Annotated in this window: 58 protein-coding genes and 1 riboswitch (1 of these 59 running past the window's edge); of the genes, 46 read left to right on the top strand and 12 right to left on the bottom strand. The window is 54.3% G+C overall.

Annotated features, from left to right (window positions below; all coding sequences use genetic code 11):
• From ACY1JZ_RS02710 to ACY1JZ_RS02735, 6 genes are all read left to right on the top strand, one after another.
• Window positions 1-1,203: thioesterase domain-containing protein (locus ACY1JZ_RS02710; protein ID WP_462627963.1), on the top strand; the 1,203-nt coding region annotated here is incomplete at its 5' end.
• Window positions 1,204-1,278: 75 nt separating this feature from the next.
• Window positions 1,279-2,061, top strand: coding sequence for a thioesterase II family protein (locus tag ACY1JZ_RS02715; RefSeq protein WP_462627964.1), 783 nt, complete (start codon window positions 1,279-1,281; stop codon window positions 2,059-2,061).
• Between the two features lie 124 nt (window positions 2,062-2,185).
• On the top strand, window positions 2,186-3,625 hold the full coding sequence (locus ACY1JZ_RS02720) for an ABC transporter ATP-binding protein (protein ID WP_462627965.1): 1,440 nt from the start codon (window positions 2,186-2,188) through the stop codon (window positions 3,623-3,625).
• Window positions 3,625-5,154 carry a hypothetical protein gene (locus ACY1JZ_RS02725; RefSeq protein WP_462627966.1) on the top strand — a complete coding sequence of 510 codons (1,530 nt, stop codon included), beginning with the start codon at window positions 3,625-3,627 and terminating at the stop codon, window positions 5,152-5,154. The genes ACY1JZ_RS02720 and ACY1JZ_RS02725 overlap by 1 nt, the downstream gene beginning before the upstream one ends.
• 244 nt (window positions 5,155-5,398) lie before the next feature.
• Entirely contained in the window at window positions 5,399-5,722 is a 324-nt protein-coding gene (locus ACY1JZ_RS02730; RefSeq protein ID WP_270171309.1) for a hypothetical protein, read from the top strand.
• 180 nt (window positions 5,723-5,902) lie between these two features.
• Complete coding sequence (locus ACY1JZ_RS02735) at window positions 5,903-8,218, top strand: type IA DNA topoisomerase (RefSeq protein ID WP_462627967.1); 2,316 nt, start codon at window positions 5,903-5,905, stop codon at window positions 8,216-8,218.
• A gap of 90 nt (window positions 8,219-8,308) precedes the next feature.
• Here the strand turns inward: ACY1JZ_RS02735 and ACY1JZ_RS02740 are convergent, their stop codons facing one another.
• Window positions 8,309-9,043, bottom strand: a complete 735-nt coding sequence (locus ACY1JZ_RS02740; RefSeq protein ID WP_462627968.1) for an HAD family hydrolase — start codon at window positions 9,041-9,043, stop codon at window positions 8,309-8,311.
• A gap of 262 nt (window positions 9,044-9,305) precedes the next feature.
• Between ACY1JZ_RS02740 and ACY1JZ_RS02745 the strand changes: the two genes are divergently transcribed.
• Entirely contained in the window at window positions 9,306-9,443 is a 138-nt protein-coding gene (locus tag ACY1JZ_RS02745) for a hypothetical protein (RefSeq protein WP_462627969.1), read from the top strand.
• A 270-nt stretch (window positions 9,444-9,713) separates the two neighbouring features.
• On the opposite strand, the gene ACY1JZ_RS02750 is transcribed toward ACY1JZ_RS02745, so the two are convergent.
• On the bottom strand, window positions 9,714-9,935 hold the full coding sequence (locus ACY1JZ_RS02750; protein ID WP_270171305.1) for a hypothetical protein: 222 nt from the start codon (window positions 9,933-9,935) through the stop codon (window positions 9,714-9,716).
• Between the two features lie 137 nt (window positions 9,936-10,072).
• Between ACY1JZ_RS02750 and ACY1JZ_RS02755 the strand changes: the two genes are divergently transcribed.
• The 5 genes from ACY1JZ_RS02755 to ACY1JZ_RS02775 all read left to right on the top strand — a co-directional run bounded on the left by ACY1JZ_RS02755 (window position 10,073) and on the right by ACY1JZ_RS02775 (window position 15,899).
• Window positions 10,073-10,795, top strand: coding sequence for a phosphonate ABC transporter ATP-binding protein (locus tag ACY1JZ_RS02755; protein ID WP_462627970.1), 723 nt, complete (start codon window positions 10,073-10,075; stop codon window positions 10,793-10,795).
• Window positions 10,792-11,292, top strand: coding sequence for a GNAT family N-acetyltransferase (locus ACY1JZ_RS02760; RefSeq protein ID WP_462627971.1), 501 nt, complete (start codon window positions 10,792-10,794; stop codon window positions 11,290-11,292). Before ACY1JZ_RS02755 ends, ACY1JZ_RS02760 begins: the two co-directional genes overlap by 4 nt.
• A gap of 59 nt (window positions 11,293-11,351) precedes the next feature.
• On the top strand, window positions 11,352-11,999 hold the full coding sequence (locus ACY1JZ_RS02765; RefSeq protein ID WP_462627972.1) for a DUF3298 and DUF4163 domain-containing protein: 648 nt from the start codon (window positions 11,352-11,354) through the stop codon (window positions 11,997-11,999).
• Between the two features lie 87 nt (window positions 12,000-12,086).
• Window positions 12,087-14,003: a stalk domain-containing protein gene (locus ACY1JZ_RS02770; RefSeq protein ID WP_462627973.1), complete on the top strand. Its 1,917-nt coding sequence runs from the start codon at window positions 12,087-12,089 to the stop codon at window positions 14,001-14,003.
• 48 nt (window positions 14,004-14,051) lie between these two features.
• Entirely contained in the window at window positions 14,052-15,899 is a 1,848-nt protein-coding gene (locus ACY1JZ_RS02775) for an amino acid permease (protein ID WP_462627974.1), read from the top strand.
• Window positions 15,900-16,053: 154 nt separating this feature from the next.
• Here ACY1JZ_RS02775 and ACY1JZ_RS02780 read toward each other — a convergent pair whose 3' ends face one another.
• Complete coding sequence (locus ACY1JZ_RS02780; RefSeq protein WP_462627975.1) at window positions 16,054-16,458, bottom strand: hypothetical protein; 405 nt, start codon at window positions 16,456-16,458, stop codon at window positions 16,054-16,056.
• Between the two features lie 222 nt (window positions 16,459-16,680).
• Between ACY1JZ_RS02780 and ACY1JZ_RS02785 the strand changes: the two genes are divergently transcribed.
• The 6 genes from ACY1JZ_RS02785 (at window position 16,681) to ACY1JZ_RS02810 (ending at window position 21,873) form a co-directional block, all read left to right on the top strand.
• Entirely contained in the window at window positions 16,681-17,052 is a 372-nt protein-coding gene (locus tag ACY1JZ_RS02785; protein ID WP_462627976.1) for a GntR family transcriptional regulator, read from the top strand.
• Window positions 17,053-17,128: 76 nt separating this feature from the next.
• Window positions 17,129-17,902 carry a hypothetical protein gene (locus ACY1JZ_RS02790; RefSeq protein WP_462627977.1) on the top strand — a complete coding sequence of 258 codons (774 nt, stop codon included), beginning with the start codon at window positions 17,129-17,131 and terminating at the stop codon, window positions 17,900-17,902.
• 33 nt (window positions 17,903-17,935) lie between these two features.
• Complete coding sequence (locus ACY1JZ_RS02795) at window positions 17,936-19,228, top strand: hypothetical protein (RefSeq protein ID WP_462627978.1); 1,293 nt, start codon at window positions 17,936-17,938, stop codon at window positions 19,226-19,228.
• 28 nt (window positions 19,229-19,256) lie between these two features.
• The gene (locus tag ACY1JZ_RS02800; RefSeq protein ID WP_270171297.1) at window positions 19,257-19,979 is read left to right on the top strand and encodes an ATP-binding cassette domain-containing protein; all 723 of its coding nucleotides are present in this window, start codon (window positions 19,257-19,259) and stop codon (window positions 19,977-19,979) included.
• Between the two features lie 29 nt (window positions 19,980-20,008).
• Window positions 20,009-20,755: an SDR family NAD(P)-dependent oxidoreductase gene (locus tag ACY1JZ_RS02805; RefSeq protein ID WP_462627979.1), complete on the top strand. Its 747-nt coding sequence runs from the start codon at window positions 20,009-20,011 to the stop codon at window positions 20,753-20,755.
• Between the two features lie 17 nt (window positions 20,756-20,772).
• Window positions 20,773-21,873 (top strand): phosphotransferase, encoded by a 1,101-nt coding sequence (locus ACY1JZ_RS02810; RefSeq protein ID WP_462627980.1) that lies wholly within the window; start codon window positions 20,773-20,775, stop codon window positions 21,871-21,873.
• Here the strand turns inward: ACY1JZ_RS02810 and ACY1JZ_RS02815 are convergent.
• Complete coding sequence (locus tag ACY1JZ_RS02815) at window positions 21,835-23,184, bottom strand: MFS transporter (RefSeq protein ID WP_462627981.1); 1,350 nt, start codon at window positions 23,182-23,184, stop codon at window positions 21,835-21,837. The two genes, ACY1JZ_RS02810 and ACY1JZ_RS02815, sit on opposite strands and share 39 nt — an antisense overlap.
• A 5-nt stretch (window positions 23,185-23,189) precedes the next feature.
• A complete protein-coding gene (locus ACY1JZ_RS02820) occupies window positions 23,190-24,185 on the bottom strand; it encodes a YpdA family putative bacillithiol disulfide reductase (protein WP_462627982.1) in 996 nt (331 codons plus the stop codon).
• A gap of 287 nt (window positions 24,186-24,472) precedes the next feature.
• Here ACY1JZ_RS02820 and ACY1JZ_RS02825 point away from each other — a divergent pair, with 287 nt between their 5' ends.
• Together ACY1JZ_RS02825 and ACY1JZ_RS02830 are read left to right on the top strand one after the other, a co-directional pair.
• Complete coding sequence (locus tag ACY1JZ_RS02825) at window positions 24,473-25,006, top strand: ADP-heptose synthase (RefSeq protein WP_462627983.1); 534 nt, start codon at window positions 24,473-24,475, stop codon at window positions 25,004-25,006.
• 326 nt (window positions 25,007-25,332) lie between these two features.
• Window positions 25,333-25,872 carry an NUDIX hydrolase gene (locus ACY1JZ_RS02830; RefSeq protein WP_462627984.1) on the top strand — a complete coding sequence of 180 codons (540 nt, stop codon included), beginning with the start codon at window positions 25,333-25,335 and terminating at the stop codon, window positions 25,870-25,872.
• A gap of 48 nt (window positions 25,873-25,920) precedes the next feature.
• Here the strand turns inward: ACY1JZ_RS02830 and ACY1JZ_RS02835 are convergent, their stop codons facing one another.
• The 4 genes from ACY1JZ_RS02835 to ACY1JZ_RS02850 form a co-directional block, all read right to left on the bottom strand.
• A complete protein-coding gene (locus ACY1JZ_RS02835) occupies window positions 25,921-26,316 on the bottom strand; it encodes a LytTR family transcriptional regulator DNA-binding domain-containing protein (RefSeq protein ID WP_462627985.1) in 396 nt (131 codons plus the stop codon).
• Between the two features lie 182 nt (window positions 26,317-26,498).
• The gene (locus ACY1JZ_RS02840) at window positions 26,499-26,657 is read right to left on the bottom strand and encodes an AgrD family cyclic lactone autoinducer peptide (RefSeq protein WP_462627986.1); all 159 of its coding nucleotides are present in this window, start codon (window positions 26,655-26,657) and stop codon (window positions 26,499-26,501) included.
• Window positions 26,654-27,178: an accessory gene regulator ArgB-like protein gene (locus ACY1JZ_RS02845; RefSeq protein WP_462627987.1), complete on the bottom strand. Its 525-nt coding sequence runs from the start codon at window positions 27,176-27,178 to the stop codon at window positions 26,654-26,656. Before ACY1JZ_RS02845 ends, ACY1JZ_RS02840 begins: the two co-directional genes overlap by 4 nt.
• Window positions 27,172-27,867, bottom strand: a complete 696-nt coding sequence (locus ACY1JZ_RS02850) for a hypothetical protein (RefSeq protein ID WP_462627988.1) — start codon at window positions 27,865-27,867, stop codon at window positions 27,172-27,174. Before ACY1JZ_RS02850 ends, ACY1JZ_RS02845 begins: the two co-directional genes overlap by 7 nt.
• A gap of 502 nt (window positions 27,868-28,369) precedes the next feature.
• On the opposite strand from ACY1JZ_RS02850, the gene ACY1JZ_RS02855 reads away from it, so the two are divergent.
• The 17 genes from ACY1JZ_RS02855 to ACY1JZ_RS02935 all read left to right on the top strand — a co-directional run bounded on the left by ACY1JZ_RS02855 (window position 28,370) and on the right by ACY1JZ_RS02935 (window position 45,019).
• Window positions 28,370-29,029, top strand: coding sequence for an HD-GYP domain-containing protein (locus ACY1JZ_RS02855; protein WP_270171276.1), 660 nt, complete (start codon window positions 28,370-28,372; stop codon window positions 29,027-29,029).
• A gap of 248 nt (window positions 29,030-29,277) precedes the next feature.
• A complete protein-coding gene (locus tag ACY1JZ_RS02860; protein WP_462627989.1) occupies window positions 29,278-30,351 on the top strand; it encodes a D-alanine--D-alanine ligase family protein in 1,074 nt (357 codons plus the stop codon).
• Between the two features lie 68 nt (window positions 30,352-30,419).
• A complete protein-coding gene (gene alr, locus ACY1JZ_RS02865) occupies window positions 30,420-31,598 on the top strand; it encodes an alanine racemase (protein ID WP_462627990.1) in 1,179 nt (392 codons plus the stop codon).
• A 197-nt stretch (window positions 31,599-31,795) separates the two neighbouring features.
• Window positions 31,796-32,275, top strand: a complete 480-nt coding sequence (gene fur / locus ACY1JZ_RS02870; protein WP_270171270.1) for a ferric iron uptake transcriptional regulator — start codon at window positions 31,796-31,798, stop codon at window positions 32,273-32,275.
• Window positions 32,276-32,531: 256 nt separating this feature from the next.
• Entirely contained in the window at window positions 32,532-33,518 is a 987-nt protein-coding gene (locus ACY1JZ_RS02875) for a cell wall hydrolase (RefSeq protein WP_462627991.1), read from the top strand.
• Window positions 33,519-33,563: 45 nt separating this feature from the next.
• Entirely contained in the window at window positions 33,564-33,767 is a 204-nt protein-coding gene (locus tag ACY1JZ_RS02880; protein WP_462627992.1) for a hypothetical protein, read from the top strand.
• Window positions 33,736-34,431 carry a response regulator transcription factor gene (locus ACY1JZ_RS02885; RefSeq protein ID WP_462627993.1) on the top strand — a complete coding sequence of 232 codons (696 nt, stop codon included), beginning with the start codon at window positions 33,736-33,738 and terminating at the stop codon, window positions 34,429-34,431. Before ACY1JZ_RS02880 ends, ACY1JZ_RS02885 begins: the two co-directional genes overlap by 32 nt.
• The gene (locus ACY1JZ_RS02890; RefSeq protein WP_462627994.1) at window positions 34,428-35,798 is read left to right on the top strand and encodes a sensor histidine kinase; all 1,371 of its coding nucleotides are present in this window, start codon (window positions 34,428-34,430) and stop codon (window positions 35,796-35,798) included. The genes ACY1JZ_RS02885 and ACY1JZ_RS02890 overlap by 4 nt, the downstream gene beginning before the upstream one ends.
• The gene (locus tag ACY1JZ_RS02895; RefSeq protein WP_462627995.1) at window positions 35,795-36,364 is read left to right on the top strand and encodes a PepSY domain-containing protein; all 570 of its coding nucleotides are present in this window, start codon (window positions 35,795-35,797) and stop codon (window positions 36,362-36,364) included. The genes ACY1JZ_RS02890 and ACY1JZ_RS02895 overlap by 4 nt, the downstream gene beginning before the upstream one ends.
• A 165-nt stretch (window positions 36,365-36,529) precedes the next feature.
• Window positions 36,530-37,132: a PepSY domain-containing protein gene (locus ACY1JZ_RS02900; RefSeq protein ID WP_462627996.1), complete on the top strand. Its 603-nt coding sequence runs from the start codon at window positions 36,530-36,532 to the stop codon at window positions 37,130-37,132.
• Between the two features lie 291 nt (window positions 37,133-37,423).
• Window positions 37,424-38,923: an IMP dehydrogenase gene (locus tag ACY1JZ_RS02905; RefSeq protein WP_462627997.1), complete on the top strand. Its 1,500-nt coding sequence runs from the start codon at window positions 37,424-37,426 to the stop codon at window positions 38,921-38,923.
• A gap of 261 nt (window positions 38,924-39,184) precedes the next feature.
• On the top strand, window positions 39,185-40,075 hold the full coding sequence (locus tag ACY1JZ_RS02910) for a M56 family metallopeptidase (RefSeq protein ID WP_462627998.1): 891 nt from the start codon (window positions 39,185-39,187) through the stop codon (window positions 40,073-40,075).
• A gap of 249 nt (window positions 40,076-40,324) precedes the next feature.
• Window positions 40,325-41,266 (top strand): DMT family transporter, encoded by a 942-nt coding sequence (locus ACY1JZ_RS02915; protein WP_462627999.1) that lies wholly within the window; start codon window positions 40,325-40,327, stop codon window positions 41,264-41,266.
• A gap of 98 nt (window positions 41,267-41,364) precedes the next feature.
• Entirely contained in the window at window positions 41,365-42,243 is an 879-nt protein-coding gene (locus ACY1JZ_RS02920; protein WP_462628000.1) for a radical SAM/SPASM domain-containing protein, read from the top strand.
• Window positions 42,244-42,272: 29 nt separating this feature from the next.
• Entirely contained in the window at window positions 42,273-43,868 is a 1,596-nt protein-coding gene (locus tag ACY1JZ_RS02925; RefSeq protein ID WP_462628001.1) for a sensor domain-containing diguanylate cyclase, read from the top strand.
• A 42-nt stretch (window positions 43,869-43,910) separates the two neighbouring features.
• Window positions 43,911-44,411 (top strand): CYTH domain-containing protein, encoded by a 501-nt coding sequence (locus ACY1JZ_RS02930; RefSeq protein WP_462628002.1) that lies wholly within the window; start codon window positions 43,911-43,913, stop codon window positions 44,409-44,411.
• A 2-nt stretch (window positions 44,412-44,413) separates the two neighbouring features.
• Window positions 44,414-45,019 carry a P-loop nucleotide/nucleoside kinase family protein gene (locus tag ACY1JZ_RS02935; protein ID WP_462628003.1) on the top strand — a complete coding sequence of 202 codons (606 nt, stop codon included), beginning with the start codon at window positions 44,414-44,416 and terminating at the stop codon, window positions 45,017-45,019.
• 313 nt (window positions 45,020-45,332) lie between these two features.
• Here the strand turns inward: ACY1JZ_RS02935 and ACY1JZ_RS02940 are convergent, their stop codons facing one another.
• Window positions 45,333-45,758 (bottom strand): helix-turn-helix domain-containing protein, encoded by a 426-nt coding sequence (locus ACY1JZ_RS02940; protein ID WP_270171244.1) that lies wholly within the window; start codon window positions 45,756-45,758, stop codon window positions 45,333-45,335.
• A 283-nt stretch (window positions 45,759-46,041) separates the two neighbouring features.
• Here ACY1JZ_RS02940 and ACY1JZ_RS02945 point away from each other — a divergent pair, with 283 nt between their 5' ends.
• The 9 genes from ACY1JZ_RS02945 to ACY1JZ_RS02985 all read left to right on the top strand — a co-directional run bounded on the left by ACY1JZ_RS02945 (window position 46,042) and on the right by ACY1JZ_RS02985 (window position 56,285).
• Entirely contained in the window at window positions 46,042-47,967 is a 1,926-nt protein-coding gene (locus ACY1JZ_RS02945) for a chemotaxis protein CheW (RefSeq protein WP_462628004.1), read from the top strand.
• Between the two features lie 45 nt (window positions 47,968-48,012).
• Window positions 48,013-48,504, top strand: coding sequence for a chemotaxis protein CheW (locus ACY1JZ_RS02950; RefSeq protein ID WP_270171240.1), 492 nt, complete (start codon window positions 48,013-48,015; stop codon window positions 48,502-48,504).
• 25 nt (window positions 48,505-48,529) lie between these two features.
• Window positions 48,530-50,254, top strand: coding sequence for a methyl-accepting chemotaxis protein (locus ACY1JZ_RS02955; RefSeq protein ID WP_462628005.1), 1,725 nt, complete (start codon window positions 48,530-48,532; stop codon window positions 50,252-50,254).
• 5 nt (window positions 50,255-50,259) lie between these two features.
• Complete coding sequence (locus ACY1JZ_RS02960; protein WP_270172492.1) at window positions 50,260-51,087, top strand: CheR family methyltransferase; 828 nt, start codon at window positions 50,260-50,262, stop codon at window positions 51,085-51,087.
• A complete protein-coding gene (locus tag ACY1JZ_RS02965; RefSeq protein WP_462628006.1) occupies window positions 51,087-52,112 on the top strand; it encodes a protein-glutamate methylesterase/protein-glutamine glutaminase in 1,026 nt (341 codons plus the stop codon). Before ACY1JZ_RS02960 ends, ACY1JZ_RS02965 begins: the two co-directional genes overlap by 1 nt.
• 184 nt (window positions 52,113-52,296) lie before the next feature.
• On the top strand, window positions 52,297-52,758 hold the full coding sequence (locus tag ACY1JZ_RS02970; RefSeq protein WP_270171234.1) for a DinB family protein: 462 nt from the start codon (window positions 52,297-52,299) through the stop codon (window positions 52,756-52,758).
• A 213-nt stretch (window positions 52,759-52,971) separates the two neighbouring features.
• A complete protein-coding gene (locus tag ACY1JZ_RS02975; protein WP_462628007.1) occupies window positions 52,972-54,885 on the top strand; it encodes an ATP-dependent DNA helicase in 1,914 nt (637 codons plus the stop codon).
• Window positions 54,886-54,945: 60 nt separating this feature from the next.
• The gene (locus tag ACY1JZ_RS02980) at window positions 54,946-55,107 is read left to right on the top strand and encodes a hypothetical protein (RefSeq protein WP_462628008.1); all 162 of its coding nucleotides are present in this window, start codon (window positions 54,946-54,948) and stop codon (window positions 55,105-55,107) included.
• Between the two features lie 221 nt (window positions 55,108-55,328).
• Window positions 55,329-56,285 carry a hypothetical protein gene (locus tag ACY1JZ_RS02985; RefSeq protein WP_462628009.1) on the top strand — a complete coding sequence of 319 codons (957 nt, stop codon included), beginning with the start codon at window positions 55,329-55,331 and terminating at the stop codon, window positions 56,283-56,285.
• 104 nt (window positions 56,286-56,389) lie between these two features.
• On the opposite strand, the gene ACY1JZ_RS02990 is transcribed toward ACY1JZ_RS02985, so the two are convergent.
• Window positions 56,390-56,848 (bottom strand): adenine nucleotide alpha hydrolase family protein, encoded by a 459-nt coding sequence (locus ACY1JZ_RS02990; protein WP_270171228.1) that lies wholly within the window; start codon window positions 56,846-56,848, stop codon window positions 56,390-56,392.
• A gap of 106 nt (window positions 56,849-56,954) precedes the next feature.
• Window positions 56,955-57,108, bottom strand: a riboswitch (cyclic di-AMP (ydaO/yuaA leader).
• Between the two features lie 174 nt (window positions 57,109-57,282).
• On the bottom strand, window positions 57,283-57,449 hold the 3' portion of the coding sequence (locus ACY1JZ_RS02995) for a hypothetical protein (protein ID WP_462628010.1). The gene runs 61 nt beyond the window's last position; 167 of the gene's 228 nt are visible here — the last part of the coding sequence; the start codon falls outside the window, past its right edge; it ends in the stop codon at window positions 57,283-57,285.

Genomic DNA, 57,449 nt, shown 5'->3' on the forward strand with positions numbered 1-57,449 from the left:
GGCGGGACAGGAGCGGCGTCGGAGCCGGAGCTGCGGCAGTCCTGGCGCAAGGCGCTGGAGGAGCAGTTGCCGGCGTACATGGTGCCGTCTGCGATCGTGCTGCTGGAGCGGCTGCCGCTGACAGCCAGCGGCAAGATCGACCGCAAGGCGCTGCCGCAGCCGGAGCTGCCGGAGAGCCGGGAGTATACTGCGCCGCGCAATGTGACGGAGTTAAGGCTAATGCAGTTGTTCGAGGAGCAGTTGGAGTTGTCGGAGATCGGCATTCATGACTCGTTCTACGCGCTGGGAGGCCATTCATTGTTGGCTATTCGTCTGGTAATGCGAATCAAGCAGGAATTCGGCAGCGAGCTGCCGGTCAGCCTGGTGCTGGAGAAGGGCACGGTTGCCGAACTGGCTCGCGTGCTCATGATGGAGAGCCCGGCTGCGCCGTTCAATCCGCTGGTCACGCTTCAGCCGCATGGCAGCCGTCCTCCGCTATTCTTCGTCCATCCGGCTGGCGGTTTGGTACTGGCGTATATGTCGCTGGCGAAGCTGCTTGGCCCAGATCAACCGTTCCATGCGTTCCAGTCGCGGGCGCTGGACGGCATGTCAACCGGAACGATCGAGGAGGTGGCCAGGGACTACATCGAGCAGCTTCGCAGCGCTCATCCTGGCGGCCCATACCGTCTTGGAGGCTGGTCTATCGGCGGCACGATTGCCTACGAGATGGCACGCCAGTTGACCCTGGAGGGTGCGGAGGTCGAGCAGCTATTCTTGCTGGACACGCCTGCCCGCTATGACACAGAGGACGAGGAGTTGGAACTGAGCGATGCCGAGCTATGGTCGCGCCTGATCGACATTCCGCTGGCCGAGGTGAGGCAGGTCGAATCGGAGGAGCAGCTCGCTGCACTGCTGGAGGAGGCGAAGACGCGCGGCGTTGCGGCAGACGAGATGAGCACGGCAAATGCGGAGGCGCTGGTTCGAATCTATCGCGAGCTGTCAGCAGCTACACGCAGCTATGAGCCGGAAGGATACAGTGGAGCGCTCACTCTTATTCGGGTCGATGATCCGGGCAGCGCAGGCGGAGAACCGTCCATGGGCTGGGAGGAGCTTGCGTTGCAAGGTGTCGACGTTCGTTATGTGTCCGGCGAGCATCATACGATGATGGATTCGCCTCATGTGGAGGCTGTCGCACAACATATGCAAGATGTGCTGCAGCAGTAGTTTCATTGCAGAAGGGGGAGGAAGTCTCTCCCCTCTGCTTTATTCATTAACTCATTTTTGAAGGAGCTGAACGGGTTGACGAATCTATCAGATAGCAGCCGCTGGCTAAGTTGCCGGCAGAAAAATGAACGCGCACTGTTTCGCCTGTTTTGCTTCCCTTATGCAGGAGGGACGTCATCCGTATTTCGCAACTGGCATAAGCTGCTGCCGGATACGGTTGAAGTATGGGCTGTTCAGTATCCAGGCCACGGTACACGTATCGGGGAGGAGCTCTATACGGATGTCCGCGCATTGGCAAGTTCCGCAGCACATGCCATTCGCCCGTATATGGACAAGCCGGTGTTGTTCTATGGGCATAGCCTGGGCGCGATTGTGGCCTTTGAGCTGGCATTGTATAGCAAAGCCCAGTTCGGGGTTGGCCCGATGCAGCTTATGGTGGGTGGAAGAAATGCCCCGGATGCGGAGCGGGAGATTGCGCCGATCCACCATTTGCCGGAGGAGGAGTTCCGGGCGGGCTTGCGCCTGTATGGCGGTACTCCTGAAGAGGTGCTCGCCGATACAGAGCTTATGGATTTGTGCTCGCCGATCTTGCGGGCTGATTTTCAGATGTCAGAGACCTATGTGTATGAGGGAGGCAAATTAACATGCCCCATAGTAGCTTGGGGAGGGAAGCAGGATGAGATGGTGCCGGAGCCGCAACTGCGCAACTGGGAGCGATTCACCGCCAGCCGCTTCAAAAGCGAGATGCTGCCCGGCGGGCATTTTTTCCTCATGACGCATCAACAGGAGCTGATTGCCGGGATAACCAAGGAGATCGATACCATTACTCATTTAGCAAGCTGGAACAGATTGTTTTAATAGGGCCCGGCCTATTAAGGACGGAGACAGCCGTTTACGCTTGATAAATGAAAAATAATACAATTATGCTATAATAGATTTTGAATTTGTTTCCTTACAATACAAAAATATGGAGGTTGGATAGGTGAGCCATTTTACGTTCCGCAAAAAGTCTTCCATGCTGCTCGGCAATACGATTGGATTATTCATCGGGTTAGCGCTGGTTTTTGCTGGCAGCCTTGTAGCAGCGCTGTTGTTGTCCTCGCCATGGAACTGGATCGTGCTTGCCGTAGGCTTGCTGGTGCTGTTTGCCGGGACACGGAGTATGCTGGTGGTCATCAAGGAACGCCACACGATAAGTGAGGAGGGGCTGGAATTCCGTTATTTTGGCTCCGTGGTTCAGGTTCCGCATCACCGTATCGCTTCGATCGTATCCCGCAGAGGAGGACTGCCCTCCAAGCTATCACTGCCGCAGCAGGAGATGAAGTATGACCCGGACAGCAAGTCGATGTTTCTGGTGGCTGATGAATTCAACATGCTGGAGATCGAGCTGAAGGAGCCGATGGAGATGGCCATGCCGTGGCCGAGCAAAAAGACAGAACGTGTGGAGCACATCGTATTCAGTGTCGACGAGCCTGCCGCATACTTGGAGAGCCTGGAACGTTATCGCGCTGTCAAGGAGGGAGCCTCACCCTTGGCGGGGACGGAGGTGGCAGCCTATCACGGGGAAGGCGGTATTGCCGATACAGAAAGCGGGTTATCTGCAACCATGCAAGAGGACCCAGGCGACGCTGTGCCTGTTCGGAGGCGACTGGTGTCCAGCGGCAAGGGAGAGGGCAAGGCGATTCGCCTTGCAGGGCTGCGCAAGCGGTATGGCAGCTTCGAAGCGGTCAAGGGCATCGACCTGACCGTGGAGCCGGGAGAGATTCTGGCCTTCCTGGGCAGCAATGGTGCCGGGAAGACGACCACCATCAAGATGATGATTGGGCTGCTCGACCCGAGCGACGGGGAGATTAGCATCTGCGGACAGGATCTGTTCAGGGATGGGCTGACGGCGCGCAAGCTGATTGGCTATGTACCGGATAATCCACTGCTTCGAGAGGGGCTAACGGCACGGGAGTTTCTGTGGTTCGTCGCTGGTATGTATGGCGTCGCGGAGCAGGAGGCGCGGCGGCGGACGGAGGAGCTGCTGCAATCGCTGAAGCTGGAGCAGTGGGGGGATCATCTGATTCGCGGCTTCTCTCTGGGCATGAAACGCAAGATGGCGATCGCCGCCGGATTGATCCATCAGCCTAAGGTTCTGCTGCTGGATGAAGTCACGAACGGTCTTGACCCGCGCGCCGCGCGCGAGGTGAAGGATCTGATCGTGGCCGCGGCCAATCAGGGAACCGCGGTCTTCATTACGACCCACATTCTGGCGCTGGCGGAGGAGCTTGCCGACCGGGTAGCGATTATTGACCGGGGCGAGATGCAGGCGCTCGGTACGATGGAGGAGCTGCGTGTGCAGCTTGAGCTGCCAGAGGCCAATCTGGAGCAGGTATTTCTGCAACTGACGGGAAATATGCCTGCACTGGAGGTTGGCTAATGTCGCGCACAACGAGCGCCTTGCCGCTGCGTGCAATTGTTGCCGCCATCTGGCGGGAGAGATGGAATCAGTCGTGGCGCTTCAGTCGCTTCAAGCTCGGGCTATGGCTGAAGCTTGCCCAATTAGGCGCTGTTACCTGGATCGTCATCCTGTTCCGCAATGCGCCCGAATATAGTCTGGGTATCGTCATTGCTCTAATCTTGGGGCTGTCTGTGCTCATCAGCATATTGGATGTCTTCGGCAAGCAGGAGGGGCAACTGTATTCCGACCGTTTCTTGCCATTCGTGCATATCTCAGCCTGCCCGCCTGCGCAGATGCTGTCCGCTGTTGTCCTGGCAGAGCTCCCGGCAAAGGCATTCAACGGGCTGCTGACAGCCATTGTATTAAGCAATCTGCTTCCTGGCGAGCTGGTCCCCTGGACAGCGCCGCTGCTGCTGTTGCTGAGCGTTGGGGCCGGATTGCTGGGTGACCTGACGGGGCTGCTCGCGCTCATCTATCTCGTGCGTGCAATCCCATCTGTGCTGGGCGCTACTCGTGTGCTGGTGCCGGGGGTATTCATCGCCCTGGTCATCTATCTGGTCTATACGCTGGCGAGCGGTGTACCCTTCGAGCTAATCGGGAGTCTCCTGCGGGATAACCAGAGTCTGATCTATCTCGTTGCGGCTGCTCTCATGCTGCCGGGCGCCTATATGGGGCTGTCGTTATGGCTGTGGCCCACTCGTCTGGGGACCGTCTACCGCCAAGGCTGGCAGCTTGTATCCAAGCGGCTGGATACCGGTCGCAACGCCTCGGCGAAGTCTGGCTGGCCTGCGATGGCACAAGGAGCTGTAGGAGCGATTCAGGCGAAGGAATGGCTGCAATTCGGCAGAAACCGTATTACCTATGTGCGTCTGCTCTTTCTTCTTGCTGGTCTCATAGCCGCATACTTTCTAGGGCCGATGATTGCCGAGCAGGATGAGAGGTGGCAGGGCATGCTTGTCCTCGCAGCCGGTGTGCTGGTCGCCTTGCTCAGCTATGGCGAGGTGCTGGCTGCGATGTTCGTAGGGGAAGGGCGCAATCTGGCGTTCTATATTATTTCTGGGACCCACCCGCGTCATCTGTTAATTGGCAAGATGCTGGCGGCTCTGCCGATCGGAGGCATCAGCTTCCTGAGTGTCTGGGCATTTGCGCTATGCAGCGGACTTCCCGTCGCACAACAGCTAAGCTTGTCGTTCATCGCTCTGCTGCTTGGCTTCGGCCTGATCGTTATCCTGGTCGGTATCGCTGCGGCGGGCATTCAGCTCGCTACTATAGAGAAGAATGATCAGAAAAACTCGGCGGAAATTAGCGAGCAATTGCCAAGCGGTGCGGGAGCGTGGGCGGGGATTGGCGCGTCCTTGCTCTTCTGGCTGCTTGGCTCGGCCGCAGGCGGTGGCGAGCTATCGATCGGAGCCACACTGGCGCTCATTCTCGTGCTTGTCGGGCTGTTAGCTCTGGCCTATGGACTCGGCTATGTCAGGTTGAAGCGATTGCTGCTGCGGGGCAGGTAGGCGACATATAGGCCGTGCTGTGCAATCAGGTGTGGAAGGGAAATTTCTATCGTGGAAGCAATCAGGCTTCTCTTATGAAAGCAAACGATCCGATCGATTTGCTGTCATAAGGGGAGCCTTATTTTGTGCTACTCAGATACTTGGCGATGTCCAGAAGCAGCCGCATATAGAGGCAGATTATGATTAGCTATGGTAAAATATGAGGATGACATCGCATAATAATGCGAAAATGGAGGGAATACGCGTGATCAAATACGGATCAGATACGATTACACAGCTCAGATTCGCCTCCTTCACCCCCCGTCTGGAGCGGCGGGATGAACAATGGATCGATGTAGAGCTACGCTTCGAGCTGGAGGCAGGCTTGCAAGGGGCGGCACCGGACGACCTGATTGATCTGACCATTATGGTCATCTGCACTCATGGTGGACAGATCGCCCAGATCGTGCCGCTGGATGAGGGCTGTGATTGTGAATATCAGTTCACCGCAGACGAGAAGCAACAGATTGCGGATTACATATTAGACAACGACATCCAGGAACGTATACGGGCGTGCAGCTTCCGCTAAGGGGAGGATGAACAGCCTGGTGTGCAGAAGCAGAATGCTTCGATGATTCATGCAATTTTAGGGTGCTTGCCAACCAACCGGGAAGGCAGACGGATGTAGCTGCTGTAGCACGCTCCGTTATGATGTATGAATTGAAGAAGCGTTGCTGCGCGTTATTAACGCAGAGTGAGGGAGAGGCATGTGAAAACGTTAATTATTGCGGAGAAGCCGGATATGGGCAGGTCGATTGCGGCGGTGCTGGAGCCTAGGGCGCAGAACCGCCGCACCTATCTGGAAGGGGAACGCTATATTATTACCTGGGCGATCGGCCACCTGGTCAGCCTGGCGGAGCCGGATCAGTACGATGCGAGGTATAAGAAATGGAATGCCGAGGATCTGCCAATTATTCCTGATCGCTTCAAGCTATGGCCCAATCCCCGGACACGGGATCAATTGAAGACGATCAAGGAGCTGGCCGGACGCTGCGGCAGAGTCGTCAATGCATGTGACGCCGGGCGGGAGGGGCAGTTGATCTTCCATCTCATCATTCAATACTTGAAGATTCGGCTGCCCGCCGACAGGCTATGGATCTCCGATCTGACGCCAGAGACGATCCGCCGCGGCTTCGAGAAGCTGCGCAGCGATACGGAATACGATCCGCTGACCCGCGCAGCCAAGGCGCGCAGCGAGGCCGACTGGCTGATCGGAATGAATGCCTCGCGCGCTTTCACGATCCGCCATCGCGCCTTGCTGTCTGTCGGCCGTGTGCAGACGCCCGTGTTGGCGCTGCTGTTCGACCGTCATAAGGAGATCGAGGCGTTCAAGCCGGAGACATATTACGTGCTGCGGGCCAGCTTCAAGCAGGCTGCAGGCGGCTATAACGGACTGTGGCAGGGTGATCGGCTCACCGACCCGCTCAAGGCGCAGGCACTGGCGGATAAGGTCAAGGGCAAGGAGGGACGCATCCTGTCCTATGAGGTGAAGGAGTCCAAGGAGTATCCGTTCCGGCTATACGATCTGACATTGCTGCAGCGTGAGGCGAATGGCAGATACGGTTTCCCTGCGAAGAAGACGCTTGATGTGGCACAGGCGCTGTATGAGAAGCATAAGCTGATTACGTATCCGCGCACGAATTCGAACTATGTGACGGAGGAGAATCTGCCGATCATGGACAAGGTGCTGACGATGCTGCAGCAGACATCCTATGGTCAACTGGCGACAGGGGCGGATCGTTCCCGTGTACATAAGGGCAATAAGGCCGTATGCAATCCATCCAAGGTCGAGGATCACCACGCGATTCTGCCGACGCCGAAGAAGGCCGGGACGCTGAGTGCAGATGAGCAAAAAATATATGATCTGATCGTGCGGCGTTTCCTGTCGCAATATTATCCGCCGGCGGTGTACAGCAACCATGAGGTGCTGACAGAGGTCGAGCAGGAGCGGTTCAAAACGAAGGTCAAGCAGCAGCTTGATCCCGGCTGGAAGGTAGTGCAGGAGGAGACGAAGGAGCAGGACAAGCCTGGTCGCAGCCGCAAGAAGAAAGCGGAGGATGACGAGGAGGAGGAGATGATCGTAGACCGAAGCTTCTCTGTCGACAAGAACGCGCCTGTCCTGTGCCGCGAGGCGGAGGTGAAGGAGAAGACGACCCAGCCGCCCAAATCCTATACAGAGGGCACGCTGCTCAAGGCGATGGAGACAGCAGGCAAGAGCATCGAGGACGATGAGCTGAAGGAGGCGATGAAGGACACCGGGCTAGGCACGCCGGCTACTCGGGCAGCGACCATCGAACGACTGAAGCAGGTGGGCTATATTACGCTATCCGGCAAAAAGCTCGACATCACAACGAAGGGCTGCGCAGCCATTGAGTTGATTCGCGATGCCGGCGTCGAGCTGCTGGCTTCGCCGGAGATGACGGGGCGCTGGGAGCAGCGTCTGCATCAGATCTCCAAGGGAGCCGCCAGCGATCTCGATTTTATGGATAAGGTGAAGCAATTCGCCCGCCTGATCGTTCAGAAGGTGCGAACGCAGCGTCCGGCTCCGCCATCGCTGTTCGCGGAGGAGGAGGGCAGGCGCAAGAGTGGACCAGCCAAGGGGAGAAGCCGCGGCAGCTCGGCGGCAGGCAGGTCAGCCTCTGAGCGGACAGCCGGCGCAAGGTCGATGGCTCGCACGGGCGCAGCCTCTGGCGTCGCCACGTCGCGCAGTCTGACTGCGGAGACGGAGCCCGCCGTCTCCAGGCAGCCAGAGCTGCTGGGCCCGTGCCCGCGTCAGGGCTGCAAGGGGCAGATCATCGAGGGCAAGCGCGGCTATGGCTGTACGCACTACCGGGAAGGCTGCACCTTCGTCATCTGGAAGGCGATGCCCGAGAAGAAGCTGAGCGCGGCGATGGCGAGGCAGTTGGTGACGAAAGGAACGACAGGCAAGCTCACATTCAGGCAGCCAAGCGGCCAGGTACGCAAGGGTGCGGTTGTGCTGCAAGATCGAGAACGTGGCCATGTGGCTGTGCGATATGAGTCATAATATCGTAACATCGTGACATATGAACGCCCCACTTACTGACATCAATCTGTGTAAGTGGGGCGTTATTATAGAAGGGGATGGTGCGGGTTGTTACCTGCAGCAGACATACTGCGAGATCGCACCGGGCACGTCGCGCAGTTGCTTGAGCAGCAGCAGCGCGCCGAGCGGCTCGACATCGATAGGAACCATGTTATACACCCATTCGTCGATGGCTTCCACATGGATGGCATGGATGCCTGCCGTTAACGCAGGCACCACATCTGTACGGATGGAATTGCCGATCATCCATGTCTGTGAGCGCTCGAACTGTCCGTCTGTCAATATCTGCTCCAGCGCCTCGCTATTCTTATGCTGACGCACATAGACACGCGATTCAAAGTACCGCTCCAGCGCCAAACGCTCTATCTTGCGCTGCTGAATCAGCGTCTCCCCGCCAGTGTACAAGTGGAGTGTATGTCCCTGCTCGGCGAGGACGTCAAGCGTCTCTTCCATATAGGGATAGGGCTCCGTCTCCTCATCGAGCACACTACAGCCCAGCGTCCATAGTCTGTCCTTCTCCAGAGGCTGTTGCCTTCTTCCATAACGCTCTGAAAAGTATTCATAGGTCATTAAGAAGGATTGGGGAAAGTGATCGAATTGAAAGCCGAGCTCCTGAACACCGGCGATATCAATTTCGATCTGCTTTTGACGAATATCGTCCGCTGTAAGGCCGTATTGTCCGAACCAGGATTGCATCAGATCCACAAACCGGTCGAGGGCAAGGTGAAAATATTTCGTGCAATGAACCAACGTATCGTCCAGATCAAATATAAGCGTTTGTTTCATACAAGCTCCTTCGCAGCCAAAATTCATATCGAACAACGATGATAACCTATCATCTCTTCTACCAATCTACCTGAATGCGCCGCCAAGGTCAACCGATTCAGTTGCCAGTGCAAGCTGCCTCGCTGCATGACGGCGATAGTTGAACCACATATGTCCTCATGATCCACCCTAGGACAACAATACGAAAAATCCCCATGAAATACAGGCGTATATGAATAGAACGGCTGGATTACAGCGCATAATGAGAGCGGAGGTGATCAGGATGCCGCATAATCGGAGCCAGCAGACGGAGAATCAACATAACGAATCGCAGATGAAGGAAGAGGCGCAGACGGTGAAGCAGGAAAAAGCCGCTCATCGCCCGCCCAGCCTGAACGGAATCAATAAGCAGCAGCATTAATCCATACGCCAAGACAGACCACAGGGCTGGGCTGTAATAGCGGAAGGAGAGGGGAACCTGGGATGAGAATCGGACGGAAGCCACAAAAGCTGTACATATAGAGGCGTCCGACCGTTCCCATCACTGACAGCACCCGCAGCGCCGACCACGGGTTGCGGCATCATCGCGCCGATCGTTGCCGCGAGATGATAGAGCATCTGCATCTGAGCTGTACGATCCCCTCTCCTGCCGCTTGTATGGCGGCCAGGTGGCATATAGCGGAACATGCAATCACGCAAACCTTAATCGCTTGGCTTCCAGATCGTTCTTAATGAAAGCAATTCGCTTGCGTACATAGAAATCATGGCTTGCGCCCTTCAAATCCCGAGGGGTGATCACCTCCCCTGCACCGTTATCAATAATCGTCAACCTTCCATCAGAATAAAACTTAAAGGTCAAATCCCTCCACGGCCGATGCTTCTCGATAAACCGATAATGTTCGCAGTTGTGCATGATGATCATCCTCCTTCAGAATCCTTTATTTTAGAACATTTGTTCTTACTTTTATTATATCAAACGTTTGTTCGTATGGAAAGTATTTTTTATTTACCGTAAACTAGATTTATAGAATAGACGGAGGGGCCGAAGCGATGATCAAGATTGACCGTTTGACCAAGCAAATACCTGGGGGACCAAAGGTGCTCTCCGATGTCAGCTTTGTAGCGCATAAAGGCGAATTTGTCACGATTGTCGGCGCAAGCGGCAGCGGCAAGAGCATGCTGCTCAAATGTCTGGCATTAAGGGAAAAATGGACGTCCGGCAAGTATACCGTAGAAGGAACAGATATTTTGGGCAACGCCTGGACCGGGCTGCGCAAGATTCGGCGCGAGTTCGCCTTCCTGGAGGAGAAGCCGCATCTGTCGCCTAACCGCACGGCACTTAAAAATGTGCTGGTTGGCACAAAGTATCAGACGCCTCTATGGCGGATGGTGACGGGCATGGTTCGCAATGACGACTATATGGGCGCCATGGACACGCTGGAGAAGCTGGGACTGCTGGATAAGTCACGGCAGAAGGCCGAGAAGCTGAGCGGCGGAGAACGGCAGCGGGTGGCGATTGCCAGGGCGCTGGTGCATGGCGCCAAGGTGCTGCTGGCTGACGAGCCGGTCGGGGGACTCGATCCGCATTCTGCGGAGAATATTCTGAAGGACTTGAAGGAATTGACCAAGCAAGGGCTCACTGTAATCGCTGTTCTTCATCAGAGCGAGCTGGCGGAGAAGTACTCTGATCGCATAATTGGTCTCAATCAAGGCCAACTTGTGCTTGATGTGCGCGGACGGCGCCTGACGACGGCTGAAAAGATGCAGCTATGAGCGGGCTGAACTACCGCCTCATCGAGCGCCATGAGCTGGAGCAGGCTTACGCACTGGAGTCCGCCAGCTACCCGGAAGCCGCAGCGGCAACACTGGAAGCGTTTCAGTATAGGAAGCAGTGGTTTCCTTCCTTCTTCTGGTCGGCTTGGGATAGCGGCAGCGGGAAGCTTGCAGGCATCGCCAACGGCGTAAGAACGAATGCGCAGGACTGTGCAGATGACGCTATGAAGGCAGCGCATGAGGATGAAGCACAAGGCTGCCGCTTCTGTGTGCTGACTGTGGCGGTGGATAGCCGTTTCCGCCGTCAGGGTGTCGGAAGCGAGCTTATGCGGCGTGTTATTGCCAGTTGCCGTGAGGAGCGGCTGGAGGCGGTCATGCTGATGTGCGAGCCGCATTTGATCGGATTTTATGAGGGGCTGGGATTTCAGTATCGGGGACGCAGCGCATCAGAGCATGCCGGCATGGAGTGGCACGAGCTGCACTTGTGCCTGTTGTAGGGCTCTGATAGGGTCTCTAAGCCAGTATCAGGCATGGAAACAAGGGGCCTGTGCATACAATGGAACATCTTAATCGACAGGCAGGTGTCTATTGTATGGCTTTTGCTGCTCCGGCTGTCATTCAGCCTACCCGTCTTACTTATCCGAAGATTGAGCTGTGGGTGCCGGTCGTCCAGGGTCTTGAGAATCGAAATGCGATGGAGAAGATCAATCAGGAGATTCGGGCCGAGGTACACCGGTTGGTCAGCAGCCAAGGCTCGCTGGAGGACCCGCGCTCCGAAATGATCGGATGGTTCGAGACCAAAACGAATGAGAAGGACATACTCAGCCTCTCCCTGTTCAATTATGCCTATACGGGCGGGGCGCACGGGTTGACGCTTCAAGCCTCGCTGACTTTTGACACGAAGACGGGCAAGCGCTACAAGCTCTCTGAATTGTTCAAACCGGGCAGCGACTATCGCAAACGGCTGGATGCCATCATCGGGGCGCAGATCAAGGCGCGGGATGTACCCGTGTTTGGTCCGTTTGAGGGTATCCGACCGGATCAGGATTTTTATATTGCCGATCGTTCACTTGTGGTCTATTTTCAGCTCTATGAGATCACGCCTTATGTCTACGGGTTTCCTTATTTCCCGATTCCAGTCTATGATGTGCAGGATATTGCCAATGAAGAAGGGCCGCTAGGCATTATGCTGGCCAATGATTAAGCAATACCAGTGTGCAGGTTGGGGAGGCAGTGGCGCAGCCTGAGGCGTGCCGCTGCTTCTCGCCTTAGATGAACAGGAGGTTAGCGAATGAGAAAGCAAGACAAGCCTGTGAGGAAATGGATGGGAGCTGCGCTTGGCGCCGCACTGCTGATCGGATCGCTTGACAGCAGTGCTTCAGCTTATGCGCTAGGTCTTCAGCCATTCGAGGATCAGGACTCGCATAGCTCGGCGCTTGTCCAACTGGAGGGCGCCCCTTATATGTGGAATGTTGCGATCTGGGAGGGGGTCAGCATGATTCCCGCCCGTGGGTGGCTGTCCTATCTCGGATACCGTGTCACATGGAATGAAGTGGAAGGCAAGATGTCAGCGATTCATCCGAACGGGAAATCCTGGGTGTTCTGGAAGGGGAGGCAGACAGCACAAAAGAATGGCAAGACGATTCAATTAGAGGGAGTGGCGCCTTATACAAGCTATGGACAGCTCTATGTGCCGCTTCGCCTGACTGCTGTCGAGAGCGGTTTACAGGTGTTCTGGAAGGGCAACGGACATCCGATTCTGCTGAGGGACCCAAATATAATATCGAGCTTCTCCGTGATGACCCGTGCCGATAATGGCGTGCTGTCCTACCCGGACAAGCTGAGCGATGATATGAAAGAGCACTGGAAGGTAAATGTGAATGCAAAGCTCTATCACCCGGATTATTATTATGAACGTACCAATATTTCGATCGCTTCTGGAGATATGACGGATCTGATGCTGCTTGAGCGGCCATTTATACTTGATAATGAACTGTTCCAATCCTTTTCACTCGATCTGACCGAAGACATTGCTCAATATCCACGCTTGAAGGCGCTTGTTGATCGCGGGGGGCCGTCAGCTCGGACAATCGACGGCCGCATCTACGGCATACCACGGCCTTACAGCGAGCTGGATGCGCCTTATCCAATGATTCGCCAGGATTGGCTGGACAAGTTCGGCATCGCGCCTCCAAGTACGATGGACGAGCTGTATACAGCGATGAAGCAGATCGCGGATCAATGGCCGGGTGGAAGCAAGAAGGGGCCTGTCATTGGCTTGAGCAGCAGGATGCCGGAGGACAGTCTCGGCTCGCTCTCCTGGGTTGAGCAGGCGTATACCGGTCTGCCTGATCGCTTCGTGGTGTCTGGCGGCAAGGTGGTGGACGCCGTAACACTCCCGCAGGAGCGCAAGGCACTGCAATGGCTCGCGCGGGCGCATAAGGACGGTCTGCTCGACCCTGGTTTTATTTCGCAGTCTAGCGAGGGCGCACGGGATATGCTCGTCTCGGGGCAGGTTGGACTGGCGGCGATGACGTTGACTGATGCGGCGATGTTGACACAGCAGATGAGCCCAGGGAGCGGTGCGGAGGCGCTGTGGGTCCCACTCACCGGCCTGCTGATGGAGGATGGTTCGGAGCTAGTGCCGTATAATACTGCTGGCTCAGGCATGTATATCATCCCCGTTACAGTGAGAAGGGACATGGTGCCATTCCTGCTCGACTGGCTGGACAAGGGGATTGCCCGCAGCCAGACCGACGGTTGGCGCCAACTGGATGGCTGGACTACTGCCGAGCAAGCGGCGGTGGATAGCCTGTTCGGCCGAAGGGAGGCGTTGCCGGATGCCAAACTGCTGGAAGGATTGGACCTGCGAGCTCGCGCGGCTTATACAGAGGCTGTGGAGCAGTGGAAGGCAGTGAAGGGGCAGACAACGGGTTCGGCTTCGTCCACTGCTTCGGAGAAGAGTTCGACAGCGGCCACATCATCGACCGGCCTCTCTTCGGCTAGAGCGGCGATGCCGCTTGTTGGCCGCGATACGGTATTTAGCAGAGGCGCATTCAGCGAGTTGATTAGCATGACAGAGGAAATGAAGCGTGCTGTCATCACGGGCGAAGCGTCACTTGACGAATGGGATGCATATATTGCAGCTATGCAGGCCTCCAAGGAATATAAGGACATGATGGACAAGCTCAATTCGCTTGTACGATGATTAAATGCCCTCCCTCTCTCATACATATAGCGGGAGGGGGTGCAGGGCATGTATAGTGTACTGGTTGGTGTATTGCTGTTCGCTGTCGTCTGCGGTGTGGCACTGTTTCTGGCCGTGGCAGCGGGAAGGCAGGTCGGCCGCACAGCGAGCGGCAGCAGGCCGGCTTCTGCCTATGTACAGTATATATCGGATAAGCAGTCGCTGAACAAGCTGGGCTATGCCCAGCAGCTAAGCCGCAACTGGAGCGGATGGGGCACATTCAGCGCTTCATTTGCAACGATGTCGGTGCTGGGCGGAGCGGCGCTGTATTTCGGACCGGTCTATGCACTGACCGGGGCGTGGGGATTTAGCATAGCGCTGCCTGTGGCAGCGCTATTTGCATTCGCATTGGCGGCCGCCCAAGCGGAATTGGCGGCGGCGCTGCCGACAGCCGGGGGCTGCTATCACTGGGCATTGGCTCGCGGAGGCCAGGGCTTCGGCTTTGCAGCGGCATGGCTGCGCGGCTTCGGAGATCTGGCGCTGCTGGTGCTGCTTGCTGGGGCGGGGGCATTGCTCGTGCAGCCGTTCGCCGCGACCTATGCGGGTCTGGGCAACGGATGGCTATCCTTTATGCTATGTGCTGCGCTGCTGCTCGGCTCGCAGGCGCTCGTAGCCTGGACCGGTCGGCGCTGGGTTGCGCTGTTCCTGCAGCTCGGGACATGGCTGCAAATATTACTGGTAGCTGGCGTGGCGGCCGGCTTGTTCTTGTTTATCGGCCCAAGGCTGCAGCCTGCGGAATTTTTGTTCACGCTGCGCCCCGAGACTGCTGGCAGCGGCGGCTGGCTGGCGATGATGATGGCAGTGCTGCTCATGTTCCGGTTATTTAGTGGCTCGGATGCTGCTGCCTATACGATGGAAGAGGCGACAGCGCCTGAGCAACATGTGCCCTGGAACATCTATTTGGCGCCAGTGTATGGATTTCTCGCGTGTTATGTGCTGCTGGCAGTGCTGGCGCTGTCCACTGCAGAGGCGACTGTGGGTGCTGGGGGCAGCTCGGGCAGTGGCTTGTTCATGACCTTGCTCGGCAAGGGACTCGGCGTATGGAACGGATGGCTCGCGGCGCTAGTACCACTCGCAGTGCTTGGGGCGCTCTGGGGAAGCGGGCTCGGGGTGTTGAATGCCAGCTCACGCATGTGGTTCGCCTTCTTCCGAGATCGCAGATCAGCATGGGGGCGTTCTATGGCGGCGGTTTCAACTGAGCGGCAAACCCCAGGACGGCTGATCGCTGCATTAGTGCTGGTTGGGCTGGCGGTGCTCGGGACGTTGCAGGCCGTTAGACCTTGGGATGGCAGCCATGGCCTCGCGTCAGAGAACATGCGGCCGCCGCTGGCACTGGAGAGTCGGACATCAGGGGAGTTGTCACTCAGCGAGAGCCTTGCACGGGACAGAGTATCGGCAGGAGGAAGCGAAGGGAGGATCGTACCGGAGCGGGCTACAGATGCCCAGCAGCCTGATTCTTGGAGGGGAGGGGCGCTCGGGACTGACTGGCTGTGGCTGCTCACGGCGGTTACACTGTTGGGCTCAAGTGCCGCTGCTGCTATTCCGCTCGGGCTGGAGCTGCTGCGTCCACGCGGTCGCAGATTGTTGCGGCGCCGGCTCTCTGCAGAGTCGTCCAGTGGAGTCTGGCAACTGGGGAGCATGCGCCGAACAGTCTGCTGGATTGCCTTTGTCTGGCTGCTGTTCATCCTTGTCATGACAGTTGTACTGCTCTCGAATGTTGCCGCCGTGCTCTCGGCAGGGATACTGCTGTCCGCATTTGTGGTGAATGGGGTAATTGGCAACCGTCGCCGTCAGTTCGCACGACCGTTGTCACATGAGGAAATGCTGCACATTGAGCAAAGATACAGGCATATGTAGTAGCCGATAGGCAGGGCAGCGGGGAGAATGAATATAATACGGTAGAGAGTAACTCGAAGGGCTGTCCGAAAGGTAAGGCGCTTGCAGACAGCCCTGGTCGGATCAAGATGGATTTCAATTAGACATCATTGTTATGACTCTGGTAAATGACTGCCTAGTACACACTGAAGAAGCCATGGTCATAGCTGTAGCCGGTATACGTATTGCCGGAATAGTGATAATCTTCGATGTACATGGAATACAATTTGCCTGAGGGCAGTACAGGCAATTGGGATAGATATGAAGTTGATCCAGGTGTGTGATAGATGGGGCCTGAATTATAAGTATAACTGCCATCTACCGCCGAGATGTTAAACTGGGATACCTTAACATCTGGCGTTAGTGTCCACATAATGAATGCCGGGGAGGAGCTATATGCTGCACCTTTGATCGGGTAAACAATTTGTGTTCGATCGTCAGCAGAGACAACAGGAGCAGCAAGTGTCATGAAACAAAGGGCCAACATAATAGCAGCCATCGTAACCCGGATCGGTCTGAAGGTTCTCATAACTGTTCTCATAACGCTACCTCTTTTCCTCTTCATATAATAGGGTAGTAGATTGATCGTTGGCCAACGGCTCTACTAGATTAATTATACAATAGTTACAAATTATGTGTACATTGGCTAACTTCAAAATTATGTCAATACGATGAATTTTGTTGCTGATTGAGAGACTGGACTCTTGACATTCCATCTGTACTAGTGCCATAATACAATAATCGAAGGCGGGGTGATCTGCGTGTGCTGAATTTCTATGAGCTGAAGCTGAACAATAAGGAACCGGTCTATGTGCAGGCCGCGCGATATGTGAAGCGCAAAATTGTGCTTGGCGAAGCCATAAGCGGTGACAAGCTGCCATCGCGACGCGAGGTGGCGGCACAACTGCAGATTAATCCGAATACAGTGCAGAAGGCCTTCAAGCTGATGGAGGACGAGGGCTATGTTCGCACGAGCAGTACGCTGGGGAGCGTTATCTATGTGGATGACGAGGTGCGGGCGCGGATTGAGACGGAGCTGACGAGCGGATTGGTGAAGGAGTTTATTGGCTCCGCCAAGGAGATCAATCTATCATTCAAGCGTGTGGTTGAGCTGCTGAGCGAGCTATGGGACTAGATCAGGGCAGGAAGGCACCTCTGGTGTCGATCTGTAATTATTGTACTAGAGGAGTAATACAGAGGAGGAGATGCTTATGAAAGGTTATTATCGTCTATTGAATGCAGAATTTGCCGCCTGGCTTCGAGCCATCATTCTGCTCTGCGCAGGTGCGCTGGGAACACCGCTCTTGCTGATTCATGCCGCAACAAATGATTATGGCCCGTATACTGTGGTGGAACGCTACGAGACACTCTATGTCTCCTCCGGAGCAGCGCTTACTTGCGGAGTCTATATCTTGCTGCTGCTGGCGTATTATGTTCGCAGTGTGTACCGCGCCTACTCGGGCAGCAAGAGCATCTACACCTTCCTGACACTGCCTGTTCGTCGGGAGGCATTGTATGCGGCAAAGCTCACGACAGCGGCTACGGCGCTGTTGCTGCTGCTCGCGGCGCAAGGAGCCGGGGCATGGCTGGGCTACGAATTGGCTGCGGCACGAGCGTTCCGGGCGGGTGGGGAAGGGTATGTCATGCATAATGGATGGTTCCTTGCTGTCATACGCTCGGAATGGTTCCGTATGCTATTGCCGTTCAGCTTCAGCCGACTGCTCTCGACGGTCGCGATCGCAGCGGCGCTGCTGACCGGAACTTACTATGCCACACTGTGCGAGCGGAGCAGAAAGCTGTGGGGAGGGGTGGCGGTCATTGCAGCAGTACTGCTCATCATACGTGTAGCAGGGTATAGAATGAGCGAGCCGATATATTACGGGGAGCCCTCTGGCTTGTACTGGAGCAGCGCTCTGCTGCTGTTGTTGAGTGCCTGGTTCATCGGTCACAGCCTCCAGTTGCTGCGACGAGGGACGGTCGCCTGAGGCTTGCATGATACACTTGAGAGGAGAATGAAGATGCGAAGACGAGTTGTAGACCATGCAGCGCTTCCGATGCTTGCCGTCGGGCTCGCGATTATGCTGCTCCTTAGCCTGGGTATCTATCGCGCCAAGGAGGACAGCACGCTCGTACTGGAGGATATTGCAGGTAGCAAAGAGGCACTGGGAGAGGCGATCATCTCGGGAGAATTGCGCGATGGCTACCATGCGATGACGTTTACTGCCCGGCAGAACAAGGTGGTTAAGGAGACGGTGCTGTTCGACCAGCCGCAGTTGGCGCGTAGCAACAGCTACATCGCGGGTGAGGCCAAGCGGGTTGGAAATAAGGAATATGAGGTATACGGCAGTGGGCCGTTCGAGATTGTAGCGCGCGATATTAGCGGCCTGTATCCGGTTCCCACAGGGAAGGCGAATGTGGCGCCTGTGCTGACCTTTAACGGTAGCCGCCTTGAGGGACAGGTCAGTAGGTATTCGAATCCACTCGAATATGGTCTAGCAGTGGATGGCGAGGATGTGTACTATACGACTCCCGTCACAACGGATTATACGGGCAGCAGCAGTATCTTCAAGCTTGCCTTCTATGAATGGGGTTACCCGCAGCCGCCGGATGCGACGGATAGCCATGAACTGACAGCCATACCACTCGGAGTCAATGGGCTTACAGAGGAGGAGGCTGTTCAGGTGCTGGGTCTGGAGGCGGTAGATGGCAAGCTGGTCGTGGTCATGACCAAGGGCGGGATGCTGCAGCTTACAGCTTATGATGCAGCCAGCGGACAATTGCTGGGCGAGCTGGAGGTGCCAGGGGTCTATATCGGTGATGCGGTTGCAGCGGAGTCGAGTAGCTATGGGGCTCGTTATCAGGCCTATGCCGATTCTGAGCAGCAGCAGCTTAATCTGAGCTTCAGCCAGACTACGTCGGATGGCAAGCTGTATCGTATGCTGCTCACGGTGGAGGTCGCCGACCGGATTGCGCTCATCCATCAGGTAAGGGCAGACTTCTCGGATGGGGCAGACAATATGACGGTTGAAGCGTTACTGTCGATGCGCAGTGTAGAGGGGCGCCTAATCATACTGCGGCAGATGGAGGATAACCGGGAGGGTCACGAGGAGATTGAGTATTCGTTTGCTCGCCCCAAGCGGCTGTTGATTGAGGTGTATGATCGAGGCGAGATTGTCTATAAGGGAGAGATTCGCTCAGACTGGAATGATGATGTGATCCGGGCAAGGCGCGTCCCGGCGCAGCTCAGTTTTAGGTATGATCCACTGGATTACCGTTTCTTCGATCACCTGCAGATCAAGGACGGTCATTGAAGGGACGCCAGCATCAAGGAGGGGTAGTATGATTGAGCTAAGCGACATAGATAAGCGATATGGCAGCAGTTCGCACGGAATCTATATTCGTCACCTGGCGATTCCTAGAGGCGAGGTGGTCGGCATATTGGGAGAGAACGGGAGCGGCAAAACGACATTGCTCAAGGCGATCATGGGGCTGGGCGAGCTGCAGGGCGGCACAGTGAGCATCGAGGGCAGACCTGTGCAGCAGCAGTACGACAAGCTGGCCTTTGTGACGGAGGAAGGGAGCTTTCTGCCCCATATGACGCCGCTGGAGTACGGACATTTTTTGGCGAAGTTTTTCCCGTTGTTTGATCACAAGCATTATAGGCAACTGCTCGAATTGTATGCGCTGGATGGAGACAGGCGAATCAGGACCTTCTCCAAGGGGCAAAAGCTGAAGCTGGAGATTAGCGCGGGACTGGCCAAGCAGGCTGACTACATCCTGATGGATGAGCCGTTGATCGGGAAGGATCTGCTTACTCGCCAAAGCTTTCTAAGGCTGCTCGTAGGCAGCCTGCATGGGGAGGAGACGGTCCTCATTGCCACCCATCTGATTGACGAGATTGAGAATGTGATCGATCGTGCGATTATATTGCGTCAAGGACTTGTGAAGGCGGATGTCTATATGGACGATCTGCGCGACCAAGGGGGCAGCCTGCGCGAACTGTTGGCGGAGCACAGCTCCAGCCTGCCGATTGCCAGTGTGGATGATGCCGATATACGATAGAGTGACGATCTGTAAAGGAGACGATGGCTATGAGACGAGTGGCAGTCATTACCGGAGCGGCCGGGGGGATTGGCGCAGAGCTGGCAAAGGCATACTTGAAAGCGGATTACCATGTCGCGATAACGGATAAGGAGGAGGCGCGGTTGCAAAGCTTAAATAAACGGCTGGCGGCTGAATTTGGTTCAGATCGTCTCTATGCGGCAGCAGCAGACTTGGCCTCCGAGCATCAGGTTGCAGCAATGATCCAGGAGGCATGGAATGTATTCGGGCGGCTCGATGTGCTCATCAACAATGCGGGCTTTGGCATAACGAAGAGCATGTTCGAGCTGACGGTGGACGAATGGGACAGCGTTCTCCACTGCAATCTGCGCGGTGCTTTTTTGTGCGGGCGCGAAGCTGCGGCACGGATGAAGCAGCAGCCAGAGGGCGGGAGCATCATCCATATTGCGTCTACACGAGCGATAATGTCTGAGCCGGATAGCGAAGCGTATGCAGCCTCGAAGGGTGGGCTGGTAGCGCTCACGCACGCTATGGCAGCCTCGCTGGCGAAGCATCGCATTACAGTGAATTGTATTAGCCCTGGCTGGATCGAGACCGGGGACTACAGTCAGTTGCGCGAGACGGATCATCGTCAGCATCTGTCCGGGCGTGTCGGACAGCCGGAGGACATTGCGCGCGCCTGTCTGTATCTGAGTGAGGGGCGAAATGATTTTGTCAACGGTATTAATCTGGTCATCGATGGCGGGATGACGCACAAAATGATCTACGAGGAATAGGAAGGCGGGGAACGGTGTTGAAGGAGCAGACAAAGCATAGGAAAGAGCAGCAGAGCGGCTTGGAGGGAACTGAGGAGATGAGCTTGCCATACGATATTGACGCCCAGGATCGCGAGCTCGAATTGGAGCGGTATCTTGATCTCTACGATCTGCCCTGGCCGTGCCGAGTAGTGAAGGAGGAGAGCGGCAAGAACAATACGACCCGTATCGTCTATAGCGGGGGTAGCCGTTATGTGCTGCGCCTGTATGACAACCATAAGGAGCAGGCCAAGGTACGACTGGAGCATCGTGTGCTGCATGCGCTCAGCCGTATGGAGCTGGGATTTTCCGTGCCGCGTCCGGTGGCTTGCCGCAGCGGCGGGACGATTGCCGTCGGCAAGGATGGCAAGCTCGCCGCGCTATATATCTACATCGAGGGTCAACGACCGGATGGGGAGTATGGGCCGCATATTTACGGGCTGGGTCAGGCATGCGGAACCATGAGCGGAGCGCTCGATGGCTTGACCTTGGAGGATGAGCCGGCGTATACGCCGTACTACAAGCTGAGCAGCAATTATGAGCATCTGGATGCAGCAGAAATGGCGAGCTGGGTGAGGACAGACGAGCAGTTGACCGGGCTGCTGCCGCAGCTAGAGCTGCTGGAGCGGGTGCGCGGCGAATTGATGGAGGCGGAGGCGCAGCTAAGCTCGCTGCCTGAGCAGTGGGTGCATGGCGACGTTGTCTTTACAAATGCTGTAGCGAGAGGGGAGGAGGTGGTTGGTGTACTCGACTTTGAGTTCTGCACCATTGATCTGCGCGCCATGGAGCTGGCTGTAGTGCTGCCAGAGCTGATCGTGGAGGGCAGGACAGAGCGTTCGCTGGAGCGGCTGGAGTTGTTTGTGGAGGGATTTGGCAGTCGCCGCAAGCTGACTGCTGAGGAGATTACGGCCATCCCAGCGCTGATGAAGCTCAGGATGGCCGATGTACATCTTCACTTTGCCGATCGTTATCAGCAGCAGCTTGATCCACCACAGGAATGGGCGGAACAGATGCAGCGCACTGCTTTCGTATGCGGCTGGATCGAGGCGCATGAGCCGCAGCTAATGGAGCTGCTCCGCAGGCACCTGCCGCTCTTCTGAAGGCAGCTTGTTATCGCGGATAAACCAGACGGTGGCCAGGCCAGCCAGGCAAACCAGGGTACCGTACAGGAAGATGAGACGGATACCCTCCATGAACTCGCCCCGCAGCAGCAATGCGCCCATCACGGTCACTCCGATCGCTGTGCCGATGTTGCGCGAGAACATCTGGAGCGAGGTGGAGATGCCGCTCTGATCCGATCGAACGAGCTGCTGTGCCCCAATCGTTGTGACGGTGAACAGCAATCCATAGCCGACCCCTTGGACGGTCATTGCCAGAGTAACATAGATAAATCCGGTCGCAGGGCTTAGGAACATCAGCATAATGCCAGAGGCCAGCAGCGTCAGGTTGCCGATCAGCATCAGCCGTGTGTAGCCATAGCGCAACACCCAGCGTCCGGCTGGAACCGAGCAGGCCATCCAGCCGACCGACATCCCGAGCAGAGACACGCCGCTCATGAAGACGGAATAGTTCTCATGCTGGAGAAACAGCGGCACATAGCTGGAGGTGCCGAACAAGGCGGCGCATGTTAAGAAGGAATTGATGATCATCCATTTATTAGCCGGGATACGAAATAGCTGCAGCGGCACGATTGGCGAAGCGTGACGCTTCTCCACCGCCCAAAATAACATTAGCAGCAGAGCGCCAGACACAGCATATAGCCAGACATGGCTTTCAACCGTCGTCGCTGCCAGCAGCAGGCTAACCCCGGCGGCGAAGAGGACAGACCCCCACACATCGATAGGGGATTTGCGTGGCTCATAGGCTTCCTTGTAGAACAGGAGGAAGGCAAAGGCCAGGATACAGACTGGAATATTAATGAGAAAAATCCACCGCCAGCTTGCCAGCTCCACGAACAACGAGCCAAGCAATGGAGCTACGACAGCCGACACCCCCCACATGGCGGAGAACATCGCCTGAATCCTCCCGCGCTTCTCGACGGCGAACAGATCCCCGGCGATGATAAGTGGGAAGGGGGTCATAATGCCTGCTCCCATCCCCTGCACGGCCCGGTAGATGACAAGCTGAAGCATGGAGTCGGCCAGACCGCACAGCAGCGAGCCGAGGAGGAAGAACAGGATACCGAAGCCGAATATTTTCTTTCTCCCGTACAGGTCAGAGATGCGTCCGGCAACCGGTGTCAGCACGGTGGCAAAAATCATGTAGGCCGCGAAGGACCACGCATATAGCGAGTACCCGCCAAGCTCCTCGGCAATGATGGGCATGGTCGTATTCGTAATGGTCGCGTCGATTGAAGCGACCAGCGTGGTCAACACGATGCTGACCATCACAAATAGCTGGCGTGATCTCATCCTGCTCATCCTTCCTGCTTCGCCGCTTGCTCCAGCAAGTGGCGGGTAATTTTGTGGCCGTGGAAACGCCCTGTCTCAATGAAAATCTCATTGGCCTCGTGGCGCGAGGCGACAACCCCTGCCAGGTAAATCCCGGGCACATTGGTCTCCATCGTCTCCTCGTTAAAGGTCGGGTATCCTTCCGCCTCCATCGTTACTCCAGCGCTCCCCAAAAATTCCCTGTCCGGATGAAATCCGGTTAACGCCAGCACGAAATCATTCGGCAGCCGCTCCGTGCCGCCGGACGTCTCAATGACGACCTCAGCCGGGGTAATCTCGATCACGCGGGACTGGAATCGGAAGGCAATCCGTCCTTTGGCAACCATAGCCTTCATAATTGGCAGCACCCATGGCTTGATGCTTGGCGAATAGTCCTCGCCGCGATAGACGACGGTTACCTTGGCGCCGACCCGCTCCAGCTCTAGTGCGGCATCAACTGCGGAGTTGCTTCCTCCGATGATGGTGACCTGCATCCCCGTGTAGGGATGTGCCTCACGGAAGAAGTGGGATACCTTGTCATGGTCCTCGCCCGGAATGCCCAGCAGATTCGGATGGTCAAAATAGCCGGTCGCAATGACAACATGGCGTGTGCGGTATGTACGAGCTTCGCCGTTCTTGCGGATGCTCGTCAGCGCGAAGCCCTCGGCTTCCTTCGTTAAGCCGGTGACGGTCTCATAGGCATGGATTCGCACGCCGCTGCGCAGCGCGACATTGCGATAGTAATTCAGCGCTTCCAGACGGCTAGGCTTGTCATGCGCGGTTGTAAACGGTACACCAGCGATCTCCAGCAGCTCGGGCGTACTGAAGAACTGCATGTAGATGGGATATTGGGAGATGGAGTGAACCACATTGCGCTTCTCGATCAGTAGCGGATCGAAGCCGTGGCTATGCAGCTCCAGTGCCGCGGCCAGCCCGCATGGCCCAGCTCCAATAATAATCACTTGCTCTTGCTTTTCCTTCATAACGTAGTGCCTCCTTCAAAAAATGCCAGTATGCCCATTGTACCTCCATGCCCGGCTTCAAGCAATGCCGGAACTAGGAGCTTGACGTAATGCGATATTGCTGATCCAAGAGGGCAACCGAGATAGACAGCGGAGCATACCGGGCCAGACCCTGTGCTTGCGGAGGGATGGTTGCCCTTGTCCGTTTTGCCTGTACCGTTTCGATGGTGATTGAGGTATAATATAGGGCAAGCATAGATCGTTAATCTGCTAGCATGAACAGGCTGATATAGAGAGGGGGATACAAAATGCGTCGTCGTTTTGTCATAGAGGCTGTGATGGTCGCGACTTATGGGCAACTGATGGTGCCGGATCGACCTGTCGATTACGTCATTCCATACTCCACGATTATGGAGCTTTATGATATGAAGAACGGGCCGGATCAAGTCATGGATGATGTGGAGGACGACCGCCATGTCAAGATGAAGATTGGCGAGTTGATCGCTTTTTTCGAGGAGCCGCTGAATCGCAAGAAGATTGAACGCGCGCTTGGGGTCCCCTGGAGAGAGAGTGCGCCGCTGCTGCTGGGCGAGCACGTTACCTTCACCGTTGTGAACGCGCTCGATAATGCGCATTACGGCGAGTATTTTGATCCGATCGAGACGGAGCAGTTGCTGACGGCGATGAAGTTCAAGTTGCCGCTGCTATCGGATCAGATAGAGCTGCAGGATCGTATCATTGAAGCGGAAGTACCGGTTCAGGTGTACGATATTGAAGATTTTGAATTTGCCGTTGAGGAAGGCATTGCGGTGGACGAGATGGAGATTAGCCGCGACTGGTAGTCTGCCCGGCCGAGGATTGCCCCGTTAATCTCAATTGGTTTCGTCGTCCTTGAGAGGCAAAGCCTCGTATCGCGTAGCTATATTAAGACTCAGATAAGCGAGCACAACACATAAGTCTTATGATCAACACAAGGCTGCCACCCTCGACTCGTTGAGTCTGGTCGGCAGCCTTGTGTATTCTGGAACATCCGTGACGGTTCGTATGTCACCACCTCGGCAAGCGCCATATTAGGAGCCCATCAACTATAAGCGTGATTGCTACCGGTCTGATGCCAGGCGCGGCTTGGGCAGTGGACGACAGGGAAGGGAAGAGAGAGGGATTCATTATGATTACATATAATATTTGTTTTGTTCGCCGTGGGAATGAGCTGCTGCTGCTTAATCGGGAAAAGCCTAGCTGGATGGGCTGCTGGAACGGCGTTGGAGGAAAGCTGCTGCCTGGAGAGCAGCCCCGGCAGTCGATGATTCGAGAGCTGTTAGAGGAGACGGGCCTGTCCGAACACGATGTCATGAAGCTCACATTCAAAGGGTTGATCACGTGGTCGTCGGATCGCTCTGGACTGGGTGGCATGTATGTATATGTTGCGGAGCTTCCCGCGCATCATCCTTACGCTGCGCCGGTGAAGACTGCTGAGGGTGTGTTGGACTGGAAGGAAATTAGCTGGGTGCTCCACCCCGATAATCAGGGCGTGGCTGCAAATTTGCCCCGAACGCTTCCGCAACTGCTGCAGGAGGGCTGCTACTGGTTTCATATGGACTATCAGGCCGGTCAACTGCTGTCGAGCTCTTGTCATGCCATAGAGGAAAGGATGGAATACGAGCAAGAAGCAAGAGAAGCACTGCTGCTTGAGGTGTCTGCTGGTTGAACAGAGGCTGTGTGTGGGGGGGACGGAGTGTGTGACTGCTCCGTCCAGCTAAGGCAGCTTGTTCACAGGTAAGGGATGATCTGGGGCAGGCTGTCTATCTCGTTCACGCATGAATTTGACGACATTGGAGATATTGTTCGATGATACGGTTGCATACTTGGAATGCTTTGTAATCATTCGGTCAAAGTATATTTTGCGGTAGCTCTCGTCAAAGTGCACCATGTTGGCAATATGCACTAATGTTCCGCGGTCAGTCTTGCGAAATTCAAAAGTATACAAAAGGCTGTACAGCTCTTCAATATTGGAGATGAGCTGGTAGTCTTTGCCCAACGTATGAAATATGATTTTCCCCCTTTTTAGTGAGGTATAGCAAATATCGGAAATCTTTAAAAATTCGGGCGTCGCATCCGGCAATGCCAGAACTGGTATCCATTTGTTATCCACACCATCTCAACCTTTGTTTTCTGGATTGGGCTTCTTACACGATGGCACATATTCCGGCAATCTTCAACCTATATTCGCTGTCGGAGCATGCCACGAACAAGAGCTAGGATAGGGGGCGGCTGGATGGAGTCTTACTACCAGGGCTTGCCCCCTCCGACGTTGACACTCCATGATGCAAAGGACTAGTCCAGCAGTTCCTTAGGCGGCTCCGGACGATGGTTCCACCAAGGGGAAGCGACCGATACGGAAGCGCTGGCTACGGAAGCAAGCAGAGATGCGGCGATCGAAGCCGTCCAGATGAGTGCTTTTTTGGTCTTCTTAGTATTGTTGACCTTCTTCATGAGATATTCCTCCTTCGTTTAATTAAAGTAAGAGCTTGTACACATGCTGTCCATGCAAGATGATTAGAATCTATAATAAAATTGAGTGAAACCAACATCGCGGCAAGCACCTTCAGATGAAGGTAGTAAGCTTGCGGAATTCGGGTGTGCTGCTCCAGATCGGATGGAGCGAACAGGAGCACCAGCACCAGACTCGCTGCAGTAAGGTACGGGCTGCTTGCTGCAGTCAGCGGTGCGAGAGCAATCGCTGTCAGCACCCCGGTCGAATATAGATAGCAGACCAGTGCAGAGCGGAAATGAAACCCTCCGGTGCAAAAACGGAGTAAGGCGTAGGCGATCAGGACAATCATGCCGTGTGTCAGCCTGCCGGCAAGCCCGCATAGTAATAGTACAGAGACTAGAACCGCGCTGCCATTGAACAGCATGATAGCGCCATACTGGATAACCTCTGCGCTTGCCTTGCTGTCTGGCGCTGTCCTCTTAATGGCTGCGGCCAGGCGCGCAGCATACTCATCTACCATATATTCTCACTTCTATCCTTTAGATTGGAGGCCCGCATGAACAGTAGCGATACACAGGACAGCAACACCATAATGATCGTCATGGCCATCCAGTAATGAAAATGCTGATGGGACAAATAATAGGCACCGACAATAGCGAGCAACGCAATCAGCACAACAAGCAGCAGATGAAAATTTTCCCGCTTGCGATAATTGATGAAGCCATCTGTGCGCTGCGGAACAAAGGTGTACCCCCATCCCCGGCGATACAGGGAGACCCCCAGACCGAGGCAGATGGTGCTCGTGAGCATCGCTACGATGAACATGCTGCTGTCCGGGAGAGCAGGTATGTCGGTGGCCCAGCGATAGACGAGCCGGGTAGCAAAAATAATAAATAACTGCAGGGTGCCATATAACACAAAGCCAAGTACGGACATGACCGACGCATAAAAAAATTGGATGCGAAACACAAACCAGAGCAGCACAATCAGTACCAGCACTTGAACAAACGGAGAAAATTCAGCCAGCAGACCGGCACGGGTCATGTAGGATACCATCAACAGCGATAAGCAAGAGAATACAATCTGCCATCTGTAGTCGGCTGCTCTAAATCGGAACAGGGACAGTGTAAGCGTAAAGATGGCCAAATACTCCAGCAACGAGGTAACGGTAAACATCAAGCCGTGCAGAGTAGAAGGGAACAGAACCACTCACCTCAATACCACATGTTTATTTATATGTATATTTTATCTATTTTTTCTAGTATTGTCACTAGAAGAATTGATGTTTTTAAATCCTTTTGTTGTGCACAGCCTCATTCTGCCTCGGGAATCTGTCCATATCGCTGATTGATACAACATAGACCTTTAGACCTACATCGTTGTAGTTAATTAGATTCGCTTACTTACGATTTTAGTGATACTATAGCGGGGGAAGCAGTTTCCGGCATGATCATGCAGTCGTATCGAAATCGCATTGAATAATGTAGAAAATTGTTATATACTGACGAGTAAAATTAAATGTTGTTTATAAGATACTAGGTCTTACGTCTTGCAATGGCTATGGAGCGGTTATCCTACTTTTTGACTGGGATTTTGTTCAGTAAGCATCGTAGCGTGATTTATTTAACTATTCATAGAGTAAGCGGGTGCGGTATCGCCCGGATAATATGTAACCTGCGTCGTTCCAAGGAGACGCGGGAGTCTTGTTTGTATGAGAGGTGGAACAGGAATGAATCTGCTGGACAATGATCAGGAATATGAGGAGCCTACTACGTATTCCGAACCGGTTGCAGGGATGTGGATGAAGAGATTGCGTGAATACCATCCTCCAACCTATGCCCACAGTGCGAGGGTAGCGCTGCTTGCAGAGCGAATGGTTCCTTTGCTGGACACAGAGCATGGAATTGAGATCGTAAGCGGGTGCTTTCTGCATGACCTGGGTAAAATGAAGATACCGCTGGATATTTTGGACAATCCCGGCAAGCTGAACAGTGAGGAGTGGCGGCAGATCAAGGGCCATCCAATGATTGGCTATCAGCTCCTGCAGTATGCGGGACTGGAGGGCAGAGTGCCTTCCTATGTGCTTCATCATCATGAGCGTTGGGATGGTAATGGCTATCCGCACGGCCTGAGCCGGGAGGAGATTCCGCTAGGAGCGCGGGTATGCTCTGTCGTCGACGCGCTCGATTGCATGCTCACGTATCGTCCTTACCGCAAGAGCGTATCTGTACAGGAAGCGCTGGAGGAGCTGCGTCGACATGCTGGCACGCAATTTGACGAGAGGATCGTCCAAGTGGCATGCGATATGTCGCGGGAGCTGCACTTGATGTATGATTATCAGCAAAATAACCTGGAGGGGCTGTCATACTGACCGACCTGCTCTGTTGCCATACATACATATATAGGAAACATCGAAGCAGACGGCCTATATCCCGAACGTCAGGGATAAGGTCGTCTTTTTGACATGCAGCCGAGGACAACTTCTTACGAACATCTAACGGCATTTTAAGAATTAATTAACATTTCGTTACACGAAGCTTTAGAATTCACCCTTACAATGTGAACTATATGAACGATAATTACCCCGATCTAAACATACAGATGCAGGAGGAATACCAATTGATACTAATCGTACTATATGGCGGCAAATCCGTTGAGCATGACATCTCATTAAAGACAGCATTCACCGTGCTTCAGTCCCTTCATTTTGACCAGCATGAGGTGTATCCCGTGTACATTACAAGAGAAGGGTACTGGTGCTTGGGCGGACGTCTGGAGCAGCCAGCAACGAGCATGGAGCAACTGCTGTCTTCACGCCCGAGGACGGAGGATGCCGCCGGCTCGCTCGGCTCCGTGCTGTTGCAGCTCTCTGAGCTGCCTGGACCCAAGGTCGCTCTGCCGCTGCTGCACGGCTCCTGCGGGGAGGATGGTACGGTGCAGGGGCTGCTGGAGCTGATCGATGTGGCCTACGTTGGCAATGGCGTACTGGGCTCCGCTGCAGCGCTTGATAAGTCGATCGCCAAGGCACTGTTCGCACAGGCTGGCATTCCGCAGGCGAGGCATCTGGCCTATCGCCGTGCAGACTGGGCGGCCAGCAGCGAGGACATCGTGCAGCAGATCGAGCATGAGCTCGGCTACCCGTGTTATATCAAGCCAGCCTCTCTCGGCTCCAGCATCGGTATTAGTCGTTGCCTGGACAGGGAGCAGGTGCTGCGTGGCATCCATCACGCCTTCGAGTATGACCGCAAGATTGTCGTGGAAGAGGAGATTGCCGGGCGGGAGATTCAAGTGGCCGTGCTTGGCAATGAGCAGCCAGCGGTATCGGTGCCAGGAGAGTTCATTCAGGATCAGACCTTTTTTGATTACGATGCCAAATATTTTCGCGGAGAATTAACGATGTCGATCCCGGCAGATATCTCGGCAGAAACCGCGCAGCAAATTGAACGATACGCTGTTCAAGCCTACAAGGCGATGGACGGTGCAGGCTTGGCGCGGGTTGATTTTTTTGTGGAGCCGACAGGACAGCTCTACCTGAATGAGATCAACACCTTGCCGGGCTTTACCAATTGCAGCATGTATCCGGTCATGTGGGAGCGGACGGATGGAACCAGCTATGCGGAGTTGATCGACAAGCTGATCGATTATGCGGTTAACCGTCATGCGGACAAGCAGTCTATCCGGTATGAGAGGTGAAGCAGGCGAACAGATTCGCTTGTATTGAAGGGGCGGATTGCGGCCGAGGTACAGGAAGGAGGGGGCGTATGGCAATACCTGAATTGCATCGCAACACATGGGCAGAGATTGATTCGGCAGCCATATCGGATAATACTGCTGCCGTCAAGGCGAGGCTGCGCCGTGGGGTGCGGCTGATGGCGGTCGTCAAGGCCGATGGCTATGGCCACGGCGATGTCGAGAGCGCCCGTGCAGCGCTTCGTGCCGGAGCGGAGCAACTGGCGGTGGCGTATCTGGGCGAGGCGCTGCGCTTGAGGGAGCATGGTATTGAAGCGCCCATCCTCGTTCTGACCCCCGTCAGCCCTAGCGAGGCTGTGCTTGCCATCGAGCACAATCTGATGCTGACGGTCATCTCGGCGTCCTGGCTGCGGGAGATCAGTCGGTACAAGCTGGAGCGTACAGGCGGAAAGCTGCGGTTGCATGTCAAGATGGATACTGGACTTGGCCGCCTGGGTGTCCGCTCGCAAGAGGAATGGAAGAAGATGGTGCCCTGGCTCCAGCGACCCCATATTGAGCTGGTTGGCGTGTATACTCATTTTGCCACTGCGGGACAGGAGCATACGGATTATGTGGAGCGTCAGCTCCACCGATTTCGTTGCATGAAGCAATGGGTGCTGCAATCCGGGTTTTCCGGTGTTTTGTATCATTGTGCAGGAAGTGCGTCAGCGCTACGATTCCCAGGCGCGCAGATGGATATGGTGCGCATCGGTGCAGCCTTGTTCGGCTTTGGCCCGCAAGGTCTCGATGATGGCATCCAGCTCAAGCCTGCCCTCAGTCTGCATAGCCGCATGCTGCAGGTGAAGAAGCTGGAGCAAGGAGAGTATATTGGCTATGACAACAGCTATCAGGCCAGTGGCCAGGAATGGGTTGCCACAGTGCCGATCGGCTATGCCGACGGCTGGTCGCAAGGGCTTCGAGGGTCAATGGTGCTGGCAGGCGGCATGCGTATGCCGGTGATCGGGAAGATCTGCATGGATCAGCTTATGATCCGCCTGCCGAACCGTTTTCCTGAGGGAACGAAGGTAACCTTGATCGGTCGGCAGCAGCAAGCCGAGATTAGCTGCCGGGAATTAGCGCAATATGTCAACAGCGTTCCGCAGGAAATCTCCTCCTCGCTCTCGGCAAGGGTGGAGCGAGTGTATCTGCCTGCTGCGGCAGAAGGCACCTCCAGCTCGCCTTCCTTCCTCGTTGCCAATGCTGCTCACTAGAACTACGGAATGTATTTGCATCTTATTGTATATTATATTAATATATAAATAAGAATCATTCTAAACAAATGAGTGAGCAATACAGCAACAGCTTGTAAGTCGCCTTCCGCTATGTGCGAGGTGAGAACGGCGGCTTGCTTGACATAGTATTGGTTAGCGAGCATGATGCTCAGGGAAAAAGAGGAGGTGTCTCCATTATGTCGACGATTACAGAGAGTGTGGTCAGAATCAACAAGCAATTGACCAGCAAGGGATACAAGCTCACCACTCAACGGGAGGCTACGCTGAGAGTGCTGCTGGAGCATGAGCATGACCATTTGAGCGCAGAGGATGTCTATATGCTGGTCAAGCAAAAGAATCCGGATATTGGCATCGCAACGGTGTATCGCAATCTGGAGCTGTTCTCCGAACTTCATATTGTGGCCAAGATGAATTTTGGCGATGGTGTTGTCCGGTTTGATCTGCGAAGCGATGATCATGAGCATATGCACCACCATCTGATCTGTCATGCCTGCGGAGAGCTCAAGGAGATCAAGGAGGATTGGCTGACCGAGCTGGAGGAGCGAGTCGAGCGGGAATACGGCTTTAAAGTGATCGACCATCGCTTGGACTTTACCGGAACCTATAAGAATTGCACAGACACCGAGTGCAAGAAGAAACGCAAGGCAGTATCCTGAATCGCTGAATAGATTACATGCTCCAGCTCCTTCCGACGACGGAAGGGGCTTTTCGTTACGATGCTGGCTCGCAGTGAAGAGTAGTTCGAAATGACTGGAATGCAGCCAGATATTCCTTGAAAATAAGACTAAAGGTCTATGGTTTTTTCTAATTCTGTGAAAAAGTTAATCCACAGCATAAAAAAGCTGTGTTATAATCTTCCCCATGAGATCAGGCTGAGCATGATGGGCAGCCATATACATCGGGAGGGAATGCATGAACAGAAATGGCAAGCCGATGAGAGCGCTAGTGATGGTGCTGGCTATAGGACTGCTAATGCTCGGGATTGCTCCAATATCTAGCGCGGGCGCGGAGGGAGCTGCTCCAGCCCAATGGAAGATCAAGCATGATGGCGAGACAGTGAAGGTGTCGCCGCTTGAGAAGTATGGCAGGCTTTACGTGCCTGCTGCTCGCATTGCTCAGTTGTATGATGCTGTGGCAAGCTGGGATGGCAGCGAGGAGGAAGTGACGATACATACAGCAGTTAATGATACGATCGTCTTTGGCAATGAGGTGCCGGTCGTTTATTTTAATGACGGGCGCTATATATCGGATGCGGCACCGTTCATGTCGGATGGTAGCATGTACGTCCCGCTGCGTCATCTGGTGGAGCTGCTTCATGGTCAGGTGAAGCTGGATTCAGAGACAGGCGTTGTGGAGCTGGAGACGGTGAAGCGTGCCGTCATCTCTGAGGACTATGGCTTGAATGAGATCAGCGAGCAGACAGGACATAGCAAGACGGCACTGCTGAAGCGTAACGGGCTGACAGCGAAGTCAACACTGAAGGAAGGCGCTCGCCTCAAGACAGTCATCCCTTCCTTGCTTAGCCATGAGGCGCCGTCCTACTCTGAGGAGGATGTGAAGCTGCTCGCCAAAATTACGATGGTGGAGGCCGGATACGAGCCATTTGAAGGCCAACTGGCGATTGCGAATATTATATTGAACCGTGTCAAGGATACGAGATTTCCGAGTTCGATTCGTGATGTCATCTATTCCGGCAAGCAGTTTCCCCCGGCACATAATGGACTGCTCGACAAGAGCAAGCCCAATGCCAGCGTGAAGCGAGCGGTCAAGCAGGCGCTTGATGGGAAGAATAATATCGATGACGCGGTCTATTTTTTTAATCCCAAGGTGTCCACGGGCCCGTTCTGGTCGAATCTGGACGTCGTGACTACAATCGGACATCATAGCTTTGCCAAGTAACATGGAACCCGCTAGGGCCTTATAGGTCAGAGTGGGTTTTTATTTGTGAGCGATCGGCTGAGGCTGTTGCGTTGTTGCGTTGGCGCGCAGTTTCATGCCAAGCTGCCGGTATGGTACGATAAGGGGGTAGAAGTGAAGCGGCTCGTCCCAAGCGGGGTGAACGCCATCTGGGTTGAGATGTGGAGCCGGGTGGCAGTTGAACAAGGAGGTAGACAGGATGGGCGAAGCGATATTGGTGGTGGAGGATGAGGCGAAGATCGCCCGGCTGCTGCAAATTGAACTGGAGTGCGAGGGATACCAGGTAGAAATCTCTACCAACGGCTTGGATGCGCTGGAGCGGTATCGCGCGGGCGGCTTTGATCTGATCTTGCTTGATGTGATGCTTCCAGGAATTAGCGGCATTGAATTGCTCCGACGAATTCGGGCGAATGATTCGCATACGGCTATACTGCTGCTGACCGCCAAAAGCTCGGTGGAGGACAAAGTGTCGGGTCTGGACCTTGGAGCGAATGATTACATTACCAAGCCATTTCAGATTGAGGAGCTGCTTGCCCGTATTCGCGCTGCGCTGCGCCTTCGAAGCACCTCGGCGGAATCCAGTGTGGACAAGCAATGGCTGGAGACAGCGGATCTGAAGCTAAACTTGGCCACACGCGAGGTGACGCGGGACGGTATACCCATCGAGCTGACCCCGCGGGAGTTCGACTTGCTGGTCTATCTCATGCAGAACAAGCGTCAGGTGATGAACCGGGAGCAGATTGTAGAGGCGGTGTGGGGCTACGATTATTATGGGGACACCAATGTGGTCGATGTCTATATCCGCTATCTGCGCAGGAAAATTGATCAGAATCATAAGCCGGAGCTGATCCATACGGTACGGGGCGTCGGTTACGTGCTCAAGGAAGCGCCATGAGACTGCGCAGCCAGATTCATCTGTATTCCTCGGTCTGGTTCACCCTGCTGCTGATTCTGATGAATGCAGCGATCTACTGGATCTTCAGCCACCAGTTGATGCAGTCCGAGCTGGCGCGCGCGCGTTCCGAAGCGAATCACATCGTCAGCGGGCTGCGCTCAGCCGATCCGGCCATACCGGAGGCAGAGCTGCTGCGAGCCTACCTGCCCTCGGAAGGAATGCTGCGTCTCATTGCTGAACAAGGAATGGCGCCCGCGCCGGTTACTGCCAAGGCGGCGGTGGAGCTGGCCAAGCTGCCTGTAACGTATTCGGCTGCGGTATGGCAGGACGTGTACCGGGCCACAGACAGGCGCAGCTATATTCTCACCTCCGTCCCGATGATCTGGAGAGACGGAAGGGTCGTCAATGTCCAGACAGCGGAAAATATCGAGGGTGCTGTGGACACGTTGTCCAAGCTGCGGCTGGTGCTGCTTGCTGTCACAGCGTTAGCTATCGTGCCGCTGGTTGCGGCAGGAGGGCTGCTGGCCCGTCTCATCATGCGGCCCATCGCCGCGATGACGCAGACGATGCGCGACATTCGGCAGAGCGGGAGATTTCGCAGGCTGGAGCTGAGAGAGCCGGCAAAGGATGAACTGACAGAGATGGGCACGACGTTCAATGAGATGATCGGCCTGCTGGAGAGCAATTATGAGAAGCAGCAGCAGTTCGTGTCCAATGCCTCGCATGAGTTGAAGACACCGTTGACGATTATTGAGAGCTATGCCAGTCTGCTGCAGCGGCGCGGGGCAGAGAGGCCGGAGCTGCAGCAGGAGGCGCTGGAGGCGATTCATTCCGAGACGCTCCGTATGCAGGAGCTGATTGAGCAGTTGCTGATGCTCGCCAGGAATAAGGAGCAGTGGAGTCTGAGGATGGAGCAGCTCGATCTGCTGCAGCTAACGGAAGAGTCGGCCAAGGCGTTCCGTGAAGCATACCATCGGGATATTCTCGTCGAAGGAGCAGCAGTGATTCATGTCGTTACCGACCGGAATAGGCTACGGCAGCTATTGTTCATTCTGCTCGATAACGCGTGCAAATATAGCCGAGCCGAGATTGAAATGACCGTGGGCGAGAGCGGCGGCCTGCCGTTTGTGCGCGTCACTGACCAGGGGGTCGGCATTCCGCAGGAGGAGATCCCCAAGGTGTTTGACCGTTTTTACCGCGTTGATCCATCACGGACGCGGCAGGGCAGCCAGGTGGGCGGGGCGGGACTGGGGCTTGCGCTGGCGTCAGAGCTGGCGGAGGTGCTCCGTGCTCGTATCAAGCTGGAGAGTGTGCTTGGCGTCGGCACTGCGGTCACGATCACGTTCACAAAGGGGGGGACGGCATGAGTAAGCCAGCAATGCTGAAGACCGCTGCGGTCGTTGTAGTCATCCTCGCCTGTCTTGTGGCGTGGGCGCTGCTGCATGCCTCGGCGGAGCCGCTGCTTAGCCGCGAGCAAGTGAGCGAGCAGGTGCAATTGTTGTACGAAGGCAAGGTGGTAAGCGCCCGACTGCAGCAGTCTATATATAAGATCGAGCTGCGGTCGCAGCTTGGTCTGTACGAGCTGGATGTTGACGGCAGAGACGGCGGCATTCAGGCGATTAGGCGCATCGAGGCTTATGATCCGGTCGAGGCTGGGTCTGACGATCAACATGGGGCTGAGCCATCAGCGCCAGAACAGCCGCCTGTATCGGAGGAGCAGCCGGGCTTGTCCGGGTCTGAGGCGGCAAAGCTGGCCTTGCAGCAGGTGCAGGGGACGGTTGATGAGGTTGAATACAAGCAGCAGGGCTCAACCCGATATTACCTGGTCGAGATAGATACAGATGCAGGGGAGGCCGTCGTGCAGGTTCATGCTATTACCGGTGCCATCATGTCCATTACATGGGATGATGCGGAGGAGGATGACGCGGAATGACGGTGGGGCCTACCATTTCACGCTTGAAGTCAGCGTGTGTTCTCATCCATTTCTAATGTTGCTGTCAGACCCCTCTCATATAACATCTCTACAATAGAAGCTGTAGGATGTTGCCAGCCGCTGCATCATATGCGGCTGCAGAACACTGCTTGGGAGGAATGCACAATGAGGAAATGGGCAGGAATAGGGGCGCTTACTGCTATACTGGCAGCAGGCGGACTATATGGGATGGGAACGGTGGAGCCAGCAGAGGCATCCCCCTCTACAGGCGCAAAGCCTGCCGTCATCGGCTATGCGAAGGCGAAGCAGTATGCGCTCGCCGCAGTTGGCGGACAGGGAACGGTGGATAGCATCGAACTGGAGCGGAGCAGCGGGATACTCTACTACGAGGTAGAAATCGAACAAGGCCGTCATGACCAGGAGGTTAGGATTGAGGCGTACACTGGTCGAACGTTGGAGATACGTTCTGATGATGATCATGATGGGGATGACGATGACCGTGAAGATCGGCGTATAGGTTATGCTGGGCAGAGCAGCACAGGAACAGCGCAATCTCCCTCCAAGAAGGCTGTCATTACCGCCGATCAGGCGGTGGCAGCAGCCAAGGCGGAAGCGGGCGGTACGCTGCATCAGGTGAAGCTGGACAGGGAAGATGGCCGTCTGGTCTATGAAGTGGAATTGCGTGTACAAGGCCAAGAGGTCGAGCTTGAGATCGATGCCTATACGGGAAACATATTAAAAGTTGAAAAAGACGATGACGACAATTAATGAAGAGATAGCTGGCCTGCCTGCGCGTTGCGCGGGCAGGCTCTTTCGTTCCTTGGACGATGAAGTCAGGAGGCAGCCCGGCAGCGTAGTGGGCCGGAGAAACACAGTATGGGATATAGAAATGGCGGGTACAGACATGTGCTTGCAGGGTGAAGCGTTTACATGTTTAATGAGGTGGCACAGGGGTTGATTAACTGCGAAACATCGACTATAATAAAGCAATTTACGCCGTATGGATGCGGCTCTGGCACTGTGCAAGAGAAAACATAAATTGGGGAGAGATGAACGACAGTGGCTCAATACTATTTGGAACCATCCCGTACCTTTAGCGAATTTTTGCTCATTCCGAATTTGACAACGAAAGAATGTACGCCCGCGAATGTCAGCTTGAAGACACCGATTACGAGATTCAAGCGTGGCGAGCAGCCGGATATTGCGCTTAATATTCCATTTTCCTCTGCGGTCATGCAGGCGGTCTCGGATCATAACATGGCGACAGCACTGGCGCAGTGCGGGGGAATCTCCTTCATATTCGGCTCCCAATCTATAGAGGATCAGGCAGCAATGGTTCGCAAGGTGAAGGAGCATAAGGCAGGGTTCGTGGTCAGCCGTTCTAATCTGACGCCACAGCACACGCTCAAGGATGTGCTGGAGCTCAAGGAGCGCAACAATCATTCCACGGTAGCCATCACAGATGACGGCACGCCGCGGGGCACCCTGCTCGGCATCGTGACGAGCCGGGATTACAGATTGAGCCGCGATTCGCTGGACAAGCAGGTGAGCGAATTCATGACGCCGTTCTCCTCGCTGATCTACGGCAGCTCCGGCTTGACGCTGCCGGAGGCGAATGATCTGATCTGGCAGCATAAGCTGAACTGTCTGCCGATCGTGGACGAGGAGCAGAAGCTGCAATACCTGGTCTTCCGCAAGGATTATGATTCCCATAAGGAAAATCCACTGAGCTTGCTGGATGCTAACAAGAGCTATATTGTTGGCGCCGGGATCAATACCAAGGATTATACGGAGCGTGTGCCCGCGTTGGTAGAGGCCGGAGTAGATGTGCTTGTCATCGATTCGTCAGACGGCTACAGCGAATGGCAGCGGGAGACGGTGGAATATGTCAAGGCGAACTTTGACGTGAAGATTGGCGCTGGCAACGTCGTCGATCGCGAGGGCTTCCTCTATCTGGTGGAAGCGGGGGCTGACTTCGTGAAGGTCGGCATCGGCGGCGGCTCGATCTGTATCACACGCGAGCAAAAAGGAATCGGACGCGGTCAGGCCTCTGCACTGATGGAGGTCAATGAAGCGCGCAATCAGTATTTCGCCGAGACAGGCATCTATGTACCGATCTGCTCGGACGGCGGCATCGTGCATGATTACCATATTACGCTGTCGCTGGCGATGGGCGCGGATTTTGTGATGATGGGTCGTTATTTCGCTCGCTTCGACGAGTCTCCGACGAAGAAGCTGAAGATCGGCAACAATTTTGTCAAAGAGTTCTGGGGCGAAGGCTCCAACCGGGCGCGCAACTGGCAGCGTTACGACTCCGGCGGCAAGCAGGGGCTAGTGTTCGAGGAGGGAGTTGACTCCTACGTTCCTTATGCCGGCTCTCTGCGGGAAAATCTGGACAAGACACTGTATAAGATCAAGTCCACCATGTGCAACTGCGGCTCGCTCTCGATCGAGGAGCTGCAGCAGAATGCGCGCATTACACTGGTTTCGGCTACCAGCCTGGTTGAAGGCGGAGCGCATGACGTCATTATGAAGGACAGTAGTCTGTCTGCAGAATAGGCAAGGTCGCTTATGTAGCATTCCTGGCTGGCTCGCTTGCCCTGCCAGGTTCATCCTGGGCAGATGGCAGTGTGCCAAGCGTTGACGGCTTCAGTCCGTCAGTCTCGAACAGAAGGTCTTCATTGCCTTAGGGCAGTGAAGGCCTCTTCCGTGTTACAGGAGTTCTTGGTCTGGCTGCTACGCTTGAAAGAAGGAATGGGCTGAACTATAATGAGGTGTAGTGTACTAGGGCAAGGATACACGCCCTGTGGGATGACCGGAATGACGAATTCGATGACTAGAGAAGGAACGAGCCTGATGTGGTGGAGAAAAAAATGTTGGCTGGCGCTGGCGCTCAGCCTGTCGATTGCACTGCTTGTGTGGACGCAAATGGGTATGTATGCGATTCATCTGCTCTTCGGCACGCATCTGCATATCAATGTGTTCCAGTTGTGCACCTCCCTGTTCAGGGAAAACTCACTGCTCTTTTACACTGTCCAGGGGATGCTGAGCGGACTGATCGTCTATACAGTGTTGATGACGATCTTCCACGTCATACAGCAAGGGGTGCAGTTGACAAAATTCAATATACGACTGGCCGTGCTGCGTGACGAGCAGCGCACAGGCCAGCTCGCTGATGCGCTCGGGCTGGAGCAAGGACGCCTGGCGGTGATACGGCAGGAGCAGCCGCTGGCGTTCACAGTCGGCTTCTGGCGTCCTGTCATTGTGCTGTCCAGCGGCTTGCTGGCGCTGCTGGATGAGGAAGAGCTGGAGGCTGTCATTGAGCATGAGAGCTTCCATCAGAAAAACAAGGATGCCTGCAAGCTATGGACGCTGCGGTTGATCGCGGAAGGACTGTGGTTCATCCCGCTCACGCGCTGGTCCTACCAGAGCTATCATATATTGAGCGAAGTGCTGGCTGACCAATATGCCATCTCGAGGATGGGCACCGCGCGCGGATTGGGCAGTGCGCTGCTCAAGCTGATTCGCATTCGGATGCCTATGGAAGGAGCAGCCGCAGTGTCATTCTCCGGCGGCTCGATCAATTATCGGCTGCAGCAGCTTCTTCAGCCTCAGCAGCAGCCGCCTGTTCGTCTGGAGAAAGCGGCGCTTCTGATCTCGGTCGTGGTGCTGCTGCTGCTTATGACCATGTTTTTGCTAGCGATTGCCTGACTTCGGTCAGCGCGAAGCCTTAATCCTCTCTAACTGGTGAGAGGTTTTTTTATGTTCTGTAGCATGGGCTGCGGCCTGGAGCGCTCCTGCCATCCTGGTCGTTGAGAACAGGGAGTGACCAGAAGCTGCTGCCGGCTGCTCGCTGGTCTGTAATGGATGGTAATATTTATGATTCTGTGTTAATCTAACTTGAAGTGTGAGATTTCAATATTATTCGACAAGTATCGACGTTATGAGGTGGATGAATTTATGCTGTGGTTTGTATATGCCGTGTTGGCCGCTGTCTGCTTCGGCCTGCGGGGTATATTGTATCAATGGACTTCGCAGCGGCCGATTAACCGTAGTCTGATGTTGCTGGGTGTGTATACATCGGGCTGTCTGGTGGCGTTAGCTGCAAATCTGGTTGTCGGTCAGCAATGGACGGCAGGAGCGCTGGTTGGAATATTAATGGGGATTTTTTCTTTCATTTCTAATGCCTCTATGTATAAAGGCTATGCGGTAGGCAAAGCTTCGTTGGTGGCGCTGATGACGGCACTTCCTCCGGTTATTGTGGTCATGGGGGCTTATGTGATATGGGGCGAGGCGCTCAATGTCTGGCAGCTTGGGTCATTTGCCATCATTATGATCGGCTTGCTCATGATCCGCTATTCACAGGAGTTAAAATGGACGGAGCTTGGAGGCATTCAGTGGGGCTTGCTGGCACTGTTGTTTTTCAGTCTGACGGATCTATCTGTTAAGCTGGCGACTCTGCTAATGGGAGAGACGCTGCCGACACTGGCCCTGATGTATGCAACGGGCAGTCTTCTATTTGGCTGCTCGTGGTGCAGCGAACAGCTTCGTGGACGGATGCGGGCGAAGCGGGTGCAGGAGCTATCCAGCGATCCGGAACAGCAGCCTGCACTTGCCAGGACGACAGCCGAGACGGCTGCCAGTAAAGCAGCATACTGGGGAACAGGGCGGGTTCTGGGCTGGGGGATGATCGTCGGCCTGAGCAACATCGGGGGGATGCTCCTGATCATGCCGGCCTTTCGCGATGGCATCACAGGTCTCGTCTCGGCCATCTCTGCCATGAATGTGGTGCTGGTGCTGATCTACGCCCGTTTCTATCTGAAGGAGACGATGAAGAGAAGAGAGCTGGCCGGGCTTGTCTGTGCGTTGGCGGGCATTGTATTGCTTCGGCTGGCGGCTTGAGCGAGGCATGAAAAACCTCGTGCTCAGATCAAACGATATGGTAAGATAGCAATAGGACAAGCATCCGTATAGTGCTGCAGAATGGAGTCATGGAAGCTATGAAACGGTTTAAGAAATTTTACATTGAAATTACCAGCGTATGCAATCTGGCATGCACCTTCTGTCCTCAGACCAAGCGACAGGCGAACTTTATCCAGCCGGAGGCTTTCCGCCACAGACTGGAACAGATCAAGCCGTATACTGATTCGATCTATCTGCATCTCAAGGGAGAGCCGCTGATGCATCCTAAGCTAGATGAATTGCTCGACATTAGCGGGGAGATGGGCTTCAAAGTCAATATTACAACGAACGGCACACTGCTGCATAAAGTGAAGCACAAGCTTCTGGGCAAGCCAGCGATCCGCCAGATGAACTTTTCCTTGCACAGCTTCGACGGTCATGAAGGCTCGACGGACAAGGAAGGCTACATTCGTGGCGTGCTGTCTTTTGTACGGGAAGCGATGGAGCAGACTCAGATGATCATTTCGCTAAGACTATGGAATCTGGACATGGACAATGCCACCAATTCGGAGCGACAGCGCAATCGGGAGATTCTGGGCGCGATCGAGGCCGAGTTTGGCCTGGATTACCGCATCGAGGAGCGAGTGGCGCCTGGGCATGGCACGAAGGTAGCGGAGCGGGTATACATTAATCAGGACTATGAGTTTGAGTGGCCAGCTCTGGACGCTGAGGAGGATGATGGCAGAGGGTTCTGCTATGGACTTCGCAATCAGGCTGGAATATTATCCGACGGCACAGTCGTTCCATGCTGTCTGGACGGGGAAGGAATTATTAATCTGGGCAATATCAATGTGCAGCCGTTCTCCGAAATTATTAATAGTGGCCGTGCTAAACGACTTGTCGATGGCTTCTCTCGCAGAGAGGCCGTGGAGGAATTATGCCGCCGCTGCGGCTATCGCAGACGTTTTGGAACTTGAGCAGGAGCAGGGGGAACGAGTTACAGGTTATGAGGCGAGATATACAAAAATCACGCAGAAAAGTAAGTCTGGCCACACTGTTCGCCGGTCTAGTGATCGCATCTGTGCTGCTGACAGCTACCATATTGCTGACAGGCTCATATCAGCTAAAGAAACAGTCCTTGTACCAGACGACCTTAGCATTAAATGAAGTATCAGCCGCCAAGATGGCCAAGACGATGGACTCGCTATTCGGCTCGATGCGGTTAGCGCTAAAGCAGGGAAGCCGCTATGTGATGGAGCATCGCGAATGGACATTAAGCGAGCTGCAGGGCGAGCTTGAATTTATGCGCGACAGCAGCAGTTATTTTAATTCGATTGTCATCGTAGATGGGATGGGGGTTATGAGAGGCTTTGTGCCTAATGGCGAGCAGATGATCGGAAGAAAGGTGCAGCAGCCGGCTTCGCTGGAGGCGCTAGCCAGTCACAATAGCTACTTGTCGAGTCCTTATCAGACGACTACCAGCAAGAAGCTGATTCTGCTTATGAGCGAGCCGTTGGTGGATAAGCAGGGCAATTATCAGGGTATTATAGGCGGAACGTTATATTTGCAAGAGGAGAATATTATTCATTCCATCTTTGGCAGCAGCCAGGATGCGGATAAAGAATCGTATCTTTATGTCGTGGGGCCGACGGGTCGGCTGATCTATCATCCCGATGTGAGCAGACGCGGGGAGGATGTGAGCAGCAATCCGATCGTTCAGAAGGTGCTGGAGGGCAAGAGCGGCTCGTTGGAAGCGATCAATACGAAAGGGATAGCTCAACTGGCTGGCTATGCCTCTGTGAAATCCAATGGGTGGGGAGTCGTCATCGTATCGCCGATCTCGCAGGTGCAGGAGCAACTGAACAGGCATCTCGGGCAAATGCTGCTGTATATCGCCCCGGCTTCGCTGCTGCTCATGCTAGGCGCCATCTGGCTTGCACGGCGGCTGGTGCGGCCGTTTGTCCAATTGGCTCACACCGTTAGCGGCTTCGGACTAGGGAAGGCCGAGGCTATGACCTTTGGCCAGCACTGGAATCGCGAGGCAGATATGTTGACGAAGACCGTAGCGCTGGCTATGGTCAATCTGAAGCTCCAGACGGACCAACTGACACGGGAAGCGACGACTGACCCGCTAACGGGACTTGCCAACCGCCGGACGCTTGTGGGCATGACCAGCAAGTGGATTGAGGATCAGTTCCCGTTTGCGGTACTTATATTGGACATCGATCATTTCAAGACGATTAATGATAGCTATGGGCATCCTGCCGGTGATGATGTGTTGAAGAAGCTAAGCGCTCTGCTCCTGGATTGTATTCAACCAGGTGATGCTTGCTTCCGCTACGGAGGGGAGGAGTTCGTGGTGGTTCTGCCACTGGCGCCGATTCAGGAAGCGCTCAACCGGGCGGAGGACATCCGGCTGGCCTGCGAGCAAGCGGATATGCCGATCGGCAGAGGCATTACGATCTCGATCGGATGCGCTCACTTTCCCTCCCATGCCAGCTCTGCACAGGAGTTGTTCGAGCGGGCAGATCAGGCGCTGTACCAGGCGAAGGAGCAAGGTCGTAATCGGGTGTATGCTGCTGAGCTGCGAGCACAGCCATAACCACAGTCTGCTGACAGCGATATAATGAAGGGGCGTGAACGGATGGAGCTTGAAATTGAACGGAAGTATATGCTGAATGCGGATCTGGCGGAATTACAGGAGAGCGGGACACTCAAGGTAGTGCGGGAGCAGCGCATTGAGCAGACCTATCTGGCGATCGATGAGGATCAGGAGCTGCGCGTGCGGAGATTGACGGATGTTGCAAGCGGCGAGGTGGAATATACCCATACCTTCAAACGTGGCAATGGCCTGATACGGGAGGAGGTTGAGTACTCTATCTCAGCCGAAATCTATAAACAGTTGATTCGCTCCTGCGGGGCTGTTCCCTTGACCAAGAACCGCATGACCGCCGAATTCAATGGAAGAAAAGTTGAGATTGACGTATATGATCAATTGCAATTGACCGTGCTGGAGGTGGAGTTTCGTTCGGAGCAGGAGGCTGCGGCTTTCCGAGCACCGGATTGGTTCGGGCTGGACATTAGCACCGAACGCCAGTATAGCAACAAGCAGGTGTGGAGCAGGCTGCAGGAAGGCAGTGTGTAATCATGGCTGGAGGAGAAGCCAAAGGAAGGTTGCTCTTTGTCGTAGGGGGAGCTGGAGCAGGCAAGACGACATTGGCTAAAGCGTTGGCCGTCCGAAACTCATTTCCTCTGCTCGATATGGATACGTTGCTTCGTCCAGCCGCAATCGCACTGATGACGGCTTCAGGGTTAGACCCCGAAGACCGGGATTCTGCACAGTACAAAGCATTATGCAGAGATCTGGGCTATAGGATCACGATGGATGCGGCGCTCGAAAATGTAAAGCTTGGCTTGAGTGTGCTGATCATCGGCCCATTCACGCGAGAGACAGAGGACCCGTCCTGGATCGAATCGGAGCTGGGACGGATCGGTGCTTCACTTCAGGAGGTGGAAGTGAAGGTGGTGGTGGTGACCTTGCAGGATGAACAGACCTACTACGACCGAATCACCAAGCGAGCTTCCAGGCTGGATGAATGGAAGCTCAAGCATTGGAGCGAGTTTCGCCATTCCTTGTCTCCGAGAACAATCCATTGGCCGCTGCCCGAGGGCAGCGTGCTGTACTATGACAATTCCGAGATGCTGGAGGATAACGGACTTGCGGTAGTGGAGCGTTTTTTGGTAGGTGGATAATAGGGAAAACAGAAAAACAAGGGGCCCCGGACGGGAAAGTTGGTCGGGTGCAACCTTGTTTTTTTATGTTTCCATTGCGTGAAGCGAACCAGCGCTTGTCTTGTCTTCCAACCCACTGAAGGAGCATTGTTCACCGCCTGTACGTCCTGCGTAACGTTATGATCGCTTGACGTACCCCTGGTACGCCTGTGAGAACATGCCTTGCTCAGTAAGGAAATTCTGTAAAGTATGCTCCCTTCGGAGTTTGAAGTCACACTCTAGTTCTGCAGAGGATTGTTGGTGGAGTTCGAGGAGAGGGCGAGTGGTGGAGGAGTTAGCTAGTGCGATGAGAGGCTAATTCTTTTATACGAAGCGCGAGTTGAAAAAGGAGGTGTACATCCTGTTCGCACAAGTCCTGAGTGACAGCAATAAGCTGCTTAACCGCAACGGAATTTGGCGGAGAGCGGTAATCCTCTTCTCCTTCGATCGTTATTTGAAGCTCCTCAATCAATGTGCTGTTACTCGTAGGCTTGGATTCTGCCGGGAAGGGGACATTCTTGCCCAGCAGCAGCCAATCCAGTGAAACGTTATACGTGTTGGCGATCGCTATGAGTGCCTTCGCTCCAGGGGTGGAGGATCTTTTTTCGCTTTCCCAATCTCCAACATTTCCCGCCGATACGTGAATTTGCTGTGAAAATTCAGACATTGTCAATCCCAGCTCTTGCCTTAATTGTCTCAGTCTTTTCTTAACAGAATACAAATAAAGTCACTCCCGGAATAATTTTGATCAATATTTGTTAGATTACAACTTCATATTATAGCCTGCATCATAGATTGTATACGACACAAAAGTAGGAAAAAACAAAAAAATTCCATAATTGTACTATTACGTATATACGTATAAATGTTGAATAAAATCGTATTTACGATTATAATGTCGAATGAAGGCTCCGAGACCTAGGTTTTCGGTACCCTTAACCAAGGGGATTCAGAAGTAAGCGGAAGGAATTCATAGAACGATTTCTCTAGAGGGGAGGGAGAGCATGAAAGATTTCAATACGGAATCACTGCTGGAAATGTACTTATTTGAATCGGAGCAGTTGATTGGGGAATTGGAGACCGTCATTCTTGCTTGTGAGCGCAGCCGCAGCTTCAGCTCGGACTCAATTGCCGAAATATTCAGAAATATGCATACACTGAAAGGGTCAGCCGCGATGATGCAATATATGAGCATCGCAAGCGTTGCGCATGGCATAGAGGATTTATTCTATTGCCTGCGAGAGCGTGCCGCCGCCATCCCGGACTTTGATGCGCTGCTGGAGCTCATCTTGAACGGGCTTGATTTTATCAGGCTGGAGACGCTCAAGATTCGTCTAGGCGATCCGGCGGATGGGGATGCTCAGGAGCTGGCCGCTTCGATTCAGAGCTACCTTGCGCGTCTAAACGAGGCGAAGCAGGAAGTTCTGTACGACGTCATCGTGACATTCGAAGAGAATTGCCAAATGGAGAATATTCGTGCGTATAACGTTCTTATCAAGCTGGGGGAAGCCGGCTTTATAGTCGTATCGCATGAGCCGAGCGACATTCTGGAGAATGAACGGACAGAGGATGTAATACGTAAGCAAGGATTCAAGCTCGTCATCCAGTCCTCCCGCCCACAGCAGGATCTTGCCGACTATCTGCGTTCGATGGCCTATGTACGGGAGGTGAAGCTGGGAGCGAAGACGCAGATCCTCGAGTCGGCAGTTGCAGCCGAGCAGCCCCATGAGAAGCGTGAAAATGTGCAGCAATCCATGATCAGCGTTCATGTTGGCAAGCTGGATCAACTCATGAATCTGGTCGGCGAGCTCGTCATTGCGGAGGCGATGGTGACTCAGCATGAGGAGCTGAAGGGGTTGTCAGACCACTTTCAAAAGTCTGCGGTCCATCTTCGGAAAATTACGGGCGAGCTTCAAGATATTATAATGTCGATTCGCATGGTTCCACTCGCTACGACCTTCCACAAAATGCATCGTGTTGTACGGGATATGAGCAAAAAATTAGAAAAAGAGGTGGACATTCAAATTATTGGGGAGGAGACGGAGGTCGATAAGCATATTATCGAGCATATCTCCGATCCGCTGATGCATCTGGTTCGGAATGCGATAGATCATGGCATCGAGCCCAGGGAGGAACGTCTTGCAGCCGACAAGCCTGCGTGCGGAACGCTTACGCTGGAGGCGAGCAATGCCGGGAATGATGTCATAATCAGTGTAATGGATGATGGAAGGGGACTGGATAAGGATAAAATTTGGAGGCGTGCCGTGCAGCAGGGCCTGGTCTCTGGAGAGCAGGGTGCTGTAAGCGACAGGGATCTATATAATCTCGTATTTCTCCCTGGCTTCTCCACCAAGGAAAGTGTGACCGAGTTCAGTGGTCGCGGAGTCGGAATGGATGTTGCCTTCAAAAATATCGAGATGGTCGGAGGAACGATCATTGTCGATAGTGTCAAAGGCGAGGGCACGTCCATCTCCCTTAAAATTCCGCTGACGCTGGCTATTATCGATGGCATGAATGTCCGAGTGGGGCCATCGCGATATACGGTGCCGATCACTGCCATTCAGGAGTCATTCAAGCCGAAGCAGGAGGCGCTTCTGAAGGACACCGATGGCAATGAAATGATTATGGTGCGGGGAGAATGCTATCCTATCATGAGGTTAAGCTCCTTGTTGAACAAGGATTGCGATGGGGTGAATCTGACAGACGGTGTTCTTGTGGTCGTCGAGCAGGATGGACGCCGGTTATGTCTGCTGGTCGATGAGTTGTTGGGTCAACAACAGGTTGTCGTCAAAAGCTTGCCCGCCTATATTCGCAACATGAAGCGCATCGAAGGACTTGCTGGATGCACATTACTGGGGGATGGCAACATCAGTCTCATTCTGGATGTGGCCGCACTGATTGGGCCTGCTGTAAGAAGCCTGGAGGGATGACTCCACACTACGGCTTGTTGCCAAGAAAGAGAGGAGCTGACGGGATTGAGTAGCAGAGTTGCAGAGGAAGCCTATTCAGAAGAGGATGCGCAAAAGGATCAATATTTGACGTTTCTGCTGGGAAGTGAGCAGTATGGGATTGACATAGCTTATGTTACCGAAATTATCGGTATACAGGCTATTACCGAGGTGCCCCAATTGCCGGAGTATATAAGAGGGATCATGAATCTGCGTGGCAAGATTATACCGGTGATGGATGTGCGCCTTCGCTTCAACAAGCCGTTTCGTGCATATAATGACCGGACCTGCATTATTGTGGTCGACATCCGGGAGCTATCGATTGGACTCATTGTTGACGGGGTCGTGGAGGTCATCTCTATCCTTGGGGACGCCATCGTGCCGCCGCCCGAAATGAAGCAAGGCAACAGCCGTTACATACGGGGAATTGGCAAGGTAGGAGATGAGGTCAAGCTGCTGCTGGATTGCGATAAGCTGCTTAGCTACGACGAAGCGGAGGGCTTGCTCGGAACGCAATAGAAATGTATTCAGGGAGGCGAGTAGGATGCAATGGTTGTACGATATGAAGCTGGGCAAAAAGATATTGGCTTCCTTTATCATGGTGGCGATGATCGCAGGGGTTGTAGGGGTAATCGGTGTGCTGAACATTCGGAAGATTGACAAGAATTATTCCAAGATGTACCTGGATTACGGAGTGTCGATCGGAGATTTGGGACAAGCAGGCATTAATTTCCATATGATTCGCAATAGTGTTCGTGACATTCTGCTACATGTCGACTCCCAAAAGCAGCAAGCTACACTGGCAACCATCAAAGGGCTGGATGAGGAGTTGACGAAGCTGCTCGATACGTATGAGCGCAGCATTAACAGCGAGGAGATGCGTGCCCAGTTCAAGAGCCTCCAGCAGAGTCGGGAGGAATATCGCGTGTTGCGTGATCAGACGATCACGCTCGCTATGGATGGACGGACAGAGGAGGGACTCCGTACCCTGTCCCAAGCCACGCCTTACTCTGACCAGGTGGGTGAGCTGTTAGACCTGATGTTCGATCAGAAGCGGACAGCGGGACTGGCGCTGTCTGAGGAATATTCAGGCGTGACTAGCAATACGGTGATGACGATGGTGGCCGTGGTAGTCGCTGCGATTCTCATTGCCATCGGCCTTGGAGTATTCATATCCCGGATTATTACCCGCCCGGTTAACAAGCTGGTAGCGACAGCGAACCAGATCGCCGATGGCGACCTGGATGTCCGCATAGAAGCCCACTCTCAAGACGAGGTTGGTGTATTGGCACAAGCCTTCCGCAAGATGACGGACAATATGAACCATGTGCTCAACAACATACAGACGGCTTCCGAGCAGGTAGCGTCCGGCGCGCGGCAAGTATCCGAGTCCGGCCAACTGTTGTCTCAGGGTGCGGCGGAGCAGGCCAGCTCTGTCGAGCAGTTGACCGCATCCGTGGAGCAAATCTCTGTGCAGACCCAACTGAACGCCTCAACTGCCGAGCAGGCGAACCGTCTGGCAGAGGATGCCAAAGGGACAGCCGTGAAGGGCAATGAGCAGATGCAGCAGATGCTTGCGGCCATGGATGACATTAATCTGTCCTCCGAGAGCATCTCCAAGATTATTAAGGTCATCGACGAGATTGCCTTCCAGACCAACATATTGGCGCTGAATGCTGCGGTGGAAGCGGCGCGGGCGGGCCAGCATGGCAAAGGCTTTGCGGTTGTGGCCGAAGAGGTGCGCAATCTGGCGGCCCGCTCAGCAGGCGCTGCCAAGGAGACGACCGATCTCATCGAGGGCTCGATTCGCAAGGTGAAGGATGGTATGCATATTGCAGGAGAAACAGCGGCGGCTCTGAATCAGATTGTGGAGGGAATCACGCGCGCCGCCGAGCTGGTAGGCAACATTTCTGAGGCATCCAATGAGCAGGCAGCAGGCATCTCGCAAATCAACCAGGGCATCATGCAGGTCTCCCAGGTTGTGCAGACAAACTCGGCCACTTCAGAGGAGAGCGCGGCAGCCAGCGAGCAGTTGTCGTCCCAGGCGGCGCTGCTGAAGGAGCAGGTTGGACGCTTCAAGCTCAAGAAGTCGGGACGCAGCACCTACCGCGAGCTGGACGAGCTAAACCCGGAGGTGCTTCGTATGCTGGAGAATCTGTCTGCAAGACGCCATGCCGAGCTGGATGATGAATATGCTGACGGCTACAGGGAAGCCGCCGCCACTCCCGTCAAGATCACGCTTCACGATAAGGATTTCGGAAAATATTGATTCCCATGGCGATTAGTGCAGATGAATTCAGCGCCCTGGCGGAGTATATTCGGCTGCATTACGGAATTCATCTGAAGCAAGAGAAGCGGTCGATGCTGATGTCACGGCTGGAGCCGCTGCTGCATGAGTATGGGCTGAGCAGCTATCAGGAGCTGCTGCGGCTCGTCACCTCACATCGTGATGGCGATGCGGCGCTCAAGCTAGTTGACCGAATTACGACGAATCATACCTTTTTTATGCGTGAATCGGCACACTTTCAATATTTGCTGGACAAGGTGCTGCCCGAGCTGGCGCCGCGCATCGTGGACCGCGACTTGCGTTCGTGGAGCGCGGGCTGCTCCTTCGGGCAAGAGCCGTATACGCTCGCCATGGTGATGGATCAATATCTCGGGGCGGAGAAGTCGCGCTGGGATAGCAGAGTGCTGGCTACCGATCTGTCTGCGGCAGCGCTTGAGGCAGCGTTGCAGGGAGAATACACGCAAGACGCGATCCAGCCGTTGCCTGCCGGGTGGCGATCCGCTTATTTTCGCAGGTTGCCGAGCGGCAACTTCCAGGCGGCTGATTTCCTCAAGCGTGAGGTGATATTCAGAAGGTTCAATCTGATGCAAGAGACGTTCCCGTTCAAGGCGCGGTTTCATTTTATTTTTTGTCGCAATGTCATGATCTATTTTGATGAGGCGACGAAGCTGAGGCTGCTGCGTCGTTTCTATGACAGCCTGGAGCCTGGCGGTTATCTGTTCATCGGCCATTCCGAGACCATCGACAGGCGATTGTCTGGCTTCCGCTATATGATTCCTTCTGTCTACCGCAAGGAGGGGACCCTATTGGGGTAATGCGCTCAAGAGCCATCAAGGTGCTTATCGTTGAGGATTCGCTGTTATTCCGCGAAGTCATCTGCAGGGGGATCAGCTCAGATACTGCCATTCATGTCGTGGCCACCGCATCTGATCCCTATGAGGCGTCCGAAGAGATAGCGCGGCATCGACCGGATGTGATGCTGTGTGATGTGCAGATGCCTCGCATGAATGGCATTGCCTTCATTCGTCAGTTGCTGCCGCAATACCAGTTGCCGATCATCGTTGTCAGCTCGGTGAGCGAGGCCGTGCTGGATGCGCTGAAGGCTGGAGCGGTTGATTTCGTGCCTAAGCCGGATATGGGCTCGGCTCCTAAGGTGGAACGGTTTATTCTGCAGCTCATCCGCACGATCAAGGGGGCTGCGGGCTCGCGAGCCAAGGTGGACCCTCTAGGTCCCGCTGCTCCTTCCAAGGGGGCTGACTTTGATCCGTCTCAATCCAGTACGGATATAATTGCAATCGGCGCCTCGACAGGAGGAACGGAGGCCATTGCTGCACTGCTGCGCAGCTTGCCTGCCGGAATGCCGGGCATCGTGATCGTGCAGCATATCCCCCCCGTCTTCTCCAAGATGTTCGCTCAGCGGCTGGATCAATCCTTGCCCCTGCATGTCCGCGAGGCAGCGGACGGGGATCGGGTAGCGCCTGGGGATGTATTGATTGCGCCAGGAGACCATCATATGGAGCTAGTCTCCAGTGCCAGCGGCTACAAGGTGCGCTGCTTTCGCGGTGACAAGGTGAATGGGCATTGCCCTTCGGTGGATGTGCTGTTTCAATCGGTTGCCAAAGAGGTGGGCAAGCGCAGCGCTGGTATTATATTGACGGGGATGGGCTATGACGGTGCCAGGGGATTGCTCGCCATGCGACGCCGAGGGGCAGTGACACTGGCTCAGGATGAGGCTTCCTCAGTAGTCTATGGCATGCCCAAGGCAGCCTTCGAGCTAGGCGCTGCCCAGCAGCAGGTGGCATTGTCACGGATGGGTCAGATGCTGCTCTCTCTGCTATAGGCTTGGCGGCAGTGAGAGCGGCAGCATTCAATACAGATGGAGTTCAATTTGATGGCTGACATTGTGAACGTCCAGGCGTATAATAACAGGTATCCCATAGCTAAGCCGTATGTCTTGCTCCAGAAGTTGTCAGGAAGCGGAATACAAAGTAGCGGGGAGTGTAACAGATAGGGGGATACAGACCATGGAACAGGTTCTACGTATGTTTCACCATCTGGAATGGGCGGATCGTCGTGTGTTGGAAGCGCTGCGTGCTGCGCCTGGCGCAGATCAGGCGCTCAAGCTGTTTGCACATCTACTTAGCGCCGAGCAGATCTGGCTGGCTCGCCTTCAAGGGGAGAAGCAAGATGGGGTGGAGTTATGGCCTGAGCTGTCGCTCGAGGAATGCTCCAGTCTGCTTGAATGCAATCGTGTGGGCTATGTCAGCTATCTCGAGAAGCTGGATCTTATAAATCTGGGAGCGGACTGCTCTTACACGAATACCAAAGGCGAGCCGTTTGTTACGAAGGTCGGGGATATATTAACTCATGTTGCGCTTCATGGCAGCTATCATCGAGGGCAAGTGATGGCTCTGCTCAGCAGGGAGGGTCTGTCGGTTGTCACCACCGACTATATTCAATTTGTGCGTGAGATGAATTCATTGTAGTGTCCTTCTTCAAATAATCGGCGCGACAGCGCCGTCCCAAGCAGCCGAGTACGGATCACAAGCGGAGCAAAATTTTCTTGTGATCCGTATTCGGCTTTTTCGCGCGGGGATTCAATAGCTGATGAGGGAAGCCCTCCTCCACCAGAGACAAGAGAGTTGCTGTGCTGTATAATGGACAGGAATGACGTATAAAAGCTTGGAGGCACAGCCAGATTGAACAACTATCCTTTCTCTTATGATCCAAGTCAGCCGTTTGTCCAGCAAGCAAGCGACTGGATTGCAGATGTATTTTATGAACGATTGCCTGAGGCGGGCTTTGATATTCGTGACGAGCAAATCTATATGGCATTTCAACTAGAGCAGGCCTTCAGCAACAAACAGACGATATTTGCCGAGGCGGGTGTCGGGACGGGCAAGACATTGGTCTATTTGCTATACGCTGTGCTCTACGCCAGATATACTGGGAAGCCAGCGGTTATTGCCTGCGCGGATGAATCGCTAATTGAGCAGTTGGTGAAGCCGGAGGGAGACATTGCCAAGCTGGCCCGCTATCTTGAATTGCAGGTGGATGCCCGGCTCGCCAAGTCCCCCCACCAATATGTGTGCTTGAACAAGCTGGATGCGCAGCTCCAGGGAGAGGATGCTGCCGCAGGACGTTATCTTCCCATCTATACCGGTCTTCCTGACTTCGTTCACAAGCCGGCTGCTTTGCAGACCTTCACTCCGTATGGCAGCAGGCAGCAATACCCGGAGCTGGATGACCAGGAGTGGAGCCGAATTTCATGGGACATCTTCCAGGATTGCCTCATCTGTCCCCAGCGCCATCGATGCGGGCAGAGCATCTCCCGCGACCACTATCGCAAGGCAACGGATCTCATTATTTGCTCGCATGATTTCTATATGGAGCATGTATGGACCTATGACAGCCGCAAGCGAGAAGGACAACTGCCGTTATTGCCCGAGCACAGCGCTGTTGTGTTTGACGAGGGGCATCTGCTGGAGACGGCTTCTCAGAAAGCGTTGACGTATAAACTCAAGCACCAGGTGTATGAACAGATTATTGTAAGGCTGCTCGAAGGCGAGGTACGGGAGCAGCTTGCCCAGGCTATAGAGGACTCGATTACATGCAGCGAAGCGCTATTTGACTTGCTGGGTCAGTATAGCCGCGTTGTTCCCGGCTCTGATCGGCGGGAGGTATTGCTCCATGAGCGCTTGCTGCGAGCCGTTGCCGAATTCAGAGAACGGATTGCGCAGATTGAGGAGGAAGTGGCGCTTGAGAGCGGCTTGTTCTCGTTGGATGGCTATCAACTGAAGATTGTTGAAGAGCATATGGAGATGATCGGGGTTGCGCTGTCCTTGTTCCAGCGGCCGGAACAGTTGATTGTGTGGCTGACGGATGGCGAGGATGGGCTGACACTGGTCATTATGCCCAAGCTGGTCAAAGAGGTGTTGCATGAGAAGGTGTTTGCCAAGCCGATGCCGATTGTGTTCTCCTCAGCGACCATGTCGGTGAACGGCTCATTTGACTATATTGCGCAAGGACTTGGTGTAACTAATTATCTTTCATTTTCGGTATCCTCTCCATACAACTATAAGGAACAGGTGCAGATTGAGCTTGTTCAGCAAGCATCCCTGGAGCATAAGCTGGATAAGGTGTATCAGCGGCTGGAAGCGGAGGATGGAGGCGGAGCCTTGCTCTTGTTCCCGTCTTTTGAGGAGCTGGGGCAGTTCAGACAGGCGCTTCGCGATTCACCGCTACGGACGGCACGGAACATATGGTTCGAAGGGACAGCCGAGATCAGCCATCTCATTCATGAATTCCAACAGGATGTACAGAGTGTATTATGTGCCGTCACCCTCTGGGAGGGGCTGGATATTCCAGGGCCGTCCTTGTCGCATGTCATGGTTTGGTCGCTGCCATTCCCGCCCCATGATGCTGTATTTGCCGCCCTTCGGCAAGAAGCGGACGATCCGTTTGAACAGGTGGATTTTCCATATATGTCACTAAGGCTCAAGCAGGGGATGGGAAGACTGATCCGTACACAATCGGACACAGGAACCATAACGATCTTTGGCGATGGCTGCGCTGAAGAAAGGTTGAAAGAACTAATCGCGAGATTTATGTAGACAATTACAACGGACAGGCAGGCTTATGGCACACCAAAAGAATATTATGATCAGAGTGGCATGACGGAGGCATTAAAGCTTACTTCGACTACAGGTATTTTTGCCTTTACGGGCATCGAGTCAGTGGGTCATCTGTTGTATGGAAGTGTGCCATCGGCAGGAGAAGAGGCATTGAAGCAGATTTTGATCGATGTGAAGCAACAGGTAAGCAAGTTGTTCTAACAACAGCCAGCTATAGGAGCAGCGAATCAAGCGCAGACGGCATCAAATCAAGGAAGCATATTTCTTTGATGCTCGTGTGCGCTGTTTGTCCTGTCAACAAGTTTATGCTTGGCGGAAACCTCGCACCCTCCCCGTTCGTCTACATGAATAGAACTTAAGGGCAGTCAATTATGATACTGCCAAGTTGGTACATATATTTAATTACGATAGGAGATGTAGTGATGAAGAAATGGCTTCTCGTATGCCTATTGACGCTTGTCCTTGCAGGCTGCACAAACGAGCCAAAGACCGAATCCATTGACACTGGGGGAGGCACGGTACCAATTGCCAATGAGCAGGGAACGCCCTCCCCTTCAGCAGAAGGCGGCGGTTTAACGGAGCCCGATACCGCGTCGTCAGATGAATTAGAGCAGGAGGATGACGTCCTATCGGAGGAAGAGCTGCAACAGGTAGCTTCATTCGGCTATGCGGACGAGACAGGACGATTGCTGCTCGTAGAGCCGGACCCTACGATGGAGGCGGTCAACCCGGCCACGATTACGCTGGCCATCGGTGAGGGAGGACAGCGTCTATCCGTCAAGCACGTCGGTACTCAGCAGAGGGATGATCAAGATAATGGTCGACAAACGGCCAATAATCTCAAGCATCGGGCGGGGGAATTGTTTGAAGTGGAGGACGGGGAGGCTGTGCCCAATGCTACGTACCTGCTGCTGGACGGAAAGGCATTGCCCCAATCTGCTGTGTTGAACGTACAGCCATTGACCGATCAGGCTGCAGAGCAGGAGAAGGTGCAGCAGATCGAAGCTGCCAAGTCACGCAAGGTGCAGCAGGCATGGAAGCTGGCCACCATTGATGAAGGCCAATCCTTGTATCTGATTCAATTCGAACGCGAACAGGACAGCATGCTGGCTAGCTTGGCCATAGAAACGAATGGACAGTTAATGTTCATGGATTACCCGGCCACATATGATGAGAACAGCACATGGAGAGTAGACGACGGTGGGGAGGTCACGCCTGACATGTTCTCTGTGCTGCTGGCAGCACGCACAGCCGAAGGGATGGTGATCGGAATTGAATGGTGGGGTTCCGAAGGCCAGATCGTAAAATTCCTGTCTCAGCGCGCCGGTCAGATCACCGAGCTTGAGCTCAGCTCTGGACGATATATGTCACCAGTATAAAGGGAAATGTCATGAGGAAAGTCCAGGAGCAGCCGGAAGCTGGATGAGCGGCTGCTCCTGTTCATTATGAAATAAAGCTAAATTTTGTATCTCCTGTTGGAGCACTAAGAAATGCCATTATGCTGGCGCAGCGCACCTGAATAATGAGCCGCCTCCTGTACTCGCTCTGAAGAGACGATGTGCAGATCCACATCTTCAACACAGCGAAGCAGCTCCTGAACGAATGAGCTTCGGGTCAGCATCTGCCAGCGGGACTGGACGGGTTGCCCGATGACCAGTTGGGTAATACCGAGATTTTTGGCTGTAGAGGCAACCAGCTCACATGCCTTGGCGTTTGGCTTCGTAATGACGGTGAGCTCCGCGCCCAGCTCCTCGCATTTGTTCTTCCATTGCTCCAAATAATATTGTTTGTCCGCATGCAGCTCATCATACGCAGCATCCACGATACTCAGCACATGCAGCGGCTTGCTCTGCAGCAGCTCGGACAGCTCGTGGCCGCGTTCAATTAATTGATGCCCGTTGGAATGGCAATGCACACACACCATAATTTTTTCATTTGTCATCTCGTTTTGATCTCCTGCCAATCAATTGTAATCTTCGCCCGGCAACGCAAAAAAGCCTGAGAGCAGAGAACTGCTCCCGGCTTGCAGCATCGCAAACAACCGGAAGATCATCTCTCTCATCCGCTTACGAGGTTAGCTGTCGGATTCGGGCATGAGAGTGCCCGTCTATTCTTGAACCAAGCGAATAGATTCACCCCTGAAGCACTAAGCTTCGTTGGTTCCCCCGCTCTCCCTGAAGGAAGATTAAGCGTCATATATGCGTTGACGTGTCGCCACTTATATTACGCCACTTGCGTGAAAAAGTAAATCTCCTGAAAGAGCAGTATTGGCCCGAAAAAGGCGATGTAAGTGAACTTAATTGATCTGCATTTATGTTTTCTGCCTCAAGCTCGTTTTATCTTCCTTATTGGAGATCAGGGCTAATCGGATGACCGTTAGCGTGGCGGCTTAATGATTCGCACATATTCTCTTGGCGCGAACGGTCGTCTGTCAGGCTCCGTCTCCTTCCGGGGTTGTGCGGCCAACTGCTGGGGCTCGCTATAGATGCCCGGGTTGGAGAAGCCCTCAGCTATAACTTGCGACTGACGGGGTTCAGCATGAC

This window comes from Paenibacillus sp. J5 (assembly GCF_054955055.1).

Coding starts and splice junctions, on each gene's coding strand:
- ACY1JZ_RS02725 (WP_462627966.1), top strand. CDS start 3,625: ATGTCGCGCACAACGAGCGCCTTGCCGCTGCGTGCAATTGTTGCCGCC.
- ACY1JZ_RS02740 (WP_462627968.1), bottom strand. CDS start 9,043: ATGAAACAAACGCTTATATTTGATCTGGACGATACGTTGGTTCATTGC.
- ACY1JZ_RS02745 (WP_462627969.1), top strand. CDS start 9,306: ATGCCGCATAATCGGAGCCAGCAGACGGAGAATCAACATAACGAATCG.
- ACY1JZ_RS02750 (WP_270171305.1), bottom strand. CDS start 9,935: ATGCACAACTGCGAACATTATCGGTTTATCGAGAAGCATCGGCCGTGG.
- ACY1JZ_RS02755 (WP_462627970.1), top strand. CDS start 10,073: ATGATCAAGATTGACCGTTTGACCAAGCAAATACCTGGGGGACCAAAG.
- ACY1JZ_RS02760 (WP_462627971.1), top strand. CDS start 10,792: ATGAGCGGGCTGAACTACCGCCTCATCGAGCGCCATGAGCTGGAGCAG.
- ACY1JZ_RS02765 (WP_462627972.1), top strand. CDS start 11,352: ATGGAACATCTTAATCGACAGGCAGGTGTCTATTGTATGGCTTTTGCT.
- ACY1JZ_RS02770 (WP_462627973.1), top strand. CDS start 12,087: ATGAGAAAGCAAGACAAGCCTGTGAGGAAATGGATGGGAGCTGCGCTT.
- ACY1JZ_RS02775 (WP_462627974.1), top strand. CDS start 14,052: ATGTATAGTGTACTGGTTGGTGTATTGCTGTTCGCTGTCGTCTGCGGT.
- ACY1JZ_RS02780 (WP_462627975.1), bottom strand. CDS start 16,458: ATGAGAACAGTTATGAGAACCTTCAGACCGATCCGGGTTACGATGGCT.
- ACY1JZ_RS02790 (WP_462627977.1), top strand. CDS start 17,129: ATGAAAGGTTATTATCGTCTATTGAATGCAGAATTTGCCGCCTGGCTT.
- ACY1JZ_RS02795 (WP_462627978.1), top strand. CDS start 17,936: ATGCGAAGACGAGTTGTAGACCATGCAGCGCTTCCGATGCTTGCCGTC.
- ACY1JZ_RS02800 (WP_270171297.1), top strand. CDS start 19,257: ATGATTGAGCTAAGCGACATAGATAAGCGATATGGCAGCAGTTCGCAC.
- ACY1JZ_RS02805 (WP_462627979.1), top strand. CDS start 20,009: ATGAGACGAGTGGCAGTCATTACCGGAGCGGCCGGGGGGATTGGCGCA.
- ACY1JZ_RS02815 (WP_462627981.1), bottom strand. CDS start 23,184: ATGAGATCACGCCAGCTATTTGTGATGGTCAGCATCGTGTTGACCACG.
- ACY1JZ_RS02820 (WP_462627982.1), bottom strand. CDS start 24,185: ATGAAGGAAAAGCAAGAGCAAGTGATTATTATTGGAGCTGGGCCATGC.
- ACY1JZ_RS02825 (WP_462627983.1), top strand. CDS start 24,473: ATGCGTCGTCGTTTTGTCATAGAGGCTGTGATGGTCGCGACTTATGGG.
- ACY1JZ_RS02830 (WP_462627984.1), top strand. CDS start 25,333: ATGATTACATATAATATTTGTTTTGTTCGCCGTGGGAATGAGCTGCTG.
- ACY1JZ_RS02840 (WP_462627986.1), bottom strand. CDS start 26,657: ATGAAGAAGGTCAACAATACTAAGAAGACCAAAAAAGCACTCATCTGG.
- ACY1JZ_RS02845 (WP_462627987.1), bottom strand. CDS start 27,178: ATGGTAGATGAGTATGCTGCGCGCCTGGCCGCAGCCATTAAGAGGACA.
- ACY1JZ_RS02855 (WP_270171276.1), top strand. CDS start 28,370: ATGAGAGGTGGAACAGGAATGAATCTGCTGGACAATGATCAGGAATAT.
- alr (WP_462627990.1), top strand. CDS start 30,420: ATGGCAATACCTGAATTGCATCGCAACACATGGGCAGAGATTGATTCG.
- fur (WP_270171270.1), top strand. CDS start 31,796: ATGTCGACGATTACAGAGAGTGTGGTCAGAATCAACAAGCAATTGACC.
- ACY1JZ_RS02875 (WP_462627991.1), top strand. CDS start 32,532: ATGAACAGAAATGGCAAGCCGATGAGAGCGCTAGTGATGGTGCTGGCT.
- ACY1JZ_RS02885 (WP_462627993.1), top strand. CDS start 33,736: ATGGGCGAAGCGATATTGGTGGTGGAGGATGAGGCGAAGATCGCCCGG.
- ACY1JZ_RS02890 (WP_462627994.1), top strand. CDS start 34,428: ATGAGACTGCGCAGCCAGATTCATCTGTATTCCTCGGTCTGGTTCACC.
- ACY1JZ_RS02895 (WP_462627995.1), top strand. CDS start 35,795: ATGAGTAAGCCAGCAATGCTGAAGACCGCTGCGGTCGTTGTAGTCATC.
- ACY1JZ_RS02900 (WP_462627996.1), top strand. CDS start 36,530: ATGAGGAAATGGGCAGGAATAGGGGCGCTTACTGCTATACTGGCAGCA.
- ACY1JZ_RS02910 (WP_462627998.1), top strand. CDS start 39,185: ATGACGAATTCGATGACTAGAGAAGGAACGAGCCTGATGTGGTGGAGA.
- ACY1JZ_RS02915 (WP_462627999.1), top strand. CDS start 40,325: ATGCTGTGGTTTGTATATGCCGTGTTGGCCGCTGTCTGCTTCGGCCTG.
- ACY1JZ_RS02920 (WP_462628000.1), top strand. CDS start 41,365: ATGAAACGGTTTAAGAAATTTTACATTGAAATTACCAGCGTATGCAAT.
- ACY1JZ_RS02925 (WP_462628001.1), top strand. CDS start 42,273: ATGAGGCGAGATATACAAAAATCACGCAGAAAAGTAAGTCTGGCCACA.
- ACY1JZ_RS02930 (WP_462628002.1), top strand. CDS start 43,911: ATGGAGCTTGAAATTGAACGGAAGTATATGCTGAATGCGGATCTGGCG.
- ACY1JZ_RS02935 (WP_462628003.1), top strand. CDS start 44,414: ATGGCTGGAGGAGAAGCCAAAGGAAGGTTGCTCTTTGTCGTAGGGGGA.
- ACY1JZ_RS02945 (WP_462628004.1), top strand. CDS start 46,042: ATGAAAGATTTCAATACGGAATCACTGCTGGAAATGTACTTATTTGAA.
- ACY1JZ_RS02955 (WP_462628005.1), top strand. CDS start 48,530: ATGCAATGGTTGTACGATATGAAGCTGGGCAAAAAGATATTGGCTTCC.
- ACY1JZ_RS02960 (WP_270172492.1), top strand. CDS start 50,260: ATGGCGATTAGTGCAGATGAATTCAGCGCCCTGGCGGAGTATATTCGG.
- ACY1JZ_RS02965 (WP_462628006.1), top strand. CDS start 51,087: ATGCGCTCAAGAGCCATCAAGGTGCTTATCGTTGAGGATTCGCTGTTA.
- ACY1JZ_RS02970 (WP_270171234.1), top strand. CDS start 52,297: ATGGAACAGGTTCTACGTATGTTTCACCATCTGGAATGGGCGGATCGT.
- ACY1JZ_RS02980 (WP_462628008.1), top strand. CDS start 54,946: ATGACGGAGGCATTAAAGCTTACTTCGACTACAGGTATTTTTGCCTTT.
- ACY1JZ_RS02985 (WP_462628009.1), top strand. CDS start 55,329: ATGAAGAAATGGCTTCTCGTATGCCTATTGACGCTTGTCCTTGCAGGC.
- ACY1JZ_RS02990 (WP_270171228.1), bottom strand. CDS start 56,848: ATGACAAATGAAAAAATTATGGTGTGTGTGCATTGCCATTCCAACGGG.